Annotated in this window: 49 protein-coding genes and 4 tRNA genes (1 of these 53 cut by a window edge); 33 read left to right on the forward strand and 20 right to left on the reverse strand. The window is 73.9% G+C overall.

Going from position 1 to position 55,999, the window contains the following annotated elements:
* Positions 1-51: 51 nt before the first annotated feature.
* Positions 52-339 (reverse strand): DUF4235 domain-containing protein, encoded by a 288-nt coding sequence (locus ACA514_RS02840; RefSeq protein ID WP_375039385.1) that lies wholly within the window; start codon positions 337-339, stop codon positions 52-54.
* A gap of 125 nt (positions 340-464) precedes the next feature.
* Here ACA514_RS02840 and valS point away from each other — a divergent pair, with 125 nt between their 5' ends.
* From valS to ACA514_RS02855, 3 genes are all read left to right on the forward strand, one after another.
* Positions 465-2,990 (forward strand): valine--tRNA ligase, encoded by a 2,526-nt coding sequence (valS, locus tag ACA514_RS02845; protein WP_375039386.1) that lies wholly within the window; start codon positions 465-467, stop codon positions 2,988-2,990.
* Between the two features lie 109 nt (positions 2,991-3,099).
* Positions 3,100-4,095 (forward strand): alpha/beta fold hydrolase, encoded by a 996-nt coding sequence (locus tag ACA514_RS02850; protein WP_375039828.1) that lies wholly within the window; start codon positions 3,100-3,102, stop codon positions 4,093-4,095.
* Positions 4,096-4,099: 4 nt separating this feature from the next.
* A complete protein-coding gene (locus tag ACA514_RS02855) occupies positions 4,100-5,005 on the forward strand; it encodes a metal-dependent hydrolase (RefSeq protein WP_375039387.1) in 906 nt (301 codons plus the stop codon).
* A 78-nt stretch (positions 5,006-5,083) separates the two neighbouring features.
* Here ACA514_RS02855 and ACA514_RS02860 read toward each other — a convergent pair whose 3' ends face one another.
* From ACA514_RS02860 to ACA514_RS02870, 3 genes are all read right to left on the reverse strand, one after another.
* A complete protein-coding gene (locus ACA514_RS02860) occupies positions 5,084-6,370 on the reverse strand; it encodes a cytochrome P450 (protein ID WP_375039388.1) in 1,287 nt (428 codons plus the stop codon).
* A 93-nt stretch (positions 6,371-6,463) separates the two neighbouring features.
* Complete coding sequence (locus tag ACA514_RS02865; RefSeq protein WP_375039389.1) at positions 6,464-7,171, reverse strand: YidC/Oxa1 family membrane protein insertase; 708 nt, start codon at positions 7,169-7,171, stop codon at positions 6,464-6,466.
* Positions 7,172-7,215: 44 nt separating this feature from the next.
* Complete coding sequence (locus ACA514_RS02870; protein WP_375039390.1) at positions 7,216-7,515, reverse strand: DUF6412 domain-containing protein; 300 nt, start codon at positions 7,513-7,515, stop codon at positions 7,216-7,218.
* 186 nt (positions 7,516-7,701) lie between these two features.
* Here ACA514_RS02870 and dut point away from each other — a divergent pair, with 186 nt between their 5' ends.
* Positions 7,702-8,175 (forward strand): dUTP diphosphatase, encoded by a 474-nt coding sequence (gene dut, locus ACA514_RS02875; protein ID WP_375039391.1) that lies wholly within the window; start codon positions 7,702-7,704, stop codon positions 8,173-8,175.
* A 3-nt stretch (positions 8,176-8,178) separates the two neighbouring features.
* Positions 8,179-9,003, forward strand: coding sequence for a DUF3710 domain-containing protein (locus ACA514_RS02880; protein WP_375039392.1), 825 nt, complete (start codon positions 8,179-8,181; stop codon positions 9,001-9,003).
* A 219-nt stretch (positions 9,004-9,222) separates the two neighbouring features.
* Here ACA514_RS02880 and ACA514_RS02885 read toward each other — a convergent pair whose 3' ends face one another.
* Complete coding sequence (locus ACA514_RS02885) at positions 9,223-9,924, reverse strand: PIG-L deacetylase family protein (RefSeq protein ID WP_375039393.1); 702 nt, start codon at positions 9,922-9,924, stop codon at positions 9,223-9,225.
* A 43-nt stretch (positions 9,925-9,967) separates the two neighbouring features.
* Between ACA514_RS02885 and ACA514_RS02890 the strand changes: the two genes are divergently transcribed.
* The 7 genes from ACA514_RS02890 to ACA514_RS02920 all read left to right on the forward strand — a co-directional run bounded on the left by ACA514_RS02890 (position 9,968) and on the right by ACA514_RS02920 (position 18,975).
* Complete coding sequence (locus ACA514_RS02890) at positions 9,968-14,089, forward strand: HEAT repeat domain-containing protein (RefSeq protein WP_375039394.1); 4,122 nt, start codon at positions 9,968-9,970, stop codon at positions 14,087-14,089.
* 27 nt (positions 14,090-14,116) lie between these two features.
* The gene (locus ACA514_RS02895; protein ID WP_375039395.1) at positions 14,117-14,452 is read left to right on the forward strand and encodes an SdpI family protein; all 336 of its coding nucleotides are present in this window, start codon (positions 14,117-14,119) and stop codon (positions 14,450-14,452) included.
* A 129-nt stretch (positions 14,453-14,581) separates the two neighbouring features.
* On the forward strand, positions 14,582-15,394 hold the full coding sequence (locus tag ACA514_RS02900) for an ABC transporter ATP-binding protein (protein WP_375039396.1): 813 nt from the start codon (positions 14,582-14,584) through the stop codon (positions 15,392-15,394).
* Between the two features lies 1 nt (position 15,395).
* Positions 15,396-16,751: an FtsX-like permease family protein gene (locus ACA514_RS02905; protein WP_375039397.1), complete on the forward strand. Its 1,356-nt coding sequence runs from the start codon at positions 15,396-15,398 to the stop codon at positions 16,749-16,751.
* 115 nt (positions 16,752-16,866) lie between these two features.
* On the forward strand, positions 16,867-17,691 hold the full coding sequence (locus ACA514_RS02910) for a hypothetical protein (RefSeq protein WP_375039398.1): 825 nt from the start codon (positions 16,867-16,869) through the stop codon (positions 17,689-17,691).
* A gap of 65 nt (positions 17,692-17,756) precedes the next feature.
* Positions 17,757-18,179: an OB-fold nucleic acid binding domain-containing protein gene (locus tag ACA514_RS02915; RefSeq protein ID WP_375039399.1), complete on the forward strand. Its 423-nt coding sequence runs from the start codon at positions 17,757-17,759 to the stop codon at positions 18,177-18,179.
* A gap of 61 nt (positions 18,180-18,240) precedes the next feature.
* Positions 18,241-18,975 (forward strand): DUF3159 domain-containing protein, encoded by a 735-nt coding sequence (locus ACA514_RS02920; protein WP_375039400.1) that lies wholly within the window; start codon positions 18,241-18,243, stop codon positions 18,973-18,975.
* 87 nt (positions 18,976-19,062) lie between these two features.
* Here ACA514_RS02920 and ACA514_RS02925 read toward each other — a convergent pair whose 3' ends face one another.
* Positions 19,063-19,722, reverse strand: coding sequence for a potassium channel family protein (locus ACA514_RS02925; protein ID WP_375039401.1), 660 nt, complete (start codon positions 19,720-19,722; stop codon positions 19,063-19,065).
* A complete protein-coding gene (locus ACA514_RS02930) occupies positions 19,722-20,387 on the reverse strand; it encodes a potassium channel family protein (RefSeq protein ID WP_375039402.1) in 666 nt (221 codons plus the stop codon). Before ACA514_RS02930 ends, ACA514_RS02925 begins: the two co-directional genes overlap by 1 nt.
* A 225-nt stretch (positions 20,388-20,612) precedes the next feature.
* On the opposite strand from ACA514_RS02930, the gene ACA514_RS02935 reads away from it, so the two are divergent.
* The 4 genes from ACA514_RS02935 to ACA514_RS02950 all read left to right on the forward strand — a co-directional run bounded on the left by ACA514_RS02935 (position 20,613) and on the right by ACA514_RS02950 (position 25,876).
* Entirely contained in the window at positions 20,613-22,646 is a 2,034-nt protein-coding gene (locus ACA514_RS02935) for an APC family permease (protein WP_375039403.1), read from the forward strand.
* A 67-nt stretch (positions 22,647-22,713) separates the two neighbouring features.
* Positions 22,714-24,030, forward strand: coding sequence for a class I SAM-dependent RNA methyltransferase (locus tag ACA514_RS02940; RefSeq protein ID WP_375039829.1), 1,317 nt, complete (start codon positions 22,714-22,716; stop codon positions 24,028-24,030).
* Positions 24,031-24,110: 80 nt separating this feature from the next.
* On the forward strand, positions 24,111-25,298 hold the full coding sequence (locus ACA514_RS02945) for a GNAT family N-acetyltransferase (RefSeq protein WP_375039404.1): 1,188 nt from the start codon (positions 24,111-24,113) through the stop codon (positions 25,296-25,298).
* An 80-nt stretch (positions 25,299-25,378) separates the two neighbouring features.
* Complete coding sequence (locus tag ACA514_RS02950; RefSeq protein ID WP_375039405.1) at positions 25,379-25,876, forward strand: DUF6221 family protein; 498 nt, start codon at positions 25,379-25,381, stop codon at positions 25,874-25,876.
* A gap of 76 nt (positions 25,877-25,952) precedes the next feature.
* On the opposite strand, the gene ACA514_RS02955 is transcribed toward ACA514_RS02950, so the two are convergent.
* Positions 25,953-26,984 carry a glycoside hydrolase domain-containing protein gene (locus tag ACA514_RS02955; RefSeq protein ID WP_375039406.1) on the reverse strand — a complete coding sequence of 344 codons (1,032 nt, stop codon included), beginning with the start codon at positions 26,982-26,984 and terminating at the stop codon, positions 25,953-25,955.
* 226 nt (positions 26,985-27,210) lie between these two features.
* Here ACA514_RS02955 and ACA514_RS02960 point away from each other — a divergent pair, with 226 nt between their 5' ends.
* On the forward strand, positions 27,211-28,227 hold the full coding sequence (locus ACA514_RS02960) for a hypothetical protein (protein WP_375039407.1): 1,017 nt from the start codon (positions 27,211-27,213) through the stop codon (positions 28,225-28,227).
* A gap of 44 nt (positions 28,228-28,271) precedes the next feature.
* Positions 28,272-29,198, forward strand: coding sequence for an LLM class F420-dependent oxidoreductase (locus ACA514_RS02965; protein ID WP_375039408.1), 927 nt, complete (start codon positions 28,272-28,274; stop codon positions 29,196-29,198).
* Between the two features lie 230 nt (positions 29,199-29,428).
* Here ACA514_RS02965 and ACA514_RS02970 read toward each other — a convergent pair whose 3' ends face one another.
* Positions 29,429-31,159, reverse strand: a complete 1,731-nt coding sequence (locus ACA514_RS02970; protein WP_375039409.1) for an MFS transporter — start codon at positions 31,157-31,159, stop codon at positions 29,429-29,431.
* A 170-nt stretch (positions 31,160-31,329) separates the two neighbouring features.
* Between ACA514_RS02970 and ACA514_RS02975 the strand changes: the two genes are divergently transcribed.
* A complete protein-coding gene (locus tag ACA514_RS02975) occupies positions 31,330-32,070 on the forward strand; it encodes a TetR/AcrR family transcriptional regulator C-terminal domain-containing protein (protein WP_375039410.1) in 741 nt (246 codons plus the stop codon).
* 18 nt (positions 32,071-32,088) lie between these two features.
* Here the strand turns inward: ACA514_RS02975 and ACA514_RS02980 are convergent, their stop codons facing one another.
* Positions 32,089-32,937, reverse strand: coding sequence for a TIGR02452 family protein (locus ACA514_RS02980; RefSeq protein WP_375039411.1), 849 nt, complete (start codon positions 32,935-32,937; stop codon positions 32,089-32,091).
* Positions 32,938-33,200: 263 nt separating this feature from the next.
* Between ACA514_RS02980 and ACA514_RS02985 the strand changes: the two genes are divergently transcribed.
* From ACA514_RS02985 to ACA514_RS02995, 3 genes are read left to right on the forward strand one after another with little or no spacing between them, the layout of a single operon-like run.
* Positions 33,201-34,232, forward strand: coding sequence for a DUF3152 domain-containing protein (locus tag ACA514_RS02985; protein ID WP_375039412.1), 1,032 nt, complete (start codon positions 33,201-33,203; stop codon positions 34,230-34,232).
* A 38-nt stretch (positions 34,233-34,270) separates the two neighbouring features.
* Positions 34,271-35,698 carry a 3' terminal RNA ribose 2'-O-methyltransferase Hen1 gene (locus ACA514_RS02990; RefSeq protein WP_375039413.1) on the forward strand — a complete coding sequence of 476 codons (1,428 nt, stop codon included), beginning with the start codon at positions 34,271-34,273 and terminating at the stop codon, positions 35,696-35,698.
* Entirely contained in the window at positions 35,695-38,250 is a 2,556-nt protein-coding gene (locus ACA514_RS02995) for a polynucleotide kinase-phosphatase (RefSeq protein WP_375039414.1), read from the forward strand. The genes ACA514_RS02990 and ACA514_RS02995 overlap by 4 nt, the downstream gene beginning before the upstream one ends.
* 86 nt (positions 38,251-38,336) lie before the next feature.
* Here ACA514_RS02995 and ACA514_RS03000 read toward each other — a convergent pair whose 3' ends face one another.
* The 3 genes from ACA514_RS03000 to ACA514_RS03010 all read right to left on the reverse strand — a co-directional run bounded on the left by ACA514_RS03000 (position 38,337) and on the right by ACA514_RS03010 (position 41,371).
* Positions 38,337-38,591, reverse strand: coding sequence for a zf-TFIIB domain-containing protein (locus ACA514_RS03000; protein WP_375039415.1), 255 nt, complete (start codon positions 38,589-38,591; stop codon positions 38,337-38,339).
* Between the two features lie 116 nt (positions 38,592-38,707).
* Positions 38,708-39,634, reverse strand: a complete 927-nt coding sequence (locus ACA514_RS03005) for a phosphotransferase family protein (protein WP_375039416.1) — start codon at positions 39,632-39,634, stop codon at positions 38,708-38,710.
* Positions 39,635-39,664: 30 nt separating this feature from the next.
* On the reverse strand, positions 39,665-41,371 hold the full coding sequence (locus tag ACA514_RS03010) for an AMP-binding protein (protein WP_375039417.1): 1,707 nt from the start codon (positions 41,369-41,371) through the stop codon (positions 39,665-39,667).
* Positions 41,372-41,504: 133 nt separating this feature from the next.
* Between ACA514_RS03010 and ACA514_RS03015 the strand changes: the two genes are divergently transcribed.
* Positions 41,505-42,344, forward strand: a complete 840-nt coding sequence (locus ACA514_RS03015; RefSeq protein WP_375039418.1) for an MBL fold metallo-hydrolase — start codon at positions 41,505-41,507, stop codon at positions 42,342-42,344.
* Between the two features lie 24 nt (positions 42,345-42,368).
* On the opposite strand, the gene ACA514_RS03020 is transcribed toward ACA514_RS03015, so the two are convergent.
* Positions 42,369-42,860 carry an Lrp/AsnC family transcriptional regulator gene (locus tag ACA514_RS03020; protein ID WP_375039419.1) on the reverse strand — a complete coding sequence of 164 codons (492 nt, stop codon included), beginning with the start codon at positions 42,858-42,860 and terminating at the stop codon, positions 42,369-42,371.
* 106 nt (positions 42,861-42,966) lie between these two features.
* Here ACA514_RS03020 and ACA514_RS03025 point away from each other — a divergent pair, with 106 nt between their 5' ends.
* Positions 42,967-44,259, forward strand: a complete 1,293-nt coding sequence (locus ACA514_RS03025) for an MFS transporter (protein WP_375039420.1) — start codon at positions 42,967-42,969, stop codon at positions 44,257-44,259.
* Here ACA514_RS03025 and ACA514_RS03030 read toward each other — a convergent pair.
* On the reverse strand, positions 44,166-44,483 hold the full coding sequence (locus tag ACA514_RS03030; protein ID WP_375039421.1) for a hypothetical protein: 318 nt from the start codon (positions 44,481-44,483) through the stop codon (positions 44,166-44,168). The two genes, ACA514_RS03025 and ACA514_RS03030, sit on opposite strands and share 94 nt — an antisense overlap.
* A 182-nt stretch (positions 44,484-44,665) precedes the next feature.
* On the reverse strand, positions 44,666-45,433 hold the full coding sequence (locus tag ACA514_RS03035) for a helix-turn-helix transcriptional regulator (RefSeq protein ID WP_375039422.1): 768 nt from the start codon (positions 45,431-45,433) through the stop codon (positions 44,666-44,668).
* A 100-nt stretch (positions 45,434-45,533) separates the two neighbouring features.
* Here ACA514_RS03035 and ACA514_RS03040 point away from each other — a divergent pair, with 100 nt between their 5' ends.
* Both ACA514_RS03040 and ACA514_RS03045 read left to right on the forward strand, forming a co-directional pair.
* Positions 45,534-46,715: an MFS transporter gene (locus ACA514_RS03040; RefSeq protein WP_375039423.1), complete on the forward strand. Its 1,182-nt coding sequence runs from the start codon at positions 45,534-45,536 to the stop codon at positions 46,713-46,715.
* Between the two features lie 63 nt (positions 46,716-46,778).
* Entirely contained in the window at positions 46,779-47,039 is a 261-nt protein-coding gene (locus ACA514_RS03045; protein ID WP_375039424.1) for a sigma factor-like helix-turn-helix DNA-binding protein, read from the forward strand.
* Here ACA514_RS03045 and ACA514_RS03050 read toward each other — a convergent pair.
* A complete protein-coding gene (locus ACA514_RS03050; RefSeq protein ID WP_375039425.1) occupies positions 47,029-47,910 on the reverse strand; it encodes a LysR family transcriptional regulator in 882 nt (293 codons plus the stop codon). The two genes, ACA514_RS03045 and ACA514_RS03050, sit on opposite strands and share 11 nt — an antisense overlap.
* A gap of 81 nt (positions 47,911-47,991) precedes the next feature.
* Here ACA514_RS03050 and ACA514_RS03055 point away from each other — a divergent pair, with 81 nt between their 5' ends.
* From ACA514_RS03055 to ACA514_RS03085, 7 genes are all read left to right on the forward strand, one after another.
* Positions 47,992-48,849 carry an oxidoreductase gene (locus ACA514_RS03055; RefSeq protein ID WP_375039426.1) on the forward strand — a complete coding sequence of 286 codons (858 nt, stop codon included), beginning with the start codon at positions 47,992-47,994 and terminating at the stop codon, positions 48,847-48,849.
* 245 nt (positions 48,850-49,094) lie between these two features.
* Positions 49,095-49,179: transfer RNA gene (locus tag ACA514_RS03060), tRNA-Ser, on the forward strand.
* A 4-nt stretch (positions 49,180-49,183) separates the two neighbouring features.
* A tRNA-Met gene (locus ACA514_RS03065) sits at positions 49,184-49,256 on the forward strand.
* Positions 49,257-49,278: 22 nt separating this feature from the next.
* Positions 49,279-49,351 (forward strand) — tRNA-Arg (locus ACA514_RS03070).
* A 1-nt stretch (position 49,352) separates the two neighbouring features.
* Positions 49,353-49,427, forward strand: a tRNA-His gene (locus ACA514_RS03075).
* Between the two features lie 105 nt (positions 49,428-49,532).
* Positions 49,533-51,404: a glycoside hydrolase family 3 protein gene (locus ACA514_RS03080; RefSeq protein WP_375039427.1), complete on the forward strand. Its 1,872-nt coding sequence runs from the start codon at positions 49,533-49,535 to the stop codon at positions 51,402-51,404.
* A gap of 287 nt (positions 51,405-51,691) precedes the next feature.
* Positions 51,692-52,891: an ROK family protein gene (locus ACA514_RS03085; protein WP_375039428.1), complete on the forward strand. Its 1,200-nt coding sequence runs from the start codon at positions 51,692-51,694 to the stop codon at positions 52,889-52,891.
* Here ACA514_RS03085 and ACA514_RS03090 read toward each other — a convergent pair.
* From ACA514_RS03090 to ACA514_RS03100, 3 genes are all read right to left on the reverse strand, one after another.
* Positions 52,869-53,978 (reverse strand): AAA family ATPase, encoded by a 1,110-nt coding sequence (locus ACA514_RS03090; RefSeq protein WP_375039429.1) that lies wholly within the window; start codon positions 53,976-53,978, stop codon positions 52,869-52,871. The genes ACA514_RS03085 and ACA514_RS03090 overlap by 23 nt on opposite strands.
* Positions 53,975-54,616, reverse strand: a complete 642-nt coding sequence (pnuC, locus tag ACA514_RS03095) for a nicotinamide riboside transporter PnuC (RefSeq protein ID WP_375039430.1) — start codon at positions 54,614-54,616, stop codon at positions 53,975-53,977. The genes ACA514_RS03090 and pnuC overlap by 4 nt, the downstream gene beginning before the upstream one ends.
* 136 nt (positions 54,617-54,752) lie before the next feature.
* Positions 54,753-55,999 carry the 3' portion of a dihydrolipoamide acetyltransferase family protein gene (locus tag ACA514_RS03100; RefSeq protein ID WP_375039431.1) on the reverse strand. 64 nt of this gene lie beyond the right edge of the window, so only the last 1,247 of its 1,311 coding nucleotides appear in the window; the start codon falls outside the window, past its right edge; the stop codon is at positions 54,753-54,755.

Consider the following 55,999-nt stretch of genomic DNA (forward strand, 5'->3'; position numbering starts at 1 on the left):
GCCACGACGCCGTTCCGGCCCTCGACGGGGCCGCATGATCAGACCGCCGGGCTAGGCGTCCACCTTCAGGTGCGACGGCAGCTCGCCGGTGCCCTTGTGCCACTGGTGGACCGCGGCCCGGGTGGCCACCAGCCGCGCGATCTCCACGCCGACGCCCACCACCACGGCCCAGCCGATCGCCTCCGCCAGCGCCACGTCCGGCGACTCCGGATTGGTCGGCGGCTCCTTGCCGGTGGTCTTCTTCCACGCGAGCGTGATCGCCTTCTTCGTGACGAAGCCGCTCGCGAAGGCCGCGGCGCCGGCCATCACCCGATAGCCGATGTCGCCTTTGTCCGCCATTATCGTCCTCCAGTCGTCCTGTCGCCCCCGACGCTACCGGAACGCCCCGCTCCGGGCGGGAAGGGCCGCCGCGTCGGCGCGGGCGGGTGGCCTGCGGGCGGGGCCGATGTCAATACCATTGCCCTATGACAGAGCAGCCGCGTACGCCGAGCGTCCCTTCCAAGCCCTCCCTGGACGGCCTGGAGGACAAGTGGGTACGCGCCTGGGAGGACACCGGCGTCTACCGCTTCGACCGCACCCGGCCGCGCGGCGAGGTCTACTCGATCGACACCCCGCCGCCCACCGTGAGCGGCTCCCTCCACGTCGGCCACGTCTTCTCCTACACCCACACCGACACCGTCGCCCGGTTCCACCGCATGCGCGGTCGGGCGGTCTTCTACCCGATGGGCTGGGACGATAACGGGCTGCCCACCGAGCGGCGCGTGCAGAACCACTTCGGCGTGCGGTGCGACCCGTCGCTGCCCTACGACCCCGGCTTCGAGCCGCCGGCCAAGCCCGACCCGAAGAAGCAGCTCCCGGTGTCGCGGCGCAACTTCATCGAGCTGTGCGAGCGGCTCACCGAGGTCGACGAGAAGGCGTTCGAGGAGATGTGGCGGACCGTCGGCCTGTCGGTCGACTGGACCCACCTCTACACCACGATCGGCGACGTGTCCCGGACGGCGTCGCAGCGCGCGTTCCTGCGGAACCTGGCGCGCGGCGAGGCGTACGTGTCGGAGGCGCCGACCCTGTGGGACGTGACGTTCCGGACGGCCGTCGCGCAGGCCGAGCTGGAGGACCGCGAGCAGCCGGGCGCGTTCCACCGGATCCGGTTCCACGGCGGCGAGCGGCCCGTCTACATCGAGACGACGCGTCCGGAACTGCTGCCCGCGTGCGTCGCGCTGGTCGCGCACCCCGACGACGAGCGGTACCGCGAGCTGTTCGGCACGACCGTCCGCACGCCGCTGTTCGGCGTCGAGGTCCCGGTGCTGGCGCACCGGCTCGCCGAGCCCGACAAGGGGTCGGGCATCGCGATGATCTGCACGTTCGGCGACGTCACGGACGTCACCTGGTGGCGCGAGCTGGACCTGCCGACCCGCGCGGTGATCGGCTGGGACGGCCGGCTCGCCGCCGAGCCGCCGGCGGGCGTTCCGGCGGAGCCGTACGCGGAGCTGGCCGGCAAGACGGTGTTCTCCGCCAAGGAGCGCGTCGTCGAGATGCTGCGCGAGTCCGGCGACCTGGACGGCGAGCCCCGCAAGATCAGCCGGCCGGTGAAGTTCTACGAGAAGGGCAGCAAGCCGCTCGAGATCGTCACGACCCGGCAGTGGTACATCCGCAACGGCGGCCGCGACGCCGCGATCCGCGCCGAGCTGCTCGCGCGCGGCGCCGAGCTGAACTGGCACCCGCCCTACATGAGGGCCCGCTACGAGAACTGGGTCGAGGGCCTCAACGGCGACTGGCTGATCTCCCGGCAGCGGTTCTTCGGCGTGCCGATCCCGGTCTGGTACCCGCTGGACGGCTCCGGCGAGCCGCGCTACGACGAGCCGATCGTCCCGCCGGAGGACGCGCTGCCCGTCGACCCGTCCTCGGACGTCCCGCCCGGCTACACCGAGGAGCGGCGCGGCAAGCCGGACGGCTTCATCGGCGACCCGGACGTCATGGACACCTGGGCCACGTCGTCGCTGACGCCGCAGATCGCGGGCGGCTGGGAGCGCGACGCCGACCTGTTCTCGCGGGTGTTCCCCTACGACCTGCGGCCGCAGGCGCACGACATCATCCGGACGTGGCTGTTCTCGACGGTCGTCCGGGCGCACCTGGAGCACGGGTCGCTGCCGTGGACCGACACCGCGCTGTCCGGTTGGATCCTCGACCCGGACCGCAAGAAGATGTCGAAGTCCAAGGGCAACGTGGTCACCCCGATCGACCTGCTGCGCGAGTACGGCTCGGACGCCGTCCGGTACTGGGCGGCGAGCGGCCGGCCGGGCACCGACACCGCGTTCGACACCGGCCAGATCAAGGTCGGCCGGCGGCTGGCCATCAAGATCCTCAACGCGTCGAAGTTCGTGCTGGGGCTCGGCGAGGTCGACGCGGACGCGGCGGTGACCGAGCCGCTGGACCGGGCGATGCTGGCCGCGCTGTCCAAGGTCGTCGAGGACGCCACGGAGGCGTTCGAGGGCTACGACTACACGCGCGCCCTGGAGCGCACGGAGCGGTTCTTCTGGGAGTTCTGCGACGACTACCTGGAGCTGGTCAAGGCCCGCGCGTACGGGGACGGCCCGGAGGCGCAGTCGGCGCGGGCGGCGCTGCGGGCGGCGCTGTCGGTGCTGCTGCGGCTGTTCGCGCCGGTGCTGCCGTTCGTGACCGAGGAGGTCTGGTCGTGGTGGCGGAGGGGCTCGGTGCACGCCGCGTCCTGGCCGCTGCCGGCCGAGCTGCCCGCGGGCGGCGACCCGGCGGTGCTCGCCGCGACCGGCGAGGCGCTGCGGCAGGTCCGCAAGGCCAAGTCGGAGGCGCGGGCGTCGATGCGCGCGGACGTGTCCCGCGCGGTGGTGCGCGGCGCGGAGGCGGGCCGGATCGCGCGGCCGGATCTGGCCGCCGCCGGCCGGATCGCCGAGCTGACGCTGGAGAGCGCGCCCGCCGGGCTGACGGTGGACGTGACGCTGGCGCCCGCCGGCTGAGCCCCGCGGCGTAGGCAGCCGATCGGGCCCGTTGGCCGCCCCGGCCCCCTCTTGACTTTCGTTCGACCCCGTCATCATATTAGACCCCGAGTCTAATTGGGTGGTGGCGATGGACGTGATGCCGCGCGGCGAGGCCGCCGCGAGAACCGCGCAGGTGCAGGTGAAGCACCGGCGCGTGAAGGCGGACGGGGTGAAGCTCGCCGTCCGCGAACGGGGGCCGCGGACGGCCCCGACGGTCGTGCTGGTGCACGGCTACCCCGACAGCGCGGTGGTCTGGGAGCCGATCGCGGATCTTCTCGCCGAGGACTTCCATGTCGTGAGCTACGACGTGCGCGGCGCCGGAGGCTCGTCCCGGCCGCGCCGGACCAGGGCCTACGCCATGGAGAACCTCGCCGCCGACCTGCGCGCGGTGATCGACGCGGTGTCGCCCGGCCGCCCCGTCCACCTGGTCGGCCACGACTGGGGCTCGGTGCAGGGCTGGGGCGCGGTCACCGGCGACGCCGTCGCGGGACGCGTCGCCTCGTTCACCTCGATCTCCGGGCCGTGCGTCGAGCACTTCGGGCAGTGGGTGCGCGACCGGCTGCGGCGCCCGACGCCCCGCAACGTCCTGCAACTGGCCGGGCAGTTCGCCCGCTCCTGGTACCTGGTGTTCGGCGCGATCCCCGGGGTTTCGCAACTCGCCTGGCGTCTCGGGGGCGCCAGGATCTTCCCGGTCGTGATCGAGCGGATGGAGGGCGTCGAGGGCTGGCACGGCGACACCTTCCAGAAGGACGCGCTGTACGGGATGAAGCTCTACCGCGCCAACGCGGTCCGCTTCCTGCGCCCCGGTTCCATGGCGACGACGGACGTCCCGGTGCAGGTCATCGCGGCGACACGGGACGCGTTCGTCTCGCCGCACCAGTCCGAGGACCTCACCCGCTACGTCGACCGGCTCTGGCGGCGGGAGATCCCGGCCGGTCACTGGGGCGCCGTCCGCAAGGAGCCCGCGCAGGTCGCGGCCTGGATCGCCGAGTTCGCCCGGCACACCGAGGGCGGTCCCGAGACGGCCGGGCTGCGGGACGCGCAGGTGCCCGTCCAGGGCGAGGTCGTGGCGGCGGGGGAATGACGGCATGAGCGAGATCGGCGAGATCGACGAGCGGCACCCCGCCATCACCCCGCGCCGGGTGCGGTTCGACTGGGCGGACACGCCGCTGCACTGGATCCCCGGCGAGCCGGTCGCCACCCACTTCATCAACGTGCTGCACCTGCTCCTGCCCGCCGGCGAACGGTGGTTCGTCCACGTCTACAAGCAGACGCTGCCCCTGGTGGAGGACGACGAGCGCCTCTACCGGGAGGTCAAGGGCTTTATGGGCCAGGAGGCGGTGCACGCCTACTCCCACCAGGGCGTCCTGGACCGGCAGATGCTCGCGCAGGGCCTCGACCCGCGCCCGCTGACCGGCCGGATCGAGTGGATGTTCAAGCGGATCCTCGGCGACCGCTGCCCGGTGCCGCTGGTGCCCCGGCGCCGCTGGCTGGTCTTCCGGATCGGGATCATCGCCGCGATCGAGCACTACACGGCCGCGCTCGGCCAGTGGATCCTCGACGCCCGCGCGCTGGACGACGCCGGCGCCGACCCGACGATGATGGACCTGCTGCGCTGGCACGGCGCCGAGGAGGTCGAGCACCGGTCCGTGGCGTTCGACGTGTACCAGCACGTCGCCGGACGGTACTGGCTGCGGTTCATCGCGTTCTTCATCGGCGTGCTGGCGATGCCGCTGATGGTCTACGTGGGCGCCGCGTACCTGTGCCGCGCCGACCCGGCGCTGAAGGGCGTCCGGCCGCGGATCCGCGACTACCGGCGGGCGGTGCGGCGCGGGCTGTTCCCCAGCAACCGGTTCATGGTCGCGGCCGCGCGCGCCTACCTGCGCCGCGACTACCACCCGTCCGCCGAATGCTCCACCCAGCGCGCCCTCGACTACCTGGCGGTCTCCCCGGCGGCGCGCGCCGCGGGCTACGCGGGACGGCCGGGGACGTGAGCCGCGGCGGGCCCGGACGCCGTAAATCCGCGCCACGCCGGCCGGGCCCGCCGCACCCTTCCCGCCTGCCGCCGGGACTCACAGCGCGCAGGGCAGATGCTTGATCCCGTTGATGAAGCTGGAGAACAGCCGGTCCGGCTCGCCCGTCGCGCGGATCTGCGGCACGCGGGTGAACAGCTCCCGGTACATCACCGTGATCTCGCGGCGGGCGAGGTTCGCGCCGAGGCAGAAGTGCGGCCCGGGCCCGCCGAACCCGACGTGCGGGTTCGGCGAGCGGGTGATGTCGAACGCGTCGGGGTTCTCGAAGACCGTCCCGTCCCGGTTGGCGGAGTTGTAGAAGAGCAGGACCTTGTCGCCCGCCTTGTACTCGTGGCCGTTCATCACGTGGTCGCGGGTCAGCGTCCGGCGGAACTGGATGACCGGCGTCGCCATCCGGACGATCTCCTCGACCGCGCCCGGGATGTGCGCGTCGAAGTCCTCCAGCAGCAGGGCGCGCTGCTCGGGGTTGTCGGTGAGCAGCTTCAGCCCGTGCGACATGGCGTTGCGGGTCGTCTCGTTGCCCGCCACCACCAGCAGGATGAAGAACGAGCCGATCTCCTGGTCGGTCAGCGACTCGCCGTCCACGTTCGCCGCGATCAGCGCCGACACCAGGTCGTCGCCGGGATTCCGGCGGCGCTGCCGGGCCAGCTTCATCGCCAGGTGGTTCAGCTCGTACCCGGCCGCCAGCACCTTGAGCAGCCCGTACAGCGCGCCCATCCGGGTGATGCCGTCGCGGGTGAAGTCCCTGCCGCCGGTGTACTCGGGGTCGCCGAGGCCGAGGATGAGGTTCGTCCGGTCGTACACCGTCGGGCGGACGTGCTCGGGGATGCCCATCATGTCGCAGATGACCTGGAGCGGGAGCCGCGCGGCGACGTCGGTGACGAAGTCGGCGGACCCCTTGGCGACCAGCTCGTCCACGATCCGGGTGGCGCTCCGCTGGAGGTCGTCCTCCATCTTCTCCAGGACGCGCGGGGTGAACGCCCGCGACACGATCCGGCGGATCTTGGCGTGCCGCGGGTCGTCCATGTTGATCATCGAGCCGAAGTAGCGGGCCAGGAAGCGCGGCAGGTCGGCGATGCTGTTGGAGCACGGCTCGCTGCTGAAGATCTGCGGCGACCGGCTGGCCTCGACCACGTCGGCGTGCCTGGCCAGCGCGTAGAAGCCGGCGCCCGACCTGACGAACGGCAGCTTCAACTCCGGGAAGAACGCCGGATGGTCCAGCTCCCGCAGGCGGGCGAAGGCCGCCAGCCGCCGGTCCTGGGGTTCCGCCCAGAACTCCAGCGTGGACAGGTTGCCGTCGATCGTGTCCCGTGCCGCGGTCGTCACAACCGCTCACCGCCTTCGGCGCCGTGGCCAGAATCTGGTTCGGTTTCTATCGAAGCGACGTTCCCCGTGCGTCGTCAAGGCGACCCGGGCAATTCAGGCCGCCGGCGCCACGATCCTCCGGTGCAGGACCGCGCGCTCCACGGCCGTCCACGTGCCGGACGCCAGCAGGTACAGCCCGGCCGCCAGCGGCATGAACACCGCGAACACCACCGTCCCGAACGGCGCGACCCGTGCCAGGACGCCCGCCGCCCCCGCCGGGGCCGTCCCCGCGGCCCGCCGCGACGACCACACCGCCAGCGCCATCAGCAGCGCGAGCAGCCCGAGGAACACCAGCGACGGCGGCGCGAACAGCCCGCCGCCGACCAGCCCGATCCAGTTCTGCCCCAGCGGCGCCCCCAGCAACGTGTGCGCGAGCAGCGCGTTCTGGTGCCCGGCCACCGTCGCCGACCGGAACAGCCGGTACATCACCATGAAGAACGGGATCTGCGCGAACATGGGCAGGCACCCCGCCAGCGGTGTCGCCCCCTCGGCCTCGTAGAGCGCGGCCGTCTCCCGCTTGAGCCGCTCGGGGTCCTTCTTGTGGCGCTGCTGCAGGTCGCGGACCTTGGGCAGCAGCCGCGCCCGCGTCCGCTCGCCCTCGGCGGCCGCGACGGCGAGCGGCAGCATCGCCAGCCGCACCAGGAGCGTGAACACGATGATCGCCATGGCCGCGGCCATCGGCCCGGCGACCGGGTGAACGCCGCCGGCCAGGCCCGTGACGAGGGCGTACGCGATCGGAACAGGAGCATCGAGCAGGAACATGACGGCCTTCCGGTAAGAGGAGATCGACGGCGTGCCGGCCGCGCTCAGGCGGCCGCGATCTCCGCTCCCGGTGCTCGCGGACGGGGGCGCCCCGCCGCGTCCGGGTCGCGCTGCGGCAGGAAGGCCGTCCGCAGCGTCCGTTCCCGCAGGGTCGTCCGCACCCGCGCCAACGTCGCCCGATGCCCGCGGCGCGCCACGTGGACCCGCAGCGCCGCCAGCATCAGAAGTCCCGCCACGGTGAACGCCGCCAGCGTCAGCAGCGCCGGCTGTCCCGGCGCCGCCACGGCCCATTCGGCCACGGCGAGCACCCGCAACAGCGCGGCGATCACCAGCGACCAGACCATGGAACGGACCTTCCTGACGTCACGGACGTCCCCAGTCTCTCACCCGTCCGCATCGTCCGGCGCGGGCCGCCGTGAAGATGGCGGGCGCGGCGGCGTTTCAGGGACGGGCCGGCGCGCACGTCCCGGTATTGTCGGGTGGCTTCTCGGCGGGACCGCCGGAATGCTCCCGAAGGCGAGGTGGGACCGTTGGGCAAGGTCGACGTACTGATCAAGCGGCTCGATCCGGAGCTGCCCCTGCCGCAGTACGCGCACCCGGGCGACGCCGGCGCCGACCTGGTCGCCGCCGAGGACGTCGAGCTGGCGCCGGGGGAGCGCGCCGTGGTGCCCACGGGCATGGCGATCGCGCTGCCCGACGGCTACGCCGCTTTCATTCACCCCCGGTCCGGTTTGGGCGCTAGGTTGGGGGTGACCATAGTCAACGCACCCGGTACGGTCGACGCCGGCTATCGGGGTGAGATCAAGGTGACCCTGCTGAACACCGACCGCCGCGCCGCGGTGCGGTTGCGGCGCGGCGACCGCATCGCGCAGATGGTCGTGCAGCGGGTGGAGCAGGCTGTGTTCCACGAGGTCGCCGACCTTCCCGGATCGGCACGCGGAGCCGGCGGATTCGGTTCCACGGGCGGGTTCGTCGATAATGAGCACAGTCGAGAAGGAGCGTGAGTCGTGGCTTTTGGACGTCGCCGGCAGGCCGAGGAGCCCGCGGAGGAGACCGAGGTGACCGAGGAGTCGGCGGAGGCCGCCGCCGAGGACGCCGAGGAGGACTCCGCCGCGGCGGGCCAGGCCGAGGGCGGGCCGTGGGACTCCGAGGACTCCTTCCCCGAACTGCAGCGCCTGGACTTCGGCTCCATGCAGGTCCCGATCGCGCCCGGCCTCGGGTTCCAGGTGAACTTCGAGGCCACCCAGGTCGACGAGGAGGGCAACCCCCTCGACGGCCGGCCGGTCGCGGTGCTGGTGCAGTACGAGGAGAGCGCCATGCAGCTCCAGGTGTTCGCCGCGCCCAAGCGCAGCGGCATCTGGGAGGACGTGCGGCGCGAGACCGCCAAGGACATCCAGGAGGAGGCGCAGGGGCAGACCCAGGAGGGCGAGGGCCCGTTCGGCCCCGAGCTGCTGGCGATGATCCCCGCCGCGCTGACCGAGGAGGTCCTCGCGGAGATGCCGCCGGAGGTCCGCGAGCAGATCCCGCAGGAGTTCGTCGAGCAGGGCTGGGCGCCGCAGATCATCCGCTTCCTCGGCGTGGACGGCCCCCGCTGGTTCCTCCAGGCCGTGGTGCAGGGCGCCGCGATCGAGGACGAGGAGCAGTGGCAGGTCCTGGAGGACGTGCTGCGCGGCGTCGTCGTCGTCCGCGGCGACGCGCCGATGCCGCCCCGCGACCTGCTCGAGCTGAAGATCCCCAAGGAGTTCAGCGAGGCCGGGGAGGACGGCGAGGAGGGCGGCGAGCAGAACTTCAACCCGTTCGAGCGCGGCCCCGAGATCACCGAGGTCCGCTGACCCCGGCCCGCCGCCCTACCGGGCCACCCCGCCCGCCCGGCCGTGCGCCGCTTTTCGGACGCACGGCCCGGCGGGTTTGTGCGTTCGGCGGGCATCCGCTCCCTTGCGCCCTGCGCCCGACGGGTGGTCAATCGGGGCATGTCGAAGAAGACGCGGAAACGCCGGGCCCGCAAGCGCAATAAGCACAACAAGGGCAAGCGCCCCAACGCCCGGCACTGATCAGGTCTCGATCATCTCGAAGGGCATGGCGTGCCGGACGCCGGCCGCGCGCCCGGCCGGCTCGACGACGCCGGTGAGGAACGCGGCGGCGTCGAACCCCGCGCCGAGGTTGCCGAAGTACACCTCGTGCGCCAGCAGCGAGTCGATGCCGTCCTGGAGATGGCCGGTCACGTCCACGTAGTGCGTGGCCTGCGGCGACCCGCCGAACAGCGCGAACCGCACGCCCTGCCACGGCTCCAGGCCGAGGTCGCGGAACACCCAGCGGTTCGCGGCGTCCCGGATCGCGTCCGCGACCGCGAGGCCGAGCACCCGGTGGTCGGCCATGTTGAACCCGCCGCCGGGGAAGGTCTCCCGGAAGTTCACCGACAGCACGACCTCGGGCCGGTGCCGCCGGATCGCCGCCGCGAGGACGCGCCGCAGCGGCAGCCCGTACTCCAGCACGCCGTCCTGCAAGTCGAGGAACTCGACGTTCTCGACGCCGACCCGCCGGGCCGCCTCGATCTGCTCCAGGGTGCGGACGCGGCGCACCTCGTCGGGGTCCATGCCGTCGATGCCCGCCTCGCCCCGGGTCGCCAGCACCTCCGTCACGGTCTTGCCCTGCGACGTCCACTTCGCGACCGCCGTCGAGCCGCCGTACTCCAGGTCGTCGGGGTGCGCGACGATCGCCAGCGCCCTGTCCCAGTCCTCGGGTACCGGTTCCATGACCCCATCCTGGCGGACCGGGCGGCCTCCTAGGATCACCGGCATGACCTCCGTGCCGGAATCCGTGCGCCTCGCCGGCCTCGCCGACGCCGGGATCGCGGCGGACCCGGCCGGACCGGCCGGCGCGCCGCCGCCCGCCCTGGACGGGCCGCCCGAGGCCGCGCTGGCGCTGGCGCGCCTGCACCTGCGGGGCCGCGCCCGGTCCTGGCCGGACTGGCGGTCCGCCGGCCTGCCCGCCGCGGTCCGGATCGCCTGGCTGAGCGCCGAGCTCGCCGCGGGCCGCGCGAACGTCCGCGACGAGCCGGCCGGCGAACCGCTCTACCAGGCGGTGCGCGCGCTCCGCGCGGCCGACGCCGCCGATCCCGGGTCCCTCGTCCGGGATCTCGCCGCGCGGCCCGACGCCGTCCTGCGCGCCGAGGCCGCCCGCCTCGTCCGGGACGCCCTGCACGCGGCCCTGCTGCCGCCCCGCACGGTCCGGGAGATCCTGGCGGGGCTCGCCGCGGACGTCCCGGACGCGCTGCGCGAGCTGGCCGAACGCTGGGCGGCGCTCGACCCGCTGCCGCACGAGCGGGTCCGCCGGTACCTCGAGACCGGACCGGTGGACGTCGTGATCGACGTCGCGGCCCGGCACGGGCACCGGGACCTGCTCCGCGACACCGCCGCCGACCCGTCCCGGCCCCCGCTGCCGCGCCGCAGGGCGCTGGAGATGCTCGGCGACCTCGCGGGCCGCGACGACGTCGACGCCCTGCTCGCGACCGCCGTCCAGGACCCGCCGCTGCTCGCCGGACCCGCCGTCACCTGCCTGCAGGGCCTGCACCGGCGCGGCCACTTCCCCGCCGGACGCCACGTCCCCGCGATCATCGCGCTGGCCCTCGCCGACCGGCGCGTCCCCGCCGCCGACGTCGCCGCGGTCCTGTTCCCCCGCCGAGGCGACGCGTTGCGGGAGCTGACCGCGGCGGGCGGCGGGTCCTGGGACCGCCGGCTCGACCTGCTCGTCGCGCTCGACGCGCAGGGCGCGCCGGGACTCGGCGTGGCGGACGCCGTCGCGCGGCAGGCGCGGGACGTCTCCGACCCCCGCCCGTTCCTGCGGGCGCTCCGCGAACTGCGGGACCCGGCGGCGGAGGAGACCGTCCTCGCGCTGCTGCCCGCCGCGCCCCGCGAGGCCCTCGACGCGCTCGAAGCCGTCGGCGGCCCCCGGACGGCCGGCGCGCTCTGGACCGGGCTCGGCCTGGACGGCGGCGACATCGCCCCGCACCTGTCCCCGTTCCGGCACCGCGCCCTGGAACTGCTGTGGCACCTGAACCGCGATCCCGGCCGGCGCCGCGCCCTGCTGGACCGGCTCGATCCCCGCGACCTGCCGCGCCGCGTCGCCGACGACCTCGGCGGGCCGGACCCCCGCGAACTGGCCGTGCTCCGCGCCGCGCCCGATCCCGGCGACCCCGCCGGGGCGCTGCGCCGGCTCGCCCGCAACGGCGACGCGACCACCCTGCCCGCCGTCGCCGACCTGCTGCTGCGCGTCGTGTCCGGTCTGGCCGCCTCGTGGACGCCGGGCGACCCGGGCCCCGAGCCCGCCGTCCCGGACGACGTCGCGACCGCCGTCCGCGGCCTCGGCGAACGGCTCTTCCGGCGCGGCGCCCTGCGGCCGCGCTGCCTGCTGGACGCCGACGAGCCGGCCGCCGCCGGGAACGCCCTGCTGGCGAGCACGGTCCTCGACCTCCTCGACCGGCCGGGGCTCGCCACCGCCGAGCAGGCGATCCTGCTCGGCGTCCTGCGCGATGCCCCGTACCGGCGGACCAGGGCGCGCGTCCACCCGCTGCTCCGGCACCGCGACGGGCGCGTCCGCGGCCATGCGATCGCGCTGTTCTCCACCGACGCCGCGGGCGCCCGGGTGCTGTCGGCGAGCCTGGTCAGGCTGGTCTCGGGGGACGATCCGCCGACCGTCCGGCAGGCGTTGCGCGCCCTGGCCGAGGCGCGCGCGACCTGGGCCGCCGCCGCGATCGCCGGCTGCCTCGACCATCCCGACATGAGCGTCAAGAAGACGGCGGCGGAGGCCCTCGCGGTGGCGGGCGGCCCGGCGGCCGTCCCGAAGGCGCTGTTCTGGCTGGGCCGCCACGACAACCCCGGCCTGCGCGACCACCTCACGGAGGCGCTGCGGGCCGTGCTCGGCGACGCGGCCGCCGCCGTCGTCCTCGCGGCGGCGGACCAGGCCGACGTCGACCGCACCCGCACCCTCCTGCACGCCGCCCTGCCCGCCCTCGCCCCGGACGCACGGCGCACTGAAGAGGAGCGGACCGCCGCCGATGTTCGGGCTCTCGTGGAGCACGGGTGGGACGCCGCGATCGCTCGCCGCGTCCTCGACGCGTGGGCGCCTGGCAAGGTGCCCCTCGCCGGATCGCGTCCGCTGCTGCCCCACTGGCTCGACCTCGCCGCGTCGGACCCGCGTGCGCTGCGACTCGTCGTGGACATCTGCAGCCCACCGTGGACGGCGACGGAGCTGGAGATCTTCGCGCGTTCCGCCGCGCTCCTCGTCGAGGCCATGGTCGTCGACGCGGCGCCTCGCGGAGGCGACGGCGCGTTCCCGAACGGAAGGCGGCTTCGGGAGCTGGTGACGGCGGTGGTGCCGCGGCTCGGGGCGGGGGAGAGGTACCGGATCACCCAGCGGGTGCGGGCGCTGCCGCCGAGCACCGCGTCGATCGTCGTGCTCGGGCTGTGCAAGGCGGTCGTGACGAGGGACGACCTCGATCGGTCGCTCGCGGCGGCGCGGCACGGCACCGATCCGGCGGCGGAGGAGGAGGCCGTCCTGCGCGCCGCCTTCACACAGGAGGCACTGGAAGGGACGGACGCCGCACGCGAGGCGATCAGGCACGCGGTCCGTGATCCCGAAGCGCTGCGGCGGCTCCGCGACCGCGCGGACGGGCCCGTCCCGAACCTCCTGGACGCGCTGGTCGGGGCCTTCCCGGACGCTCCTCGCGATGCGCGGCCGGCCCTGCTCGACTGGATGGAAGCGCTACGGCCGCTCGGCACCGAGCCCCGCACACCGCCGGAGACTTGCGAAGAGACCGGCACGACGGCGCCCCGGCCCGACGGTCTCGACCAGCCGCCGTCCGCAGCGCAATGGCGGCGCCTGACGGCGATGCTGAACGACGGCCCGGCCGACCAGCGGGCGCAGGCGGCCCGCGCGCTGCTCGACTGGCCGGAGCCCGAGGGCGGGCGCGCGGTCCTCCGGGCGTTCCTGGACGGACGGGACGGCGTGCCGCCCTCGCGCGAGCTTGCGCACGTCCTCCTGGACGAGCCCGAGATCCTCGACGGTGACCGCTTCGTCCGCCTGGCGGCGTATCTCTACGGAGCGGATCTCGACCGGTTCGTCCCTGCCCTGGTGTCGCGCTGGGAGCAGGGAGACGCCAGGGCCCGCGAGGTGCTGCGGCAGGCGTCCACCGACGCCATCGCCGGTGCGATCGCCGAGCGGCTCGCGGACGGTGCGTGGGGGCTGCTCGACCTGATCGCCGGCCGGAAGGCGGCCCGCACACCGGCGCTCGACCGGGCGCTCAGGCGCCTCCGCGCCGACGGACGCGACGACCTGGCGGACCGGCTCGTCCTGACCGACGGCTCGCTCCGGCCCCCCGGAGCCGCCGAGGAGGACGCGGCCACGCTGGCGGCGATGCGGCGGCACGAGCCGGCCGCGGCGGGGGAACCGTCGCGGGCGCTGCTGTTCCGGCAGGCGGCGGGCGGCGGCGCGAGGGAGGTGCGGCGCGCGCTCGCGCGCCTCGCCGAGCGCCGCGAGGACGGGCTGGAGGAGCTGCTCGCCGAGCTGATCGGGCACCGCGAGACGAAGGTCAGGCTGCACGCGCACCGGGTGTCGCGCCGGGTGCTGAGCCGGGCGGCGTACCTGGACCAGACCGTCCGCCTGCTGGACGATCCCGTCCCCGAGGTCGTCCGTTCGGCCATCCGGACGCTGAGCCACGCGGCCTGGGAGCCCGCGATCCCCGGGCTGGTCGGCCTGCTCCTGCACCCGAACCCGCATGTCCGGCGGGCCGCCGGGGACGGGCTCGTCCGCATCGGCGCGGCGGCGGTCCCGGCGCTCCGGCACGCCGCCGGGCGCGCCCGACCCGACCTCAAGTCCCGCTATACCGCCCCGTTGGAGCAGATCAACGGTGCGGGAGCATGATGGTCACGGAACATCGAGGGGGCGGGGTTGGACATCTATCTGGGGGTCCTGCTGATCGCGGCGGGCGCGCTGCTCGCGGTGGTGGGCGAGCTGACCGCCGGCGGCCGGATCGGGCGCAACCACTTCGCCGGCATCCGCACCCGGCAGAGCATGAGCGACGACGAGTCGTGGCTGACCGTGCACCGGGCCGCCCGCCCGTGGATGCTCGGCGCGGGAATCGTCCTCGCGGTCGCGGGCGTGGTCGCGCTGGCGGTCCCGTCGCAGCTCGCGGCCTCCGCGTCGGCCGGGATCGGGGCCGTCCTGACAGGCGTCCTGGCGCTGAAGGGGACCGCCGCAGGTCACGCCGCACTGCGCCGGAGATAGCGCCGCCCGGGGGTGGGGTTTTGCCTACCCCGACCGGCGTGCTGGACCCATCCTCCGCGGCCTCCGCCGTCCGTAACTTCATCTCCAGAAGCGCTCCACGAGGGGGCGCCGGGCGAAGAGGTGAAGGCGATGTTCGGACGCAAGGCGCACCCGGTGGGGGCGGTCCCGTCCCCGGGTGAGGCGCTTCGGCTGGAGGACGTGCGGAAGGTCTACGGCGCGGAGGGCAACCGGGTGGTCGCCCTGGACGGGGTGTCGCTGTCGCTGCCGTCCGGGTCGTTCACCGCGGTGATGGGCCCGTCCGGGTCGGGCAAGAGCACGCTGCTGCAGTGCGCGGCGGGGCTGGACCGGCCGAGCGCCGGCCGGGTCGTGGTGGACGGCGCCGAGCTGTCCGGCGACGGCGAGGCGGCGCTGACGAAGTTCCGGCGGCAGCGGATCGGGTTCGTCTTCCAGCAGTTCAACCTGCTGCCCACCCTGACCGTCATGCAGAACGTGACGCTGCCGCTGAAGCTGGCGGGCCGCCGCGTCGACCGGGACCGGGCGCGGGAGGTCCTCGGGCGCGTCGGGCTGGGCGACCGGCTCGGGCACCTGCCTGCGGAGCTGTCGGGCGGCCAGCAGCAGCGCGTCGCGATCGCGCGGGCGCTGGTGACCGAGCCGCGGATCCTGTTCGGGGACGAGCCGACCGGTGCGCTCGACACCCGCAGCGCCCGCGAGGTGCTCGGGCTCCTGCAGGAGGCCGTCCGGGTCTACGGGCGGACGGTGGTGATGGTGACGCACGACCCGGTCGCCGCGGCGCACGCCGACGCGGTGCTGTACCTGGCGGACGGGCGGATCGTCGGCCACCAGGCCGCGCCGACCGCCGAGGCCGTCGCCGAGCGGATGACGCACCTGGCCGACGAGGTCGAGCGGCAGCGGATGTCCGCGCGCACCCAGGCGGGGGTGTGACATGTTCGGTCTGGCACTGCGCTCCCTGCGCAAGCGCGCGAGCGCGTTCACGGCGAGTTTCCTGTCCATGTTCCTCGGCTCGGCGATCATCATGGCGTTCGCCTCGATGTTCGACACGGCCGAGGCGAGCGGGGCGACCGGGCAGACCCGGTCCACCCTCACCACGATGGCGACGGTGGTCGGCGGCTGGGGACTGCTGCTGGTGGTCTTCGCGGTCACCTCCACGCTGAGCCTGTCGGTGCGGCAGCGGGCGGCGGAGATGGCGCTGCTGAAGAGCGTCGGCGCGACGCCGGCGCAGCTCACCCGCATGATCGTCGGCGAGGCGGCGGGCCTGGCGGTGGCGGCGGCGCTGCTCGGCGTCATCCCGGGGGCGCTGGCCGGGCGCGCGCTGCTCGGGCTGCTGCACGGCACCGACCAGGTCCCCGACAACGTGTCCTACTCCTTCGGGACGGTCGCGCTCGGCACCGGCGTCGGCGTCACGCTGGCGTCCGCCGCGATCGCCGCACTGATCACCGCGCGCCGTGCGGGCCGCGTCCGCGTCACCGAGTCGCTGATGGCGGCGGCCGTCGACAAGGGGCGGCTGAGCAAGAAGCGCGCCGTGTTCGCCGGGCTGTTCTTCTTCCTCGCGGTGGACGAGGCCGTCGTGACGATGACGATGATGCGCGGCAAGGGCAGCGACGCGATGGCGACGTCCGGGCAGGCCGACATCCTGGCCGCGATCGGGCTGGCGCTGCTCGCCCCGCTGATCGTCCGGCGGGCGACGGCGCTGCTGGCCGGCCCGCTGCGGGCGTTCGGCGTCGCCGGGGACCTCGCGGTGACCAACCTGCGGCGCCGGACGGGCGCGATGGCGTCCGCGGTGACCCCGGTCATCCTGTTCACCGGCATCGCCGTCGGGACGCTGTTCCTGCAGGCCACCGAGAACGCCGCGACCGAGGAGTCGGGCCTGGCCGCGACCGCGGAGCAGAAGGACATCGCGACGCTGAACCTGGTGGTCATCGGCATGGTGGTGCTGTTCGCCGCGATCATGCTGGTGAACACGCTGATCGCGGCGACCGCGCACCGGCGCCGCGAGTTCGGCCAGGCCCGGCTGGCGGGCGCCACCCCGGCCCAGGTGCTCGGCACGGTGGCGCTGGAGTCGGCGGCGCTGACCGTCATCGGCGTGGTGTGCGGGACGGTCGCCTCGGTCTTCACGATCGTCCCGTTCGGCGTCGCCCGCCGGGGCTCGGCCGTCCCGGACGGCAGCGTGTGGATCTACGTCGGGGTCGTCGCCCTGGCCGCGGCGCTGACCGGCGTCACGGCCCTCGGCTCCGCCCGCCGCACCCTCCGCACTCCGGCCGTGGAGGCCGTCACCGCCTGACCGGACCCGTTCACCAGCGGCGAGTCGTCGTCATGGGCCTTCCCCGTGACGGCGACTCGCCGCTGGTCGATGGATGGGGTTATGCTGGGTGAGCACTCACTCATTTGGAGGGGACATGGACGGAGCGGCCGGCGCGGTGCGCGGCGGGCTTCCGCTTGCGGACGCCGCGCGAGCGGTCCCGGGCCTCTGGACGGGCGGACGGGGGATCGAGCGCGCCTGCTACGCGGCCGGCGGGCTGCTGATGCTCGGCGGGCTGTTCCATCTGCTGGTGTTCGCCGTGGACGGCGGCCCCTGGACCGGCCCCGTCTCCTGGCGCAAGCCCGTCACGTTCGGCCTCTCGTTCGGGCTGACGCTGATCACCATCGCCTGGGTGGGCTCGTTCGTCCGGCTCGGGGAGCGCACCCGGCGGGTGCTGCTCGGGGTCTTCGCGGCCGACTGCGTCGCCGAGGTCGCGCTGATCACGACGCAGGCCTGGCGGAGGGTCCCGTCCCACTTCAACATGGAGACCGGGTTCGACACGCTCGTCACGCGCCTGCTCGCCGCGGGCGGCGCCATCCTGGTGATCACGCTCGTCTGGCTGACCGTCGCCGCGTTCCGCGCGAACCCCGGCACCGCGCCCAGCATGCGGCTCGCGCTGCGCGCCGGGTTCGCCGCCCTCATGCTCGCGCTGGCGTCCGGCGCCGCGATGATCGCCCGGGGGGTGGCCGAGGCGCAGGGCGGCCACCAGCAGGCCGCCTACCACGTCGCCGGCGCGCTCAAGCCCGCGCATTTCGTGACGATGCACGCCATCCTGGTGCTGCCGGCGCTGGCCTGGCTGCTGACCTTCACCGGCCTCACCGAGGGACGCCGCGTCCGGACCGTCGCGCTCGCCACCGCCGCCTACGGCGTCGCGGCCGCCGCCGTCATCGTGGTTTCCGCCGTCCGTTTCGCCGCCGGCTGAGACGGGAGTTTTCAGCGGCAGGTCCACCGGTCCGATTCGCACCGTGATGCCATACGCTTCCACTTATGGACGACGTTTCGGCCCGCACACCGCCGGAGACCGGCCCGGCCCCGCCGGACCGGGGCAAGGGCGGGCTGCGGCGCTTCCTGCGGCGCATGGGGGCGAGCAAGGCCGAGCTCGAAGCCGAGGAACTGCAGAAGACGACCGGTGACGAGGGCGCGACCCCCATCACCGCATGTTCGGCGCGCAAGCGGCACTGCGTGGCGGGTACGCTGCGTACGGTGACCCTCCGGCCGCGGGGCGGTGCCCCCGCGCTGGAGGCCGAGCTCTACGACGGCACCGACGTGATCAACCTGGTCTGGCTCGGCCGGCGGCGGATCGCCGGCATCGACCCGGGCCGCCGGCTGCGCGCCGAGGGGCTGGTCAGCGTGCAGGACGGCCGCAAGGTCATGTTCAATCCGCGATACGAGCTGCGCGGCGGTTCCTGATCCGGCCGCACCCTGCGGTACCGGGGGCCGTCCTCCGCGGCGACACGGCCTGGAGTGCGATGTGAGCGAACGGGAAGCGACACAGGCGGCGGCCGGCGCGCACGCGGCCGGCCCCGCGGCGGCGCCCGGCGGGGACAGCGCGCACGACACGGTCGAGGCGGCGGTGCGCGCCCAGCTCAGCAAGGCGCTCGGCGGCCTCCGCGGCATGATCGAGGCCGCCGTGCCCACCATCGGCTTCACCGCGACCTACGTCGCCGCCAAGGACATCAAGCTCGCCGTCGGCGTCGGGGCCGGCGCCGCGGTGGTGCTGCTGGTGCTCCGCCTCGTGCAGCGCACCAGCGTCCAGTTCGTGCTCAACAGCCTCGTCGGCATCGCGATCGCCGCGTTCTTCGCGCTGCGCACCGGCAAGGCCGAGGACGCGTTCCTGCCCGGCATCATGCTGAACGCCGGCTACGCCGCCGCGATGATCCTCTCGATCGTGGTGCGCTGGCCCATCGTCGGCTTCATCATCGGCTCCGTCACCGGCGACCCGACCGCCTGGCGGTCCGACCCCGGCATCGTGAAGCTGTGCTCCCGGCTGACCTGGCTGCTGGTGCTGCCGTGCGCGCTCCGGGTCGCCGTGCAGTACCCGATCTACCTCGCCGCCGGCGACCAGAGCGGGCTGCTCGGCCCCGCGAAGATCGTGATGGGCTGGCCGCTGCAGGTCGCCGCACTCGCCTCCATGGTGTGGCTGCTCGCCCGCGGCCGCACCCCGCTCCCCGCCGGCGCGGGCCCCGACGAGCCCGAGGCCGCCTGACCCGCCGCCGGCCCGCGCGACCCGCCGCCGGCCCGGCCGGCCCCGCCGCCGGCGGTGAGGGGACGGGCCCGCCGCCCCCTCCGCGCCTCACCGCCCGCCGAGCAGCTCCGCCAGCTCGTCCTCCACGTCCTGGACGGCCACGAACATCAGCTCGTCGCCGGGCTCCAGCGTGTCGTCGGGCGTCGGCACCAGCACCCGCCCCTCGCGCAGGATCGCCACCAGCGCGGTGTCGCGCGGCCAGCTCACCGACCCGACCCGCTCGCCGCCGAGCGGCGCGTTCTCCGGCAGCGTCAGCTCGACGAGGTTCGCCTCGCCCTGCCGGAACGTCATCAGCCGGACCAGGTCGCCGACGCTGACGGCCTCCTCCACCAGGGCCGACAGCAGCCGCGGCGTGGACACCGCGACGTCCACCCCCCACGACTCGTTGAACAACCACTCGTTGTTCGGGTGGTTGATCCGCGCCACCACCCGCGGCACCCCGTACTCGGTCTTGGCGAGCAGCGACACCACCAGGTTGACCTTGTCGTCGCCGGAGGAGGCGACCACCACCTGGCAGCGCTCCAGCGCCGCGTCGTCCAGCGCGGAGATCTCGCACGCGTCGGCCAGCAGCCACTCCGCGCGCGGCACCATCTCGACCTTGATGGCCTTCGGGCTCTTGTCGATCAGGAGCACCTCGTGGCCGTTCTCCAGCAGCTCCTGGGCGATGGAGCGCCCCACGGCCCCGGCCCCGGCGATCGCGACCCGCATCAGGAGCCCTCCTCGTTCCGCGCCGCGACCGCGGCGTTGATCCGCTCGACCTCGTCGGCGCGCGCGATGATGTGCACGATGTCGCCGTCCTGGATCACCGTGTTGCGCTCCGGCACGAGCGCCTCGCCCATCCGGGACAGGAACGCCACCCGGCAGTTCGCGTGCTCCTCCAGCGCGCCCACCTTCTCGCCGACCCACAGGTGCCCGGAGTCGAGCTCGGCGAGCAGCACCGCGCCGGTCGGGTCGCGCCACAGCGGTTCGGCGCCCTCGGGCAGCAGCCGGCGCAGGATCTGGTCGGCCGTCCAGCGGACGGTCGCCACCGTGGGGATGCCGAGCCGCTGGTACACCTCGGCGCGCCGGGGGTCGTAGATCCGGGCCACCACGTTGTCGACGCCGAACGTCTCGCGGGCCACCCGGGCCGAGATGATGTTGGAGTTGTCGCCGCTGCTGACGGCGACGAACGCGTCCGCGTTCTCGATCCCCGCCTCCACGATCACGTCGCGGTCGAAGCCGAACCCGGTGATGCGGCGGCCCTTGAAGCCGCTGCGCAGCCGGCGGAACGCCTCCGGGCTCTGGTCGATGATGGCCACGGTATGGCCCTTGTCCTCGAGGATGTGGGCGAGCGTCGACCCGACCCGCCCGCACCCCATGATCACGATATGCACGGCCGTTCCCTCTTCCGTCCAGGGGGGACGTCCCCCCTGTACCCCCCGCGCCGTGCACGGCATCCGCCGCCGGTCCGCCGGCGCCGTGCTGCACCCGAGGATCGCTTCCCTGAATGATCCCTGCCGGGCTGCAAAACTACACATCCGCCCAGGCGAGCACTACCCGCCCGGCCAGAGGCCGGGGGCGGGGGAGCATACCGGGCGGACGGGCTAGGCTCTCCTTCCGTGTCAAAGGTTCCGGACCTTGCGAAGCGGCTCATCCTCGGCCGCGCCCTCAGCAGCGCTCAGCAGAACGAGCAGCTGCTGAAGAAGAGGGTCGCGTTGCCGATCTTCGCCAGCGACGCCCTGTCGTCGGTGGCGTACGCCCCCCAGGAGATCCTGCTCGCGCTCGCCGCCGCCGGACTCGCCACCTACCACTACACCCCCTGGGTCGCCGCGGCCGTCGTGGTGATCCTGCTCACGGTCGTGGCGTCGTACCGGCAGAACGTCCGGGCCTACCAGAGCGGCGGCGGCGACTTCGAGGTCGCCACCACCAACCTCGGCGGGAACTGGGGCGTGGTCGTCGCCAGCGCCCTGCTCGTCGACTACGTCATGACCGTCGCGGTCTCGGTGTCGTCCGGGGTGGAGAACCTCGGCGCGCTGCTGAAGTTCATGCAGCCGCACGAGGTGGCCGTCGCCATCGGCATCGTCGTGCTGCTCACCATCGGCAACCTGCGCGGCCTCAAGGAGGCCGGCGTCGCCTTCGCGGTCCCGACCTACCTGTTCATGTTCTCGATCGTCGCCATGCTGCTGTGGGGCATCGCCCGGCTGGTGCTGGGCACGAACCTCGACGCCGAGACCGCGCACTACGAGATCCACGGGGACGAGACGGGCGTCGCCGGGTTCGCCCTGGTGTTCCTGCTGCTGAGGGCCTTCTCCTCCGGCTGTGCCGCGCTCACCGGCGTCGAGGCGATCAGCAACGGCGTGCCCGCGTTCCGCAAGCCCAAGGGCGAGAACGCCGCCAAGACCCTGCTGGCGCTCGGCGTCGTCGCGATGACGATGTTCGGCGGGGTGACCGCGTTCGCCTACATCACGCACGCCAAGTTCGCCGCGCCCGACCAGGGCAGCCATCTGGTCAACCCGGCCACCGGCAAGGAGGTCACCGACGCCGACCCGGTGATCGCCCAGGTCGCGCACTCGGTGTTCAGCAACTTCGAGGTCGGGTTCGGGCTGGTCACCGTGATGACCGCGCTGATCCTGTTCCTCGCCGCCAACACCGCGTTCAACGGGTTCCCCGTGCTGGCGTCGGTGCTCGCGCAGAACCGCTACCTGCCGCGCCAGCTGCACACCCGCGGCGACCGGCTGGCCTTCAGCAACGGCATCATCATCCTGGCCACCATGGCCGGGCTGCTGATCTACGCCTACGACGCGTCGGTGAGCCGGCTGATCCCGCTGTACACCGTCGGCGTCTTCGTCTCCTTCACCGTCAGCCAGGTCGGCATGGTCCGGCACTGGAACAGGCTGCTGGCCGCCGAGACCGACGCGGCGCAGCGTCGGCGGATGCGCACCTCCCGCGCCATCAACGCCTTCGGCGCCACCCTCACCGGCATCGTCCTCGTCGTCGTGCTGCTCACCAAGTTCCTGCTGGGCGCCTACATCGTGTGCATCGCGATGCCGCTGCTGTTCCTGCTGATGCGGGCGATCCGGCGGCACTACGACCGGGTCGCCGAGGAGCTCGTGCCCTCCGGCGAGGACGTGGCGCTGCCGGCCCGCAACCACGCGATCGTCCTGGTCTCCAAGATCCACAAGCCGACGCTGCGGGCGCTGGCCTACGCCCGCGCGACCCGCCCGTCCTCGCTGGAGGCCGTCACGGTCGCGGTGGACGCCGAGGAGTCGCAGCGGCTCCAGCAGGAGTGGGACGCCCTGGACATGCCGGTCCCGCTGAAGATCCTCGACTCCCCGTACCGGGAGATCACCCGGCCCGTGCTGGCCTACGTGAAGAGCGTCCGGCGGCGCAGCCCCCGCGACGTCGTCACCGTCTTCATCCCCGAGTACGTCGTCGGCCACTGGTGGGAGCAGCTGCTGCACAACCAGAGCGCGCTGCGGCTGAAGGGGCGGCTGCTGTTCCAGCCCGGCGTCATGGTCACCAGCGTCGCCTGGCAGCTGCACTCCTCCGACCGGCTGAAGGGCCGGCTGGAGCCGCCCGGGCCCGGCTCGTCCCGGCGCCCGCCGCGGGTCGAAGCGCGCCCGCCCGGCGGTAGTGTTGCCGACCGTGACTGAACGCGACGAAGTCGCGCCGGGCGCGGAGGGACGTTCCTCCGCCGCGGGCGCCGACAGTGAACCGGACATGCTCGAACTCGAGGTCGGCAACGTCGCCAACGGCGGGTTCTGCGTCGCCCGGCACGAGGGCCGCGTGGTGTTCGTGCGGCACGCGCTGCCGGGCGAGCGGGTGCGGGCCCGGGTCACCGACCGCACCAAGAACTTCCTGCGCGCCGACGCCGTGGAGATCCTCGAGGCGTCCCCCGACCGGGTCGAGCCGCCCTGCCCCTTCGCCGGGCCGGGCCGCTGCGGCGGCTGCGACTGGCAGCACGCCTCGCTGCCCGCGCAGCGCGCCCTCAAGGCCGCCGTGGTCGAGGAGCAGCTGAGCCGGCTCGCCGGGATCACCCGCACGGTCGTCGTCGAGGAGGTCCCGTACCCGGTGGACGGCGAGGTGACGCCGCCGCCGGGCCTCGGCTGGCGGACCCGCGTCCAGTTCGCGGTCGACGGCGGCGCGGTCGGCCTGCGCCGGCACCGCTCGCACGACATCGAGCCGGTCGACGAGTGCCTGATCGCGCACCCCGGCGTCGAGCTGATGGGCATCGAGCGCAAGCGCTGGCCCGGCGCGTCCGGCGTCGAGGGCATCGTGTCGGCCACCACCGGCGACCGCCTCGTCGTGCTGCGCGGCCGGGACCGCCGCAAGATCCGGGTGCCCCGGCTGGACGTCCCGGTCCGGCTGGTGCGCGGCAAGCCCGAGCCCGGCGCGAACCTGCCGTACGTCCGCGAGAGCGTGTCCGGGCGGCTGTTCCAGGTCAGCGGCAGCGGGTTCTGGCAGGTCCACCCGGGCGCGGCGCAGCTGCTCGCCGACGCCGTGCTCGACGCGCTGGAGCCCAAGCCCGGCGACATCGCCCTCGACCTGTACTGCGGTGTCGGCCTGTTCACCGGCGTGCTCGCCGACCGGATCGGCCCCGGCGGCCTCGTCGTCGGCGTCGAGTCCGACGGGCAGGCCGTCCGCGACGCCCGGTTCAACCTGCGGGACCTGACCAACGTCTCGATCGAGCGCGGCCCCGTCGAGGAGGTCGTCGCCGACCTGGAGTTCGGCCGCGCGGCCGGCGCGGGGAAGGCGCAGAACAAGCGCGGCGGCGGCCACCAGGGCGGCGCCCGCGTCCGCCGCGCCGACGTGGTCGTCCTCGACCCGCCGCGCGCCGGGGCCGGCCGCGACGTGGTCGGGCAGATCACCCGGATCGCCGGCCGCAAGATCGCCTACGTGTCCTGCGACCCCGCCACGCTCGCCCGCGACCTCGGCTACTTCAGCGAGCTCGGCTGGACGCTGGAGACCCTGCGGGCCTTCGACGCCTTTCCGATGACCCAGCACGTGGAGTGCCTGGCCACCCTCGTCAGGGGCTGAGCCCGGCCCACCGGAGCGGGCGGCCGGAGCGGGCGGGGCGCGGCCGGAAAACCTGTTGCGGCGGTGCCTACGCTGGGTGAATGACCGATCTGGAGATCAGGGACGTCCCCGAAGACGACCTGGACCAAATGATCGACTTCTCCGGCCTGGTGTTCCACCAGCGCATCCGCGACCGCGACTACGACCGCTGGCGCTGGATGATGCGGCGCGCCGAGCGCATCGGCGCCCGCGTCGGCGACGTGCGGGCGGGGCAGCTCGCCGCGCTGCCGATGCGGCTGGCCGTCCCGGGCGGGACCGTCGCCTGCTCGGCGGTCACCGCGGTCGGCGTGCTGCCGACGCACCGCCGCCGCGGCGTGCTGTCCGCCATGATCGAGCGGATGCACGCCGACGCGTCCGCCGCCGGCCGGCCGGTCGCCGCGCTGTGGGCGTCCGAGGGCGCGATCTACGGCCGCTACGGCTTCGGCCTCGCCGACCGGGCCGTCGAGCTGGAGGTCGACACCTCCCGCCCGCTGGCCCTGCGCACCGAGCCCGACCCGCGCCCGCTGCGGCTGGTGGCCCCCGCCGACGCCCCCGCCGTCCTCGGCCCGCTCCACGAGGCCGCGCTGTCGGGCCGCCCGGGCGGGCTGGTGCGCGACGGCGAATGGTGGAGCCGCAACGTCCTGCCCGAAGAGGAGCTGAGCGACGAGCGGCTGACCGCACCGCGCGTCGTGGTGCATCCCGAGGGCTACGCGATCTACCGGACGGGGCAGGGGGCCGTCCGGCTGGAGGACCTCGTCGCCACGGACGCACGGGTCGAGGCCGCGCTCTGGCAGTACCTCGCCGACATCGACCTCACCTCGCGGATCAAGGCGCCGAGCCGCCCGGTGGACGATCTGCTGCCGCACATGGCCGCCGACCCCGACCAGGTCAAGGTGACCGGCGCGTACGGCGCGCTGTGGCTGCGCCTGATTGACGTCCCGGCCGCGCTGCGGGCCCGGTCGTGGGCGTCCGCGGGCACGTTCGTGCTGGACCTGGCGGACGCCAGGATCCCCGCCAACCACGGCCGGTGGCGGCTGGCGACCGGCACCGCGCCCGCCTGCGAGCCCACCGCCGACGCCCCGGACCTGTCCCTGAGCGCCGCCGACCTCGGCGCGGTCTACCTGGGCGGGAACCGGCTGTCGACGCTCGTCCGCATCGGCGCCGCCACCGAGCACACGCCCGGCGCCGCCGCGCGCCTGGACGCCGCGCTCGCCGTCCCGCTGGCCCCCTACACCAACGACGACTTCTGATCCCTCGCGGGAGCGCGCTGGAGCCCGGTCGTGGCAGGATCGTCCCGGGTCCATGGCGGTTGCGCGTGATGGGGACGGCGTTGAGCGATCTGGTGGAGTTCGTGCGGGCACGGCTCGCCGAGGACGAGAGCACGGCGCGCTGGGCGGCCGACTACCGGACCCGCCCGAACGGCGGCCCGGACCTGTCGGGGGACGAGCGCTGGCAGTGGGTGGACCCGGGCAGCGGGGCGCGGCTCAGGCTGGGCCGGCGGCCCATGGACCACATCCAGAGGCCCGTCTCGATGCGGAGCGTCAACACCTACCCGTGGCAGAGCCGTCCGGGATTCGGGCCGCACCACGTGCTGGACGTGCCGTTCGTCAAGGAGGGCACCGCGCTGCACATCGCCCGGCACTCGCCGGCCCGGGTGGTGGCGGAGGTCCGCGCCAAGCGGCTGCTGCTCGACCTGCACCGGCCGGACGGCCGCGGTGCCTGCGCGGGATGCGGTGAGCCTGCCGCTGCGGAGGGGTGCACGACGGTGCGGCTGCTGGCGGCGCCGTACGCGGACCATCCCGCGTACCAGCGGGCCTGGGCGGTCTGAGCCCGGCCGCCGGTACGGCAGCGCGAGGCCGGTCGCCGCACCGGCGGGGGGCGCGCCGGTGCGGCGACCGAGGCGGCTACCGCCAGAAGAACACCTTGGCGCCGCCGCCGCTCGCGACCTTGGCCGCCGCCTTGCCGTGCTGGGCGACCTGGAAGCGCAGCCGGTAGCCTTCGCCGATGGTGTCGGCGCCGAGCGAGTACACGATGTGGGTCTGGTCGCCGGCCGACACGTAGTCCTGGACGGGCCCGCCGGTGACCTTGCTGTCGTCCTCGGCGTCGACCTCGACCGCGCGGGCCTGGATCAGCGTGCCCGCCGGCACGCCGGTGACGGTCACCGCGGCGGTCAGGGAGTAGTAGGCCGAGCCCCACAGGACGCTCGGGCCGCCCGCGTCGCTGTGCTGGTGCTCGGAGTCGGCGTAGTCGTGCTGCCAGCTCACGTTGGTCCACTGGCCGGCGGGCAGCTGCTGCTCCTTGTTCGTGCCGACGGACACGTAGCTCGGCATTTCGTCGTCCTCCTCGGGCGAGACGCCGACGCGCCACTGCCCATAGTCGTCCTTCACGGCGCGGTCGTAGTCGAGGCCGACGCCGTTGATCGTGTGGTCGTTGGAGTACTGCTGGAGCTGGGCGCGCGCGTCCCAGCGGCCGCCCGACCAGGCGTAGGTCTGCCAGCCGTAGGTGATCTTCCCGGCGTCGAACGCCCGGTTGACCGGGCCGTACCCGGCGTACAGCCCGACCCGGTCGCGGCCGAGGACGGACGCGGCGCCGTCGAGGTAGGCGTTGATCTCGTCCTGCTGCGCGGCGGAGGCGTCCCAGTCGACGGCGAAGTAGACGGGCCGGTCGTCCGGCATGCCGCAGGCCGCGGCCTGGCTCGCGGCGTCCTCGGCGTCCGCCTTCCCGGCGGCCCTGCCGTCCAGCGCCCGGTTCGCGGTGGTCTCCCACACCACCACCAGCCACAGGCCGGCGTCCGACAGCTCGTCCGCCTCCGCGCGGGTCAGGTTCTTGCCGGTGGTGTCGTGCGAGAGGTACCGGCACGCGAACTTCACCCCGGCGCGTTTCAGCGCGGCCGCGCCGGGGCGTCCCCACGCGTAGTCGACGCCGAAGACAGCCATGTCAACTCCATGGTTCGGATCCAGGTCATCGCCGATTCAACAGCTTGTGCCCTTTTCGCCGCAGGAGATTCGCGAGGTTGATCGCCCGGAAGAGACCGTTCCGCCCGATGTGACTGTCCGTGACGACACGCCGACGTGGCGCTAGCGGAATCCCCGCGCGCTCGCTACAACGGACCCTGTCCGCAAGAAGGCACAGGCCACAGGGGGTTCCACGGTGATCCGGAAGATGACGGGGCGCGTCGGCGCCCGGGGGTTCGCGGTGCTGGCCGCCGCCCCGCTGCTGGGGGTGGCGCCGCCGGCCGCGCACGCCGACGGCCCGGGGCCGTCCGGCGGCAAGGGCCATCACGGCCACAAGAGCGGCCAGGGCAAAGGGCAGGCGCACGCCAAGCCGCACAAGCGGCCGGTCAAGCAGAAGAAGCCGGCGCGGTCGGTGCGGCTGCACACCAGCGGCCCCGGAAAGACCGTCGTCCCGGGGCGCACGTACGACTGGCCGTTCGCGGTGACGGCGAAGGGGCCGGGCAAGGCGGGCCGGGCGGTGTTCCGCGCGACGCTGCCGAAGTCGCTGGAGTTCGTGTCCGGACGGCGCGACTGCGCGGCGAGCGGATGGACGGTCGAGTGCGACCTCGGTCCGGTCCGGGCGGGGGAGACGGTCGCCGGGATGATCCGGGCGAAGGTCTCCAGGAGCGCCAGGCCGGACGAGACGCTGCGGATGCCCGCGACGGTCACCTGGCGCACGAAGCGCGCCGCCGCGGACTTCCCCGTGGCGCGCGTCGCCCGGACGGCCGACCTCGTCATGTCGAGGACGGCCCCGGCGACCGCCCGGACCGGCACGGCGATCCCGTACGAGCTGAAGATCCGCAACCGGGGCCCGGCCACCGCCGAGAACGTGTTCGTCCGCGCGAGCGGGCCGGTGCGGCTGTTCACCGGGAACGCCGCGTGCATCCCCGAGGACACCGGGTTCGTCTGCGGGGTCGGCGCGCTGCGGCCCGGCGAGACGCGGACGCTGCGGTTCAAGGTGATGCCGGCCGGGAACGTCCGGGCCGGGAAGGTCCTGAGGTACCGGTCGCGGGTGACCTCGTCGACCATGGACCTCAACCCGCGCAACAACGCCGCGTCGATGCGCACCAGGCTCACGGCCGCGAAGGCCCCCTCGAAGAAGGGTCCGTCCACGAAGGCGGAGAGCAAGCCGTCGAAGAAGGCGCACGCGAAGAGCCCCCAGCCGAAGCGGGGGACGGACGGGTAGGTCCGGTGGCGCGGGCAGGGACGCGGGCGTACGAAAATGGGCCCATGCGTCTACGGATCTTCACCGAGCCCCAGCAGGGGGCCAGCTACGAAACACTGCTGTCGGTCGCCAAGGCGGCGGAGGACCTCGGGTTCGACGCCTTCTTCCGGTCCGACCACTACACCAAGATGGGCGACGTTTCGGGCGAGCCGGGCCCGACCGACTCCTGGGTCACGCTGGGCGCGCTGGCCCGCGAGACGAGCCGGATCAGGCTCGGCACGCTGGTCACCGCCGGCACGTTCCGCTACCCGGGCCCGCTGGCGATCTCGGTGGCGCAGGTCGACCAGATGAGCGGCGGCCGCGTCGACTTCGGCATCGGTACGGGCTGGTTCGAGGAGGAGCACGCCCACTACGGCATTCCGTTCCCCAGCCTGAACGAGCGGTTCGAGCGGCTGGAGGAGCAGCTCCAGGTCGTCACGGGGCTGTGGAGCACGCCGACGGGGGAGACGTTCTCCTTCGCCGGGAAGCACTACACGCTGACCGACTCGCCGGCGCTGCCGAAGCCGGCGCAGGCGGGCGGCCCGCCGGTGATCCTCGGCGGTGCCGGGCCGAAGCGGACGCCGCGCCTGGCCGCCGCCTACGCCGACGAGTTCAACGTGCCGTTCCACCAGCTCAAGGACACCGGCGGCGCGTTCGACCGGGTCCGGGCCGCCTGCCGGGAGGCCGGGCGGACGAAGCCGATGGTGTACTCCGCCGCCCAGGTCGTGTGCTGCGGCAGGGACGAGGCGGAGATCGCGCGCCGCGCCGAGGCCATCGGCCGCGAGGCCGGCGAGCTGCGGCAGAACGGCCTGGCGGGCACCCCGGCCGAGATCGTGGAGAAGATCGGGCAGTTCGGGGAGCTGGGCGCCGAGCGGCTCTACCTGCAGGTCCTCGACCTGAGCGACCTGGAGCACCTGGAGCTGCTGGCGTCGGAGGTGCTCGCCAAGCTCTGACGCGGTCCGGCGGACGGCGACGTCCCCGACGTCCCCGGCGTCCCCGGCGTCCCCGGCGGACACGGCGGACGGCCCGCGGCGGGGCGTGCGCTCCATGGAGGGGCGCTCGTCCTCGCCGCGGGCCGTTCTCCGGGGTTGCCGGGCCGGGATCGCGGGGCCGCGGGCCGTCGGGCCGGGGGATGCCGGGCCGGGAGCCGCCGGAGCCGTGGGGCCGCCGGAGGCCGGGGCCGTCAGGCGGCCGCGAGCTGCGTGCCGCCGCCGTCGGCGTCCTGCGGGCGGGCGTGCTTCGGCAGCAGGAACACGGCCAGGAAGGTCAGGCCGAGCATGCCGATCACGATCCACAGCGTGATCTTCATGGCGCCGGTGAAGCCGGCCTCGGCCGCGTGCTCCGCGTCCGCCGCGACCGCCTTCTGGATCGCGGGGGCGGAGGCGGGCGCGGCCGCGATCGCCGCCTTGACGCCGTCCTGCATGCGCGCGCAAGAGGCCGGCACGGCCTCGGCGTCCTTGGCGGTGGCGCGGTCGCGGCCGCACTCGCGCAGCCCCGCCACGATGCGGTCCTGCTGCGCGGCCGGGACGGACACCGCGGCGAGCTGCCGGCGCAGCCCGGCCGACCCGTCGTCGGCCGCGGTGGCGACGTGGCCGCCGAGCAGCCCGAAGAAGACCGTGCCGAGGACGGCGGCGCCGAGCGAGCTGCCGAGCTGCTGGATCGCGGTGAGGGTGCCGCCCGCGGAGCCGGCCTCGGCGGGCTCGACGCCCGCCAGGGCGGTGTCGAAGAACGGCGCCATCAGCAGCCCCATGCCGAGCCCGACGACGAGCAGGGACGGGAGGAGCTGCCAAGGGGTGACGCCGGTGCCCGCGAGTTGCAGCGTGGCGTACATCCCGGCGATGCCGCCGGCCATGACGAGGGAGCCGCCCTGGATGACCGTGCGGCCGAACCGCTGGACGGCCTGGGCCGCGCCGAAGCCGAGGACGATGCCGGCCGACCACGGGATCTGCGACAGGCCCGCCTTCAGTGGGGAGAAGCCGAGGCCGAGCTGGAAGAACAGCGAGAGCACCAGCCCGATGCCCGCCATGGCGGTGAAGAACACGATGCCGACGACGAGCCCGCCGGTGAAGCCGCGCTTGCGGAACAGGCTCGGGATGATGAGCGGGTCGCCGCCGGCGCGCTGCTTGCGCGTCTCGTACCAGGCGAAGGCCGCCCAGACGAGCAGGGACGCGGCGATCATCGCGAACGTCCAGGCGGGCCAGTCCAGCTCGCGGCCCTGCACCAGCGGGTAGATCAGCAGCCCGGCGCCGAGGGAGGCCAGCGCGGCACCGGTGAGGTCGAGCCGGGAGGCGTGCGGGGACCGTCCGGAGGGCAGGAAGCGCAGGCCGGCGAGCACGGCGGCCAGGCCGAGCGGCAGGTTGATCAGGAAGATCATCCGCCAACCGGTGCCCCACAGGTCGGCGTCGATCAGCCAGCCGGCCAGCACCGGGCCGCCGACCGACGACAGCCCCATGACCGGGCCGAACGCGCCGAACGCGGCGCCCATCTCCTTCTCGCTGAACATCTGCTTGATCATCCCGATGCCCTGCGGCAGCATCAGCGCGCCGAACAGGCCCTGCGCCAGCCGGGCGCCGATCAGCATGCCGGGCGAGACGGCCACGCCGCACAGCAGCGAGCCCGCGGTGAAGCCGGCCGCGCCGACGATGAACATCTGCTTGCGGCCGTACAGGTCGCCGAGCCGGCCGCCGGTGATCACCCCGACCGCCATGGCGAGGGTGTAGCCGGCCGCGAGCCACTGGATGGTGGCGGCGGAGCCGCCGAGTTCGGCGCGGATGGTGGGGGAGGCGATGTTGGTGATCAGGGCGTCCAGCATGTCCATGACCTCGCCGGCGAGGATCACGAACAGGGCGGCCCAGCGCCAGCGGTAGCCCGCCGTGCCGGTCGCCCCGGCGGGGGACTGCAGTGTCTCGGTCATGGTCGTCTCCATCGGGGGAACACCGTTCGTTAACTACGAACACTGTTCTACGATGGGAACGGCGTTCGTGTCAAGTACGATGTTCGTGACGTGGATTTGTCTCTCAGGTAGAGAAGATATATCGCGTTTCCGGAAAGTCAAGATGTATCGCGAAATGGGGAGGTCCCGAGGTGGCCAGCGCACGTCCGGAGATGCCGACGCCGCCGGGCCGCCGGCCCCGCAGGCCCGCGCCGACCCGGCAGCCGCTCTCGCAGGACCTCGTCGTGGAGACGGCGATCGGCGTCCTGGACGCGGAGGGGCTGGAGGCCGTCACCATGCGCCGCGTCGCGCAGGAGCTCGGCACCGGACCGGCGTCCCTCTACGCGCACGTCGCGGACAAGCAGGAGCTGCGCGAGCTGATGCTCGACCGCGTCGCCGCCGAGATCAGGCTGCCCGCGGAGCCCGATCCGGCCCGGTGGCGCGAGCAGCTGAAGGAGGTCGCGATGGAGATCCGCCGCGTCTACACCTCGCACCGCGACATCGCGAAGGTCTCCATGGGGCTGATCCCGACGGGCCCGAACCTGCTCGCCATCGCCGAGGCCCAGCTCGGCCTCATGCTCGCGGGCGGCGTCCCGCCGAAGGTCGCCGGCCTCGCCGTCGACACGCTGGGCATGTACATCGACGCCGACGCCATCGAGGACACCTTCTACACCGCGACGCTCCCGGCCGACGTCGACCCGTGGGAGCACTTCCAGAAGTACGTCGACCAGATTCGCGACTACCTCAAGGCCCTGCCGACCGACCGGTACCCCCACCTCGTCGCGCTGGTGGACGACCTCACCGACCAGGGCGGCGCCGAGCGCTTCGAGTTCGGCCTGGACGTCCTGCTGCGCGGCATCGCCTCCTACATCGAGGACGGCGGCCGGAAGTAGGCCGGCCCGGGACGGGCGTCAGCCGAAGACGCGGTTGAACGCGTTGCGCCTGGGGGTGTCCTTGGCGGACTCCCACACGGCGAAGACGACCTGCTCGAACCGGTTCTCGAACTCGCCGCCAGGCCCGAGCGGCCCGGCGAACGCCTCCGCCACCTCGGCGGGGTCGTTGCGGAACACGCCGCAGCCCCAGGCGCCCAGGACCAGCCGGCCGTGCCCGCGGGCCAGCGCCACCGCGAGGACCTTGCGCGCGCGCACACCCAGCACCTCGGGGATCCGCTCCGCCGTGGCCGCATCGCGGATCGCGCCCCGGTTGGGGGCCGGCGAGGTCAGGAACGCGACCTCGTACGGCTCGTCCAGCAGCCGCCCCGCGTCGGTGCGGATCACCGGCACGTCCGGGGAGTAGATCATGTGGTCGCTGTAGAGCAGGTCGCCCTGCGCGCGGTGGAACTCGTAGTACTCCGGCGCGGCGCGCAGCGACGGGTAGAGGCCCGACGAGCGCGCCAGGCCCTCCTCCTGCGCGTGCGCGCCGTTCAGGAACCCGCCGCCGGGGTTCTTGGCGGAGGCGAAGTTGAGCGCCATCGGGACCTTGCCGGGCGCGCGCAGGCGCCGCGCCGCCGCCAGGGTGGTCTCATCGGTCACCTCGATGCGGGTCTTCCCGCCGTCCTCGGGACCGGCGCCGGGCGCGGGGGCGGGGAGCCGGCGGAGGAGGGCGTCCAGTTCGTCCGGGCGGTACAGGACGGTGTCGCGCACGCAGCGCGCGAGGCTCTCGGCGATGGAGACGGTGTGCCCGGCCGGGGCATGGTAGTCGCCGCGTTCGAGGATGGCCACGGTCTCCTGCGCGACCATCCGGCGGGGATGTCTGCTCATGTCGCTCCGGATTGTGGTGGTCCGGGGCGGCGCACCGCAAACCCTTTTCGCGGCCATGCCATCACGCTTCGTGGCTGCGAAGAGATGCCAGAGATGCTGCTATAGGTCCCTCTACCTGGGGATTTGTGGGAAAAGATCATATTTCGACTACTTTCTGGCATGCTGGCTGCGCAATGCAGCCTCCAATGCAACCTCCACGATCGCGACAGGACCGGCGCCGGGCGTCGTCCCACCGCCGGGGCGCGCCCCCGGCCCCTCCGCCCATGCCGTACGCCCAGCCGGGGCCGCCGCTCCCGCCGGAGAACGCGTACCCGCCGCCTCCTCCCGCACCGGGCGGCGGCGGACGCGGCGGCGGCCGCAGGCGGAACGAGGGCGGCGGACGCGGTGGAAGAGGCGGACGCGGCGGACGCGGCCGGCGCGGCAGACCCGGCGGGTACGGCGGGAGCGGCGCGGGCTCGGGCGACTGGCTCGGCGACGACCTCGATCGCGAGTTCGAGGGCGCCCGGCGGACCCGGCTGCGCGGCGTCGTCGTCTGCGTGACCGCCCTGGTGCTGGTCGCGCTGGCCGGCCTCGGCGCGATGGCCTACCTGACCTTCGGCGGCGGGTCCAAGCCCACGGGCGGGCCCGCGCCGCAGCCGCAGACCAGCACGGCCCAGAGCGATGCCCGGGTCGAGGCGGAACCGTCCGACGAGCCCGTCGTCAAGCCCGAGCACTCCCTCTACATCCCCGCGAAGGGCACCGGGAAGTTCCTCCTGCCCGCCTCCGGGAGCCGCGTGTTCGGGCACGGCAAGATCATGCGCTACATGGTCGAGGTGGAGGGCGGCCTGCGGCAGAACCCCACCGCGTTCGCGCGCAGCGTCGACAAGATCCTCGCCGATCCGCGCGGATGGGCGGCCAGCGGGAAATGGGGGTTCCAGCGCGTCACCTCCGGCCAGTACGACTTCGTGGTCCAGCTCGCCTCGCCGAAGACCGTCGACAAGATCTGCGGCTCGTACGGCATGACGACGAACGGCACGGTCAACTGCAGCGGCGGCAAGCAGGTCGTCGTGAACCTGAAGCGGTGGCTGCTGCTGACCAAGTACTACCAGGGCAAGGCCGACCAGTACCACGCGCTGACCATCAACCACGAGGTCGGCCACCGGCTGGGCTTCGGCCACATGACCTGCCCCGGGCGCGGCCGTCCGGCCCCGGTGATGATGCAGCAGATCTACGGGCTGAAGGGCTGCCGGATCAACCCGTGGCCCTACGACGCGCACGGCCGCTTCCTGACCGGGCCGTCCGTCCGCGGAAAATGAATTAGGGGCACCTCGCCCGGTTCCGCCAGACTCGTGGCGTGCTTCTGACGATCAGTACGACCCTGGACCAGGCGACCGATCTGGGCTTCCTCCTGCACAAGCACCCCGGGCGGGCCCAGAGCTTCGGGCAGTCCTTCGGCACCGCGCACGTCTTCTACCCCGACGCGGACGACACGCGTTGCACGGCGGCGCTGCTGCTGGACGTCGACCCCGTCAAGCTCGTGCGCACACGAGGCAGGGGCACGCCTGACTTCTCGCTCGGCCAGTACGTGAACGACCGTCCGTACGCGGCGTCCTCCCTGCTGGCGTCCGCGATGGCTGGCGTCTTCCGCACCGCCATGCGCGGCCGGTGCGACCTGCGGCCGGAGCTGGCGGAGACCGCGATCCCGCTCGAGATCGTGCTGCCGGCGCTGCCGTGCCGCGGCGGCCCGGGCCAGGCCGAGCGGTTCTTCGCGCCGCTGGGCTGGGACGTGACCGCCGAGCCCGTGCCGCTCGATCCGCAGTTCCCCGAATGGGGCGACTCCCGGTACGTCACGCTGACGCTCACCGGCCGGATGCGCCTCGCCGACGCGCTCAACCAGCTCTACGTGCTGCTGCCCGTACTGGACGACGCCAAGCACTACTGGATGGCGCCGGACGAGGTCGACAAGCTCATCCGGGCGGGGGAGGGGTGGCTCGCGACCCATCCGGACAGAGCGGCCATCACCCGCCGCTATCTCGCGAACAGGCGTGCGCTGGTGCGGGCCGCGCTCGGACGCCTGGCCGACGCCGAGGACGCACCCGAGGACGCGCTCGACCCGGTGGAGGTGGAGGAGGAGCCCGCGCGCGCGGACGACGGCACGCCGGCGGACGAAGAGGCCCCGGTCACCCTTGCGGAGCGGCGGATCCAGGCGGTCGTGCAGGCGCTGCACGAAGAGGACGCAGGCCGCGTCATCGACCTGGGCTGCGGATCGGGAAAGCTCCTGGCGCGCCTCGTCCGAGACGACTTCTTCAGCGAGATCTCCGGTACGGACGTCTCCTATCGCGCGCTGGAGGGAGCGGTACGCCGCCTGCGGCTGGACAAGCCGCAGCACCGCCCCAACAAGCGCGTGCAGGACGTCTTCCAGAGCGCCCTCACCTACACGGACGAACGCTTCCGCGGTTACGAGGCGGCCGTGCTGATGGAGGTCGTCGAGCACATCGACCCGCCGCGCCTCGGCGCCATGGAGCAGGTCGTGTTCGGCCACGCGGCGCCCCGCGTCGTCGTCGTGACGACGCCCAACGCCGAGCACAACGTCCGCTACGAGGGGCTGGCGCCCGGCGCCATGCGCCACCCCGACCACCGTTTCGAATGGACCCGCGCGGAGTTCCGCGCATGGACGGACCGCGTCGCCGCCGCCTACGGCTACCGCGTCCGCCACGTGCCGGTCGGCGACGACGACCCCGAGGTCGGCGCGCCGACGCAGATGGGAGTGTTCACCCGATGACCGAGATCCGGGTGCCGGAGATGGGCCTCGTCGTGCTGGTCGGCGTGACCGGGTCCGGCAAGTCGCATTTCGCGCGCAAGCACTTCGAGCCGACGCAGGTGGTGTCGTCCGACCACTGCCGCGCCATGGTGTCCGACGACGAGAACGACCAGTCCGCCACCGGCGACGCGTTCGACCTGCTGCACTACATCGTGGGCAAGCGGCTGCGCCGCGGGCTGCTCACCGTCGTGGACGCGACCAACGTGCAGAGCAAGGCGCGCCAGTCGCTGCTGCGGCTCGCCAAGGAGCACGACGTGCTGTCGGTGGCGATCGTCCTGGACGTCCCTGAGCGGCTCGCTGCCGAACGGAACGCCGTCCGACCCGACCGGGACATGCCCCCGCACGTCATCCCGCGCCAGCGGCGCGAGCTGAGCCGCGGGCTGCGGACGCTGAGCCGCGAGTTCCGGCGCTCCTACGTGCTGTCCGGGCCCGAGGAGATCGACGCGGCGACGATCGTCCGCGAGAAGGCGTGGAACGACAGGCGGGAGCTGACCGGCCCCTTCGACATCGTCGGCGACGTGCACGGATGCCGCGCCGAACTGGAGGAGCTGCTCGGCGACCTCGGCTACGGGATCGAGCGGGACGCGCAGGGCCTGGCCGTGGACGCGAACCACCCGGGCGGGCGCACCGCCGTCTTCGTCGGGGACCTGGTCGACCGCGGCCCGGACTCGCCGGGCGTGGTCCGGCTCGTCAAGGGGATGGTGGAGGCCGGGAACGCGCTGTGCGTGTCCGGAAACCATGAGGCGAAACTGGTCCGGGCCCTGCGGGGCCGCCAGGTGCGGCTGTCGCACGGGCTCGCCGAGTCGATGGAGCAGTTCGGCGCCGAGCCCGAGGAGTTCCGCGACGGCGCGCTGCGCTTCATGGACGGGCTCATCAGCCACTACGTCCTCGACGGAGGCCGTCTTGTCGTCGCCCACGCCGGGCTCAAGGAGGACTACCACGGGCGCGCGTCGGGCCGTGTCCGCTCGTTCGCGCTGTACGGCGACACCACGGGCGAGACCGACGAGTACGGGCTGCCCGTCCGGTACCCGTGGGCGCGCGACTACCGCGGCAAGGCGATGGTGGTGTACGGGCACACTCCCGTCCCGGACGCCGAATGGATCAACAACACCATCTGCCTGGACACCGGCGCGGTGTTCGGCGGCAAGCTGACCGCGCTGCGCTACCCGGAGCGCGAACTGGTCTCCGTCCCCGCGCACCAGGTCTGGTACGAGCCGGCGCGCCCGCTGGGACCGGCGTCGGCCGCCGCGCCGGGCGGGCACCGCGAGAGCGACGTCCTGAAGATCGACGACGTCCTCGGCAACCAGGGCGTCGAGACCCGGATGATGGGACGCGTCACCGTCCGCGAGGAGAACGCGCTGGCCGCGCTGGAGGTGATGAGCCGGTTCGCGGTCGATCCGCGATGGCTCGTCTACCTGCCGCCCACGATGGCGCCCGCGGCCACCTCGCCCCTGCCCGCCCATCTGGAGCACCCGGCCGAGGCGCTCGCCGCCTACCGGGACAAGGGCCTGGTGCGGGCGATCTGCGAGGAGAAGCACATGGGCTCGCGCGCCGTGGCGGTCGTCTGCCGCGACGCGTCCGTGGCGCAGGCCCGGTTCGGTGTGGACGACGGGACGACCGGCGCGCTCTACACCCGCACGGGGCGGTCCTTCTTCCGCGACGCGTCCGCCACCGAGGAGGTGCTCGACCGCGTCCGCTCCGCGATCGGCGCCGCCGGGCTGTGGGACGAGCTGGACACCGGATGGGTCGTGCTGGACTGCGAGCTGCTGCCGTGGTCGGCCAAGGCCATGGACCTCATCCGCACCCAGTACGCCGCGACCGGCGCGGCGGCCCGTGCGGCACTGCCGATGGCGTCCGACGTCCTCGCGCGCGCACACGAGCGCGGCCTCGACGTCGGCGGGCTCCTTGAGCACATCGACCGGCGCAAGGCCAACGCGGCGCGCTTCCGCGACGCCTACGCGCGCTACTGCTGGCCCGTCGACGGGCTCAAGGGCGTCCGGCTGGCGCCGTTCCAGGTGCTCGCCGCGGAAGGCCGCTCGCTCGCCGTCGCACGCGACCACGACTGGCACATGAGCGTGGCCGCCGCGCTCGCGGAGGCCGACCCCACCGGGCTCCTCCAGCGGACGGAGTCGGTGACCGTGGACCTCGCCTCACCGGAGTCCGAGGCCGCCGTGACCGAATGGTGGGAGAAGCTCACCGCATCGGGCGGGGAGGGCATGGTCGTCAAGCCGCTCGGGCCCCTCCCGGAGGACGCGAAGATCCAGCCGGGCGTGAAGTGCCGGGGCCGCGAGTACCTGCGGATCATCTACGGGCCGGACTACACCGAGCCGGACAACCTCGACCGGCTCCGCGGCAGGTCGCTCGGCCGCAAGCGCTCCCTGGCGATGCGCGAGCACGCCCTGGGGATCGAGGCCCTCGACCGGCTCGCCGGAGGGGAGCCGCTCTGGCGCGTCCATCAGGCCGTCTTCGCCGTCCTGGCGCTGGAGTCCGAACCGGTCGACCCGCGCCTCTGAGCCGCTGCGGACGGCGTGGCTGCGGACGGCGTGCGACGGCCCGGATATGACTGCGGCCCGCCTCCCAGGGGGCGGGCCGCGGGCCGTCAGGTCGAGAAGAGCATGTGGAAGACGCCGCCATGGTGCGGCGCATGGTGGCCGTGGTGATGGTGGTGCACGGAGGGCGCGGGGGCGCCCCAGCCGGGCGTGGGCGGCGCGGCGCGGTAGCGGGACTCCATCTGGCCGAGGGCCTCGAGCTCGCCGTAGTCGAGGAAGATGCCACGGCAGTTGTCACACTGTTCGATGTGGACGCCGCTGCGGTTGTAAGTCCGCATCAATCCATGACACTTAGGGCAGTGCATCGCCTTGTCATCCTTCCGCTATGGATCCCCAGGTAGAGGCTAAATGTAGGGCAGGTTCCGCGCCACGTCATGCGCGCCGTCATGCGCGCCGCCGGGCGGGCGGGTCATGCGGGCGGTCATGCCGCGTTCCCCGCCGCGGAGATTCTGCCGCAGGCGTCGACCATCGCCTGCTCCGGTCCGTCGAGTGGCCGATCGTCCCTCCTCGCGGATATGACGCATGTGGCCGCGATCTGGATCGCCAGAGTTCGTGCGGGAATGTCCAAGGTCGCCCAGGGATCGTCGCCATCGGGGACGGCGGGCCCGCCGGCCGCGACGTAGGCGTCGAGGAAGCTCAGCCATTCGTCGGGGTGCAGGACGCCCGACAGGTACAGCGCGGCCGGACGGGCCAGGTCCCATGCGGGGTCGCCCTTGCCGAGGTCCTCGATGTCGATCAGCCGCCAGCGCCCGTCCCGCGCGCGCACCATCTGGCCGAGGTGCCAGTCGCCGTGGATGAGGCACTCCGCGCGTTCGGGGCGGGCTTCCCCCGCCCCTTCACCGCGGATCCAGGCGGGCAGCGTGGTGAACGCGCGCCGCACCTCGTCTTCGGCTGGGCCGTCACCCAGCCGCGCTACCTGCGTGGCCACGCGCGTGGGGCGTCCCCAGGGCGGTGCGTCCGTCGGCATGGGCGTGGCATGGAGCGAGGCCAGAAGCCGCCCGGCGTCCTCCCAGGGAAGCTCCTCATGCGGATCCACCGGTTCTCCGTACAGGGAGAGCGTCACCGTACGGCCGTCCACGTTCGATGGCGATCCGAGCGGCCCCAGCAGGAGGTCCGGTAGGGAGGCCGCCACCTTGATGCGTTGAAGGAACGGCTCCCCGTACTCGCGACCGGGCTGATGCGCCTTCACCACGACGTCGTCCAGCCGCACCACCAGGACGCCGTGACGGTCATACAGCGTCTCCGGTTCGAGGGGCGCGTCCGAAGCGCGCGCGGCGACGCGGGACGAGTCGCGCCCGATCTCGACGAGCCGGTCGAAGAGCTCCGGCGGGGCGGTCTCGGTCTCCACGGGACCAGTCAACCACCCGGCGGGCGCCGCCTACGCGGGGGAGTTCACCGACTCGTCGCGCAGCTTGCGCCGGACGACCTTCCCCAGGACGTTGCGGGGCAGGTCGGTGCGCGGCCGGAACTCGGCGGGCACCTTGTAGTGCGACAGGTAGCGCTCGCAATGCCGCCGCAGCTCGTCCGCCGAGAACGGGTAGGCGGGATGCTCCACCACGTGGGCGATGACGCGTTCGCCGCGCCGCGCGTCCGGCCCGCCGACCACCGCGCAGTCGTGGACGGCGGGATGGCGCCGCAGGACCTTCTCCACCTCGGACGGGAAGACGCTGAAGCCGCTCACCTTGATCATGTCCCGCTGGCGTTCCAGGATGGTGATGAAACCGTCCTCGTCCATCACCGCGATGTCACCCGTCCGGAGCCATCCCTTCGACAGGGTCTGCGCGGTGGCGAGCGGCGCGTTCCAGTAGCCCGCGAACACCTGCGGGCCGCGCACGACCAGCTCGCCGGGCTCGCCGGGCGGCAGGTCCCGCGTCGGCTCCTCGACGTCCACGATGACGGCGTCGGTCATCGGCAGCGGCAGCCCGACCGTCAGGTTCCGGGCGCCGCCGCCCAGCGGGTTGCCCGTGACCGCCGGGGACGCCTCCGTGAGCCCGTAGCACTGGATCAGCCCGCGCGCCCCCAGCTCCTCGAAGCGGTCGATGGTCCGCTGCCCGAGCGCCATCGCGCCGCAGATGTACACGCGCAGCGACCGCAGGTCCGACGCGCGGAACCGCGGGCTGTCCAGCACCTGCTCGTACAGCGTTGGCACGCCGGGGAAGACCGTCGGACGGTACTTGCGGATCGCGCGCAGCACCCGGTCGCTGTCGAAGCGCGGCAGGAGCACCACCGCGCCCGCCGTCATCGCGGGCGCGATGAGGCAGCTCATCAGGCCGAACGAATGGAACAGCGGCAGGACCCCGAGCGTGACGTCCTGGCCCTCCTGCCCGCCCGTGTCCCAGGCGTGCTGCTGGCAGGCGTTGGCAATGAGGTTCCGGTGCGTGAGCATGGCGCCCTTGGGCCGGCCCTCCGTCCCGCCCGTGTACTGGATCGCCGCCAGGTCCCGCGACGGGTCCACCGGAAGCTGCCGCACCTGCCGCTGCGGGGCCTTCTGCAGCTCACGGAACGGGACGACCCCGGCATCGTCCGGCACGTCCGCGGTGATGGCCGCGCGGCGCCGCTGCGCCTGCACCAGCGGGAGCCGCAGCAGGGCGCGCCGGACCGGCGGCAGGTAGTCGACCAGCGACGTGACGACGATGTGCTCCAGCCGCAGCCCGCCGCGCACCGCCCGCACCGTCGCGTAGGAACGATCCAGGACCACGGCGACGCGGGCGTCGCAGTCCGCGAGCTGGTGCAGCATCTCCTCCTCGGTGTACAGCGGGTTGTGCTGGACGGCGATCGCCCCCCGCCGCAGCACCCCGAAGAAGGCGATCACCAGCTGCGGGCAGTTCGGCAGGATCAGCGCCACCCGGTCGCCCGGCTGCACGCCGAGCCGGTGCAGCCCGTCGGCGAACCGGTCCGCGGCGTCCCGCAGCTCGCGGTAGTCGATCCGCCGGCCGAAGAAGACCAGCGCGGTCCGCCGCGGGTGCCGCTCCGCGGCGTCGTCGAGCAGCCGCGTGACGGGGACGTCCGGGATCCCGACCTCGGAGGGGACCCCCGGCTGATAGCTCCGCCGCCACGGGAGTGATCTTTGTGACGAGGGCCACATATTCGAGAATTCAACCATGCCTCCCGCGATCCCGGAACTGGTCGGAGGCCCCCCGGTTCCCTGGCCCTCGGCCGCCGCATGGGCCGGCGCGCCCGGGGTAGGGGCCATCGACCGGAAGCGGAGAGGGGGAACGATGCCTGAAGACACGGCCGCGCTGACCTTCGTCGGGAACGCGACGACGATCATCCGGTACGGCGGCGTCACGCTGCTGACCGACCCGAACTTCCTGCGCCGGGGCGAGCGCGCCGACCTCGGCCACGGCCTCAGCAGCAAGCGGGTGAAGGACCCGGCGATCAGCGTGGACGAGCTGCCCGAGCTCGACGGCGTCGTCCTCTCCCACCTGCACGGCGACCACTGGGACCCGGTCGCGGAGCGGCACCTGGACCGCCGGCTGCCGATCCTCACCACCGGCGCCGCCGCACGCGCGCTGCGCGACCGCGGGTTCGGCGAGGCCGCGGGGCTGCGCACCTGGCAGACCGAGGAGATCGCCAAGGGCGACCACCGGATCCGGATCACTGCGCTGCCGGGCCGGCACGCGCCCGGCCTGCTCCGCCACGTCCTGCCGCCCGTCATGGGCTCCCTGCTGGAGTTCGGCCCGGTCGGCGGCGAACCGCGCTTCCGGCTGTACATCAGCGGCGACACGCTGATGTACGACGAGATCGCCGAGATCGGCCGCCGCTACCCCGACATCGACGCGGGCGTCGTGCACCTCGGCGGCACCCGGCTGCTCGGCCTGCTCACCGTCACCATGGACGGTCGGCAGGGCGCGCAATGGCTGGAGACCAGCGGCTGCGCCACCGCCGTCCCGGTCCACTACGACGACTACACGGTGATGAAGTCGCCGCTCTCGGACTTCGACAAGGAGGTCGGCCGGCGCGGCATGGCCGCCCGGCTCCGCCACGTCGAACGCGGCGGCACCATCACCCTCGGCCGCGCGGAGCACAGGGCCCCGTCGCCGGCGCCCCACCGCTGAGGCTGGCCGGGGGGCCCGCTCAGGTCAGCGGGTCCAGCCCTGCGAGGGGGTCACCGTGCGGGTCCCGAGGGCGGGCGGTTCGACGGCGCGGGCCTCGTACGCGGTGGACAGGACGATGTGGGAGTTCATCTCGCCGTGCTCGCCGAGCCGTTCGAGGAGCCCCTCGAGATGCGGCAGGGACGCGACCCGCACCTTGAGCATCGAGCACCAGTTCCCGCTGAGCTTGTGGACCTCGGTGACCTCGGGCAGGTCCTCGGCGGCGGTCGTCTTCAGCAGGCAGCGGCCGAGGGCGCAGCGCATCTGCACGAACGCGGTCAGCGGCTGCCCGACCCGGGCCGGGTCGATCCGCGCCTGGTAGCCGGTGATCACCCCGGACTCCTCCAGCCGCCGGACCCGCTCGGCCACCGCCGGCGCCGACAGGTTGACGCGCGCCGCGAGCCGGTTGAACGACAGCCGCCCGTCCCGCTGGAGTTCGGCGATGATGCGCCAGTCCGTCCGATCGAGCTCCCGATCCATTCGCAAGGTTCCTTCCCGGAAGGTGCTTCCAACCTAGAAGCGAGACCCCGCGAACGCCATAGATCGTCCCTTCATCGCGCCGCCGGACCTTTCTAGCGTCAAGGGCATGAATCCGACCCTGGACGGGCGCGCCTCACGGGTGCGTCCGATGGCGGCGCTGTGCGCGGGGACCGCCCTCATGAACGCGGCCATGTCGATGGCGAGCGCGGCGGGCACGCTCGCCGCCGCCGACCGGCTGGGCGCCGGCTGGGGCGGGGTCCCCGCCACCGCCGGGATCGTCGGGACGGGCGCCGGCGCGCTCGCGCTGACCCGGTCGGCGCGCCGCCTGGGCCGGCGCCGGGGGCCGGCCGGCGGCTACCTCGCCGCCGCGGCCGGCTCCTGCCTGGCAGCCGCCGGCGTCGCACGCGGTGACCTGGTCGCCCTCTGCGCCGGCATGCTGATGCTCGGCCTCGGCAACGCCGGCGCGCAGCTCTCCCGCTACGCCGCCGCCGACCTGTACCCAGCCGGCCGGCGGGGCTCCGCGATCGGCCTGGTCGTGTGGGCCGCGGCCGTCGGCGCCGTCGGCGGTCCGCTGCTGCTCGACCCGTCCGGCGGGGTGGCCCGCGCACTGGGCCTGCCGCCGCTGGTGGGACCCTTCCTGCTGGCGTTCCTGACCACCGCCGCCGCCGCTGCCGCGACCGCCACCGCTGGTGCGGCCCCGGGCGCCGACCCTCCGGCCCCCGGGCCCGGGGTCTCGGTGCGGAGCCTGCTCCGGGGACCGGTGACGCGGCCGGCGCTGGTGGTGATGGTCACCGCGCAGGTCGTCATGGTCGCGGTGATGACGGCGGCGCCGCTGGCGATGCGGATGGACGGGGACGGCCTCGGCATGGTGGGGATGACGCTGTCGGCGCACACGCTGGGGATGTTCGCGCTGTCCCCGGTGACGGGACGGCTGGTCGACCGCTGCGGGGCGCGGCCGGTGATGATCGCCGGGGTGGCGGCGCTGGCCGGCTCGACAGGGCTCGCGGCGACCGGAGGCGGCGCGTGGACGCGCACCGCGGCGCTGTTCCTGCTCGGCTACGCCTGGAACCTGTGCTTCGTCGGCGGCAGCGGGCAGCTGGCCCGCGAGCTGCCCGCGTCCGAGCGGGCCGACATCGAGGGCACGGTGGACGCCGCCGTGTGGACGATCGCCGCCGCGTCCGGCCTGCTGTCCACGGTCGTGATGTCGGCGGCCGGATACGGGGTCCTCGCCGGCACGTTCTGCTGCCTCGCCGTGCTGGCGGGGACCGCCCTGCGGCATCCGGCCCCGGTGCCGCGGGGGACCGGTCAGGGATTCGGGACGGCGTCGCGGGCGGCGTCGCGGACGGCGGCGTCGCGGGCGCCCTCGATGCGGCCCCGGACGAGGCGCGGATGGAAGTAGCTGATGGGAACGCGGCCGGTCCCGGAGACGCAGAGGATCTGGAAGCCGTTGCGGCCGTCCTCGTCGGGGACGGCGAAGCCCTCGGGGACGAACATCCCCTCGGCGGTCATCGCGGTGAACCACCGGCCGAGCTCGAACTCGTCGGGGAACGCCTCCAAGCCCGCGCCGCGGCGGCCCAGCGTGTAGTGGACCTCGTAGCGGCAGCCGCCGGGCGGGAACGTCATATCCGGCCCGTCCCGCGGCACACGTTGCACGTCTCGCCGGTGGCGGTGCTCGTCCCGGTGCCTTCGCAGCCGGGGCAGGCGCGGGTCGCCGGCTTGGTGTGCTTGCCCACGTCCACCACCTCCCCGGCCTTCATCCTAGGCGCTGGCGCGGCGAACGCGGGGCGTCCTTGCGGCAGCCGGGCTCAGTGCAGCAGGAGGCGTCCGTCCACGCGGGCGCGGTGCGTGCCGGGCGTGTGGCCGAACGTGCGGCGGAACGCGTCGATGAACGCGCTCGCCGACGCCCAGCCGGACCGGTGCGCGACGGTCGTCACCGGCAGGCCCTCGGCGAGCAGCACCATGGCGTGGTGCAGGCGCAACTGCGCCCGCCACTGCGGGAACGTCATGCCGAGCTCGGCGCGGAACAGCCGGGTGAGGGTGCGCTCGCCGGCTCCTGCGCGCGCGCCCAGCTCCGCGAGCGTGCGGTCGTCGGCGGGGTCGTCGCACAGCATCCGGCACACCGTCGCGAGCCGCGGGTCCCGCGCGGACGGAACGTAGTCGGCGTACCGGGGCGCGCGGGCGACGCGGTCGAGCAGGACGTTCCGCAGCCGCACCCATTCGGCGCCGTCCCGGTCGTCGGCGGGGACGTCCGTGCAGGCCACGATGAGCTCGCGGAGCAGCGCGTCCACCCCGAGGACGGCCGGGCGGGCGAGGCCGAGCGGGTCGCGGGCCGCCGGGACGCCGACGAGCCGCAGGTCGGCGCCGCCGAACGCGCGGTACTGGTGGACGGTCCCGGCCGGGATCCACAGCGCCCGCGCCGGGGAGGCCAGCCAGATCCCGGCGTCGGTGGTGGCCGACAGCACGCCGGAGCCCGCGTAGGCGAGCTGGTGGTCGTCGTGCCGGTGCGCGTCGATCTCGCCGCCGGGCGGCAGCGGCCGCAGGCCCGTGTCGGCGCGCGGGGTGTGGCGGCTCATCGGTTCAGGGTACGCACGCCCACCGACATGGCGGTTCACCGACATGATGTGGCGAAATATCGGAAGCGCGACACGGACGGCCGGGACGAGGCTGGCCGGTATGAACCGCCGAGCCCCCGTCGTGCTGCTGTCGGCCGGACACGCCTGCGTGGACGTCTACCAGGGCGCCGTGCCCGCGATCGTCCCGTTCCTCGTCACCGGCCGGCACTACAGCTACGTCGCCGCGTCCGGCATCGTGCTGGCCGCCACGCTGCTGTCCTCGGTCGTCCAGCCCGCGTTCGGGATGCTCACCGACCGGTGGGCGATGCCGTGGCTCGTCCCCGCCGCGACGGGCGCGGCGGGGCTCGGCGTCGCGCTGTCGGGCGTGTCCGACGCCTACCCCTTGACCTGGGCGGCGATCGCGCTGTCCGGGCTCGGCGTCGCCGCCTACCACCCCGAGTCGGCGCGGATCGCGCGGGCGGTGACGGGCGGCGACCACGCCGGGATGAGCTGGTTCTCGCTCGGCGGCAACCTCGGGTTCGCCGCGTCCCCGCTGCTGGTCACGCCCGTCCTCGCGGCGGGCGGCCTGCACGCCACACCGTGGCTGGCGGTCCCGGCCGTCCTCGGGACGGTGCTCAGCCTCACCGCGATGCGCCGCGCCACGTCCGGCGCCGCGGACAGGAGGGGCCCGGTTCACGGCCGCGACGACTGGCCGATGTTCGTCCGGCTGGCCCTGGTCGCGCTGTGCCGCTCGATCGTCTTCTTCGGCCTCGGCACCCTGCTCGCCGTCGTCGCTCGGCAGCGCACCGGCGGCGGCGCCGACGCGGGTGCGGTCGCGCTGTTCGTCCTGTTCGCCGGGGGCGCGGTCGGGACGGTCCTCGGCGGCCGCCTCGCCGCGCGGTGGGGGCGCGTGCGGTCGCTGCGCGCCGCCTACGTGCTGGCGGTCCCGTCGGTCGCGGGCGTCGCGCTCGCCCCCTCGTACACGATCTACGCGTTCGTCGCGCTGACCGCGATCGCGCTGTACACCCCGTTCTCGCTCCAGGTGACGCTCGGCCAGGACTACCTGCCGCGCCGCGTCGGCACCGCCAGCGGCGTCACGCTCGGCCTGGCCGTCAGCGCCGGCGGCGTCGTCAGCCCCGCCGTGGGCGCGCTCGCCGACGCCGCGTCCCCGCGCGTCGCGCTGCTCCCGCTCATCGCCCTCCCGGCCGTAGCGTGGCTACTCGCCCGCTCGCTGAACGAGCCCACCCCCCTGGAAGCCCCCGCCACACCCCACCAAGACCCCCGCCCCTCACTCCACCGTTAGCTCTTCCTTAAAGACGGCATAAGGGGGGTGCCTGGGGGGGCGGTCCGGTGCGAAGTTCGTTGCGTGGCACTGCGAATGGGCAAGCACACCGGTTCGTTCGCCCCCGGCGGTCCGGGGGAGCGGACGCCCGACGCGGCGGTCGCCAGGGCCTTCCAGGCACTGCCGCCGGCGCACCGCGAGATCCTCACCGAGACGGTCTTCCGCGAGCGCTCGGTCAACGAGGCCGCCGCCCTGCTGGGCGTGCCGGTCGACGTGGTGAAGGTCCGGGTCTACCGGGCGCTGCGCGCCCTGCACGCGACCCTGGGCCCGCCCGTCACCCGCTGACCAGGCCCCGGACGACCGCCGCGAACGAGCTGACCAGCGCGCCGTCCGCGCCGTCGGCCCAGGCGAGGGCGACGCGCAGCGGCTCGACGCCGGTGAGTGGCACCCACACCAGGCCGGGCCGCGTGTAGTAGCGGGCCATGCTGGACGGCGCGAAGCAGATCGCGGTGCCCTCGGCGACCTGTTCGAGCATCTCCTCGACGTTGTCGTTGGTCGGCCCCCAGCGCGGCTCGGACCCGTCCGGGCGCGGGTTGACCGCCCACCAGTCCACCCACTCGCGCGGCGCCCGTTCCGTCCACAGGAGCGGCTCGTCCTTGACGTCGAGGATGCCGACGGCCTCGCGGCCGGCGAGCGGGTGGCCGGCCGGCAGCCCGACGATCCGCGGCTCGGTGTGCACGACCTCGGCGTGCAGGCCGGTCAGGTCGGCCGGCAGCCACACGAACGCCACGTCGACCTCGGCGGAACGCAGCGCGTCCGCCTCGCCGCCCCAGTCGAACCGCTTGGGCTCGACCCGGACGCCGGGGTGGGCGCGGGCGAACTCGGCGCGCGCCCGCGTGGTCAGCTCCCCGGCGCCGCTCGCCTCGAACCCGACGCGCAGCACCCCGGTCTGGCCGCGCCGGTGCCGTTCCGCCGCCGCCGTGACCCGCTCGGCCTGGCGGACGGTCCGGCGGGCCTCGGCGACGATCTCGAGACCGGCGGCGGTGGCGGTGACGCCGCCCGCGTGCCGGTCGAACAGCCGGACGCCGAGTTCGGACTCCAGCCGCCGCAGCGCGTAGGAGAGCGCCGGCTGGCTGACGAACAGCGACTCGGCGGCCCGGCCGAGGTTGCCGGCGTCCGCGATCGCGACCAGGTACCGCAGCTGCCGCAGCTCCATGCTGCGATGATAAAGGTTCTTTATCGGACATGTTGATCTCTGTCTTGGACGCCGGACGCGGGCGGCTGCGATAAACGGGGCATGACGAACGAGACTGTGAACACGGACGGACGGGTCTGGCTGATCACCGGGGCGACCTCGGGCTTCGGGCGGGCGATCGCGGAGGCGGCGCTCGCGGCGGGTGACACGGTGGTCGCGGCGGCGCGCCGCCCGCAGGCGCTCGCCGACCTGGCCGAGCGGTACCCCGGCCGCGTCAACGCGGTCGCGCTGGACGTCACCGACCAGCCGGGCATCGCGGACGTGGTCGCCGACGTGCTGCTGTGGCACGGCCGGATCGACGTCCTGGTGAACAACGCCGGGCGCGGCCTGGTCGGCGCGGTGGAGGAGACCACCGACCGCGAGCTGCGCGACCTGATGGACCTGCACTTCTTCGGCCCCGCCGCGCTGACGCGGGCGGTGCTGCCGCACATGCGCGCCCGGAAGTCGGGGGCGATCGTGCAGATGACGAGCCAGGGCGGCCGGCTGTCGTTCCCCGGCGTCGGCGGCTACTCGGCGACCAAGTTCGCGCTGGAGGGCCTGTCGGAGGCGCTCGCCGGGGAGGTCGCGCCGTTCGGCATCAAGGTGATGATCGTGGAGCCGGGCGCGTTCCGGACGTCCTTCGCCGGCGGCGGCGCGCTGCAGATGGCCGCCGAGATGCCGGAGTACGCCGACACCGTCGGCCGGGTGCGCACCGGTCTGCCGGACAGCGACGGCAAGCAGCCCGGCGACCCGGCGAAGGCCGCGGCGGCCATCCTGACCGCGCTGGACGCCGACGACACGCCGCTGCGGCTGCCGCTCGGCAGCGACGCCGCGGAGGCGGTCGCCGCCAGCCTCGACGGCCTGCGGAAGGAGTTCGCGGCCTGGGAGCCCCTGACCCGCAGCACCGATTTCGACGAGTAGGGGATCGGGACGGCCCGCCGCGCGGCGGGCCGTCCCGAATAAATGCGTTGCGGCGGCGGAACCGGTTCGGCAATATGGGCGTCGAACGGAACGAGGCCGGAAGGAGAGGGAAAGATGCGCCATCACCGAATGCACCGCAGCAGCCACTCCGGCCTCGGGAGCCGCAGCAGGACGTGACCATAGCGTCCTGACGCCGACCGCCCGAGCAGAACGGGCGGTCTTTTTGTTTTCCGAGAGCTTTTCCCGGAGGGTTGGCCGAGCGGAAAGGCAGCGGCCCGCTAAGCCGTGGTCGGGGGTCACCCTGCGCGAGTTCGAATCTCGCACCCTCCGCCGAGCCGGGCAGGGATGCTGGTGCATCCGGCGGTCTCATAAGCCGCATCAGGTGGGTTCGATTCCCGCGCCCGGTACGCACGACAACTGAAAACTCGAGTCTCCGTGGCGCAGAGGAGAGCGCGCCGGGTTGCGGACCCGGAGGTCGCAAGTTCGATTCTTGCCGGAGACACGGCGTCCGTGGTGTGGTGGTCTGCACGCCAGGTTGTGGTCCTGGAGGTCCTCGGTTCGATCCCGGGCGGTCGCCCTTTTGTAGGAAAATGCGGTGATTGTTGCGCCGGTGGCCGGCAGATATTGCCGGCCGCTGGCGTCCGCTTGCGCCGGAATTGGCCGCCGCCGGAAAAAACCTCCTCATGCACAGCTTCTCCGCGAAGGCGGCCCGGTTCCGGCTGCTCGCCCTCGGCCTGCCGGCGTTCCTCGTCCTCGGCCCGCCCGCCGTGCTCGCGCTCGGCGCCGGCGGCGCCGGGACGCCGGCCGGCGCGTCCGCCGTCCCCTACCTCGACCCCGCGGTGCCCGTCGCCGCCCGCGTGGACGACCTGCTCTCGCGGATGAGCCTGGACGACAAGCTCGGCCAGATGACGCAGGCGGAACGCCGCTACGTCACCCCGGCCGAGGCCGGAAGGTACCGGATCGGGTCGATTCTGTCGGCCGGGGGCTCGGCGCCGACGCCGAACACGCCCGCGGGCTGGGCGGACATGTACGACGCGTTCCAGAAGGGCGCGCTGTCCGCGCCGTTGCGCATCCCGATGATGTACGGGGTGGACGCGGTGCACGGCGACAACAACGTGGTCGGCGCGACCATTTTCCCGCACAACATCGGCCTGGGCGCGACCCGCGATCCGGCGCTCGTCCGCGATATCGGCGCCGCGACCGCTGAGGAGATGACCGCCACCGGCGTCGATTGGGATTTCGCCCCGTGCGTTTGCGTGGCCCGCGACGACCGGTGGGGCCGGACCTACGAGTCGTTCGGCGAGGTCCCGGAACTGCCGTCCGCCATGACGACCCTCATCGACGGCCTCCAGGGCGGAAAGCTGGGCGGGCCGTCCTCCGTCCTGGCGACGGCGAAGCATTTCGTGGGGGACGGCGGCACCGAGGGCGGACGCGACCGCGGCGACACGAAGATCTCCGAGGAGGAGTTGCGGGCGGTGCACCTGCCGCCGTTCCAGGAGGCCGTCCGGCGCGGGGTCGGCTCGGTGATGGTCTCCTACAGCTCGTGGAACGGCGTGAAGATGCACGCGAACCGGCACCTGATCACCGATGTGCTGAAGGGCGAACTCGGGTTCACGGGCTTCGTCGTGTCCGACTACGAGGGCGTCGGCCGGATCGGCGGGAAGCCGGACATGACCAAGGAGGAGGTCGCCCAGGCGATCAACGCCGGAATCGACATGGTGATGGTGCCGCGGAAATGGAAGGAGTTCATCGCCGACCTGCGCGCCGAGGTGAAGGACGGGACCGTCCCGATGGCGCGGATCGACGACGCGAACCGTCGCATCCTGACCAAGAAGGTGCAGCTCGGGCTGTTCGAGCGGCCGCTCGCCGACCGGAGCGGCCTGCGGACGGTCGGGAACGCCGCGCACCGCGCCCTCGCTCGCCGGGCGGTCGCCGAGTCGCAGGTGCTGCTGAAGAACGACGGCGTCCTGCCGCTGCGCCGCGGCGGAAGAGTCTTCGTGGCCGGGCGCGGCGCCGACGACATCGGCATGCAGTCCGGCGGCTGGACGGTCACCTGGCAGGGCTCGCCGGGCAGGACCACCCCCGGCACGACGATCCTGCAGGGCATCAGGCAGGCCGCAGGCAAGAGCTCCAAGGTCGCCTACGACCGGGACGGCAAGGGCGTCGACAAGTCGTATGACGCCGCCGTCGCCGTCGTCGGGGAGAAGCCGTACGCCGAGTACCACGGCGACCGCCCTGACGGCCTCGCCCTCGACGACGAGGATCTGAAGACCATCGACCGGCTGCGGGCGTCGGGCGTGCCCGTCGCCGTCGTGCTGGTCTCGGGCCGTCCGCTGGACGTCGCCTCCCGCCTCGGCGGCTGGAACGCCCTCGTCGCGTCCTGGCTGCCCGGCACCGAGGGCGAGGGCGTCGCCGACGTCCTGTTCGGCGACGCCCGTCCCGCCGGCCGGCTCCCGGTGACCTGGCCGCGCGACGGCGACCAGGAACCGATCAACGTCGGCGACGGCAAGAAGCCGCTGTTCCCGTTCGGCTACGGCCTCACCTACCGCGGCTGACCGGGCGCCTCCTTCGCCGACGGCCTCCAAGGGCGGGGCGGCGCCGGTCCCGTCCGCGCCGATGACGCCATGAAGCTGATGACGCCATGAAGCGGCATTATCTTCTCCAGTGGACCGGGCCGGGACCCGCATGCCCCGGAGCGGTCCACTCCGCGGGCCGCCGCGCGAATGCGGCAGGGGCCGCTCGCCGACCATCCGGAGGTTCTGGGCATGCACACGGGACGCGCCGCCGGGCCGACGCGGCCGGAGTACCGGTCGTCCTGCCGCGGGCGGGCCGGAGGGGCGGCGTGACCGAACGCTCGCTGCACGGGAACGACCCCTCGGTGCTGCGCCGCCTGAACGCCGCCGCCACCCTGCGGGAGCTGCGCGACGGCGGCGAGTCCACGCTGTCAGGGCTGGCGGGCCGCGTCGGGCTGTCGCGCCCCACCACCGAGGGCGTGCTCGGCGAGCTGATCGGCCGCGGCCTGGTCGCCGAGGTCGCGCCGCGCCCCGGCGCCGGCCTCGGCCGGCCCGCCCGCCGCTACCGGTTCCGCGCCGAGGCCGGCCACGCCCTCGGCATCGACATCGAGGCGGACCGGGTCCGGCTGCTCGTCGCCGACCTCACCGGCGAGGTCGTCGGCGGCCACCGCGCCCCGCTGGACCGGCACGGCCGCCCCGCCGGCCGGATCGCCGCCGTCCGCGCCGCCGTCAAGGAGTGCCTGGCCGCCGCCGGGATCGGCCGCCGGTCGCTGCGCGCCGTCGCCGCCGGAACCCCCGGCGTCGTCGGCCCCGACGGCGTCGTCACCCGCTGCGCCGTCATGCCGGGCTGGGAGGGCGTCGACCTCGCCCGCGACCTCGGCCGCTCGTTCCCGTGCCCCGTCCTGGTGGAGAACGACGCCAACCTCGCCGCGATGGCCGAACGCTGGCGCGGCGCCGCCCGCGCGGCCGACGACGTCGTCTGCGTCCTCGCCGGGCTGCACACCGGCGCCGGCGCGCTCATCGGCGGCCGCCTGCACCGCGGCCGCTGGGGCGCCGCAGGCGAGATCGGCATGCTGCCCGAGCTCGGGCTGCTCGACACCACCGCCGTCCTGGTGACCGGCGCGGGCCCGGGATCCGGGGCCTCCCTCGCCGGCCTCGCCTCCGCCGGTCCCGCGCTGGACGACGCCGGACGCGTGCTCGCCGCGGCGGGCCGCGGCGACCCGGCCGCGCTGGACGCCGTCGACCGGCTCGCCGCCCGGATGGCCCGCGGCGTCGCCGCCATCGCCCTCGCCCTGGACCCGGAGATGATCGTCATCGGCGGCCCGCTGGCCGGGGCGGGCGCGGCGCTGGTGGACGCGCTGCGCCGGCACGTCCCGCCGCTGTGCCTGAGCCCCGTCCGCATCGAGGCGTCCCGGCTGGGCGACGAGGCGATCGGGCTCGGCGCCGTCCGGCTGGCCCTCGACCGCGTCGACGAGGACCTGTTCCGGGTCGGCCCGGCGCGCGGCGCTACGGAACCAGCGGAGCGCTGAACGACCAGCCGCGCGTCAGCAGCGCGTCCACGGCCTCGACCGCGGCGGCGAGCCGCTCCTCGTGCGGGCCGGTCACGACGAGGTGCGGGAGGCCCCGCTTGTCCAGCTCCTCCTGGAAACGGCCCGACATCCACAGCCGGATCGACTCGCCGTCGCGCCAGCCGTCCTGCTCGAACGGCACGCCGTCCGGCGAGGTGAGGATCCACAGGTGGTGCGGGACGCGCTCGTGGACGGCCTCCGCGTCCGGCGCGGGCTTCCCGAGGTACCGCTCGTGCCAGAGCGCGGTGGCGAACGCGTCGGTGTCGCAGACCAGCAGCGGCGACCCGGTGCGCGCGGCGGCGTCCTCCAGCGCGGCGTGCCGTTCGGCGATGGCGGTGAACTCGGCGGACTCCCAGAGCAGGTCGTCCAGCCACAGCGACGGATCGCCGGACGCGCGCCGCGCGGCGGCCAGCTTCTCCTCGGTGAAGGTGCGCCCGTACTCCGGCACCCACCGGGTCGCCGCCCACACCCCGCCGCGCCCGGCGTAGTGCGCGGCGAGCGCGCGCGCCAGCGTCGTCGTGCCGGTCGACTCGGCGCCGGTCACCACGACGCGGCGCGCCAGGTACGCGCGGACGGCCGGCGACAGCCACTCCCAGTTCCCGACCGGGTCGGCGCGGACGGCCGTGCCGCTCACCGGGAACCGCTCGCGCGGCGGGTCCACCGGCACGTGGACGGCGGAGAACCGGGCCGCCAGCTCGGCTCCGTACGGCTCGGAGCTGAACACCGCGTCCACCGGCGGCACCGTCACACCGAGGCCCGACCGCAGCGCCAGGCCCGCCCGGAACGCCGCGACGTGCACCGACCAGATCTCGTCCGACCCGTAGTCGATCTCCGCGTCGTCCACCACCGGCACGATCTCCACGTGCGGCTGCTGATGCGCCTCCCGCAGCCAGGCGGTGCGCAGCGCCAGCGGGATGCTCTCCACGGTGGACGCCGCGACCACCACCGTCACCCGTGCGCACGCCGCGGCGGCCGTGTCGATCAGATGGCGGTGCCCCGCGTGCGGCGGATAGAACTTGCCGATGACGAGCCCGTGCTCGTAGGTCATGCCGCCACCGCGGCCGCCGCCCGCCGGAAGTCGCGGCGCCAGGCGACCAGGCCCGCGACGCAGAGCGCCAGGAACAGCACGTACAGCGCGCCGGTCAGCTTCAGCTCCTTGTGGAGGTACAGCGGGATGTAGATCAGGTCGGCGGTGATCCACAGCCACCACGACTCCAGCAGCTTGCGCGACTGCCCGTAGGTCGCCGCGAGCGACAGCGCGGTGGTCAGCGCGTCCCAGAACGGGACGGTCGAGTCCGTCCAGGCCGACAGCATCCAGGTCAGCAGCGCCGTCCCGGCCGCGCCGGCGACGGCGAGCGCCGCCCACTCGGTCCGGCCGGTGCGCCGGACGGGCAGCTCGTCGCGCCCGTCGCCGGCGTAGAGCCACACCCACCAGCCGTACAGCTGGAGCACGACGTAGACCACCTGGAGCCCGGCGTCGGCGTACAGCCCGCCGTCCAGGAACACCAGCCCCAGCAGGACGACGTTGGCGATCCCGATCGGCCAGTTCAGGATGTTCTGCCGGACGACGAGCCAGACGTTCACCGCGCCGGTGGCGAAGCCGAGCAGCTCCGCCCACGTGGTGGGCACCGACCCGAGATGGAACGCCGGATCCAGCAGGGGACCCAGCGGAACGTTCACCGCCATCCGGCAATGATCACATGTCGCCAGAAGGACGACGAACGCCCGCGGCCCCGGTGACCTCCACGATCACCGGGACCACGTGCTCGCACCAGGCCGCTCAGACCAGGCCGCTCGGACCAGGCCGCTCAGACCGGGCGGCTCACGCCACGATCAGCAGCGGGTTCTGCAGCAGCTCGGCGAGGCGGGCGAGGAACTTCGCGCCGGTCGCGCCGTCGCAGGCGCGGTGGTCGACCGAGAGGGTCACCGCCATCCGCTTGCCCGGGACGACCTGCCCGTCGCGCACCACCGGCTCGTCGCGGACGGCGCCGACCGCGAGGATCGCGGCCTCCGGCGGGTTGATCACGGCGGAGAACGAGTCGACGCCGAACATGCCGAGGTTGCTGACGCTGAACGTGCCGCCGCTCATCTCCTGAGCGGACAGCTTGCCGTCGCGCGCCCGGCCGGCCAGCTCGCGCGTCTCCTGGCCGATCTGCGAGACGCTCTTGCGGTCGGCGTCCTTCACGACCGGGACGACCAGGCCGTCCGCGACCGCGACCGCGACGCCCACGTTCACCCGCTTGTGGAAGAGCAGGTTCTCCTCGGTGTAGGAGACGTTGACCTCCGGGTGCTCGCGCAGCGCGGTGGCCACCGCCTTGACGACCAGGTCGTTCACGCTGACCTTGGCCGGGGCGAGCGCCTCGTTGAGGGTGGCGCGGAAGGCCAGCAGCGCCTCGGCGTCCACCTCCCGGTTGAGGTAGAAGTGCGGCGCCTTCTGCTTGCTCTCGGTGAGCCGCCGCGCGGCGACCTTGCGGAACCGGTTCAGCGGGACGGCCTCGACGTCGGGGTCCTCGGCGGCCTGCGGCTTCGCGGCGGCGGGCGCGGGCGCCTGGGCCGGTGCCGCCGCGGCGGGCGCCGGGGCGGCGGCGGGCGCGGCCGGGGCGCCGTTGCGGATCGCGGCCTCGATGTCGGCGCGGACGATCCGCCCGCCCGGCCCGGAGCCGGTCAGCGTCGCCAGGTCGATGCCGTGGTCGCGGGCCAGCCGGCGGGCCAGCGGCGACGACGGCGGGCGGGACGCGTCGGCCCGGCGCCCGTCCGGCGCGGGGGCCGGGTGCGCGGCGGCGGGTGCGGCGGCCGGCGCGGGCGCGGGCGCGGGCTCGGGTTCCGGCGCGGCGGCGGGCTGCGCCGGCTCCGCGGCCGGGGCCTGCTCGGCGGCGGGCGCCTCGGGACGGGCGCCGCCGGCCGGGACGACCACGGCGATCGGGGCGCCGATCGCGGCGGTCTCGCCCTCGCCGACGAGGATCTTCTCCAGCACGCCGGCCTCGTAGGCCTCGTACTCCATGACCGCCTTGTCGGTCTCGATGTCCACCAGGACGTCGCCGACCGCCACCTCGTCGCCCGGCTGCTTCT

It is taken from the genome of Actinomadura sp. NTSP31 (assembly GCF_041951385.1).
Taxonomy (GTDB): domain Bacteria; phylum Actinomycetota; class Actinomycetes; order Streptosporangiales; family Streptosporangiaceae; genus Spirillospora; species Spirillospora napierensis.

Coding starts and splice junctions, on each gene's coding strand:
- ACA514_RS02910 (WP_375039398.1), top strand. CDS start 16,867: ATGGACGGAGCGGCCGGCGCGGTGCGCGGCGGGCTTCCGCTTGCGGAC.
- ACA514_RS02955 (WP_375039406.1), bottom strand. CDS start 26,984: ATGGCTGTCTTCGGCGTCGACTACGCGTGGGGACGCCCCGGCGCGGCC.
- ACA514_RS02840 (WP_375039385.1), bottom strand. CDS start 339: ATGGCGGACAAAGGCGACATCGGCTATCGGGTGATGGCCGGCGCCGCG.
- ACA514_RS03035 (WP_375039422.1), bottom strand. CDS start 45,433: ATGAGCCGCCACACCCCGCGCGCCGACACGGGCCTGCGGCCGCTGCCG.
- ACA514_RS02905 (WP_375039397.1), top strand. CDS start 15,396: ATGTTCGGTCTGGCACTGCGCTCCCTGCGCAAGCGCGCGAGCGCGTTC.
- ACA514_RS03030 (WP_375039421.1), bottom strand. CDS start 44,483: ATGACGTTCCCGCCCGGCGGCTGCCGCTACGAGGTCCACTACACGCTG.
- pnuC (WP_375039430.1), bottom strand. CDS start 54,616: ATGGCGGTGAACGTTCCGCTGGGTCCCCTGCTGGATCCGGCGTTCCAT.
- ACA514_RS03080 (WP_375039427.1), top strand. CDS start 49,533: ATGCACAGCTTCTCCGCGAAGGCGGCCCGGTTCCGGCTGCTCGCCCTC.
- ACA514_RS02850 (WP_375039828.1), top strand. CDS start 3,100: ATGGACGTGATGCCGCGCGGCGAGGCCGCCGCGAGAACCGCGCAGGTG.
- valS (WP_375039386.1), top strand. CDS start 465: ATGACAGAGCAGCCGCGTACGCCGAGCGTCCCTTCCAAGCCCTCCCTG.
- ACA514_RS02855 (WP_375039387.1), top strand. CDS start 4,100: ATGAGCGAGATCGGCGAGATCGACGAGCGGCACCCCGCCATCACCCCG.
- ACA514_RS02925 (WP_375039401.1), bottom strand. CDS start 19,722: ATGCGGGTCGCGATCGCCGGGGCCGGGGCCGTGGGGCGCTCCATCGCC.
- ACA514_RS03000 (WP_375039415.1), bottom strand. CDS start 38,591: ATGCACTGCCCTAAGTGTCATGGATTGATGCGGACTTACAACCGCAGC.
- ACA514_RS02900 (WP_375039396.1), top strand. CDS start 14,582: ATGTTCGGACGCAAGGCGCACCCGGTGGGGGCGGTCCCGTCCCCGGGT.
- ACA514_RS03050 (WP_375039425.1), bottom strand. CDS start 47,910: ATGGAGCTGCGGCAGCTGCGGTACCTGGTCGCGATCGCGGACGCCGGC.
- ACA514_RS03020 (WP_375039419.1), bottom strand. CDS start 42,860: ATGGATCGGGAGCTCGATCGGACGGACTGGCGCATCATCGCCGAACTC.
- ACA514_RS03010 (WP_375039417.1), bottom strand. CDS start 41,371: ATGTGGCCCTCGTCACAAAGATCACTCCCGTGGCGGCGGAGCTATCAG.
- ACA514_RS02970 (WP_375039409.1), bottom strand. CDS start 31,159: ATGACCGAGACACTGCAGTCCCCCGCCGGGGCGACCGGCACGGCGGGC.
- ACA514_RS03040 (WP_375039423.1), top strand. CDS start 45,534: ATGAACCGCCGAGCCCCCGTCGTGCTGCTGTCGGCCGGACACGCCTGC.
- ACA514_RS02915 (WP_375039399.1), top strand. CDS start 17,757: ATGGACGACGTTTCGGCCCGCACACCGCCGGAGACCGGCCCGGCCCCG.
- ACA514_RS02890 (WP_375039394.1), top strand. CDS start 9,968: ATGACCTCCGTGCCGGAATCCGTGCGCCTCGCCGGCCTCGCCGACGCC.
- ACA514_RS03015 (WP_375039418.1), top strand. CDS start 41,505: ATGCCTGAAGACACGGCCGCGCTGACCTTCGTCGGGAACGCGACGACG.
- ACA514_RS02945 (WP_375039404.1), top strand. CDS start 24,111: ATGACCGATCTGGAGATCAGGGACGTCCCCGAAGACGACCTGGACCAA.
- ACA514_RS03025 (WP_375039420.1), top strand. CDS start 42,967: ATGAATCCGACCCTGGACGGGCGCGCCTCACGGGTGCGTCCGATGGCG.
- ACA514_RS03055 (WP_375039426.1), top strand. CDS start 47,992: ATGACGAACGAGACTGTGAACACGGACGGACGGGTCTGGCTGATCACC.
- ACA514_RS02995 (WP_375039414.1), top strand. CDS start 35,695: ATGACCGAGATCCGGGTGCCGGAGATGGGCCTCGTCGTGCTGGTCGGC.
- ACA514_RS02865 (WP_375039389.1), bottom strand. CDS start 7,171: ATGTTCCTGCTCGATGCTCCTGTTCCGATCGCGTACGCCCTCGTCACG.
- ACA514_RS02965 (WP_375039408.1), top strand. CDS start 28,272: ATGCGTCTACGGATCTTCACCGAGCCCCAGCAGGGGGCCAGCTACGAA.
- ACA514_RS02940 (WP_375039829.1), top strand. CDS start 22,714: ATGCTCGAACTCGAGGTCGGCAACGTCGCCAACGGCGGGTTCTGCGTC.
- ACA514_RS02960 (WP_375039407.1), top strand. CDS start 27,211: ATGACGGGGCGCGTCGGCGCCCGGGGGTTCGCGGTGCTGGCCGCCGCC.
- ACA514_RS02870 (WP_375039390.1), bottom strand. CDS start 7,515: ATGGTCTGGTCGCTGGTGATCGCCGCGCTGTTGCGGGTGCTCGCCGTG.
- ACA514_RS02980 (WP_375039411.1), bottom strand. CDS start 32,937: ATGAGCAGACATCCCCGCCGGATGGTCGCGCAGGAGACCGTGGCCATC.
- ACA514_RS02885 (WP_375039393.1), bottom strand. CDS start 9,924: ATGGAACCGGTACCCGAGGACTGGGACAGGGCGCTGGCGATCGTCGCG.
- ACA514_RS02985 (WP_375039412.1), top strand. CDS start 33,201: ATGCCGTACGCCCAGCCGGGGCCGCCGCTCCCGCCGGAGAACGCGTAC.
- ACA514_RS03090 (WP_375039429.1), bottom strand. CDS start 53,978: ATGACCTACGAGCACGGGCTCGTCATCGGCAAGTTCTATCCGCCGCAC.